The 55297-nt window shown below is 71.3% G+C and carries 62 protein-coding genes, 3 tRNA genes and 2 pseudogenes; 60 read left to right on the top strand and 7 right to left on the bottom strand.

Annotated features, from left to right (window positions below):
- Window positions 1-1018 (bottom strand): annotated as a pseudogene (locus tag RKE29_RS03555) (hypothetical protein); the annotation flags it as partial.
- Between the two features lie 250 nt (window positions 1019-1268).
- On the opposite strand from RKE29_RS03555, the gene RKE29_RS03550 reads away from it, so the two are divergent.
- From RKE29_RS03550 to RKE29_RS03525, 6 genes are all read left to right on the top strand, one after another.
- Window positions 1269-1341, top strand: a tRNA-Thr gene (locus RKE29_RS03550).
- A gap of 56 nt (window positions 1342-1397) precedes the next feature.
- A tRNA-Met gene (locus tag RKE29_RS03545) sits at window positions 1398-1470 on the top strand.
- An 84-nt stretch (window positions 1471-1554) separates the two neighbouring features.
- Complete coding sequence (rpmG, locus tag RKE29_RS03540) at window positions 1555-1719, top strand: 50S ribosomal protein L33 (protein ID WP_018385553.1); 165 nt, start codon at window positions 1555-1557, stop codon at window positions 1717-1719.
- A 253-nt stretch (window positions 1720-1972) separates the two neighbouring features.
- The gene (locus RKE29_RS03535) at window positions 1973-2470 is read left to right on the top strand and encodes a MaoC family dehydratase N-terminal domain-containing protein (RefSeq protein WP_312003517.1); all 498 of its coding nucleotides are present in this window, start codon (window positions 1973-1975) and stop codon (window positions 2468-2470) included.
- Window positions 2467-2901: a MaoC family dehydratase gene (locus tag RKE29_RS03530; protein WP_312003516.1), complete on the top strand. Its 435-nt coding sequence runs from the start codon at window positions 2467-2469 to the stop codon at window positions 2899-2901. Before RKE29_RS03535 ends, RKE29_RS03530 begins: the two co-directional genes overlap by 4 nt.
- A 241-nt stretch (window positions 2902-3142) precedes the next feature.
- Entirely contained in the window at window positions 3143-4198 is a 1056-nt protein-coding gene (locus tag RKE29_RS03525; RefSeq protein ID WP_312003515.1) for a UDP-N-acetylmuramate dehydrogenase, read from the top strand.
- A gap of 129 nt (window positions 4199-4327) precedes the next feature.
- On the opposite strand, the gene RKE29_RS03520 is transcribed toward RKE29_RS03525, so the two are convergent.
- Window positions 4328-5353, bottom strand: a complete 1026-nt coding sequence (locus tag RKE29_RS03520) for an adenosine deaminase (RefSeq protein WP_312003514.1) — start codon at window positions 5351-5353, stop codon at window positions 4328-4330.
- A 253-nt stretch (window positions 5354-5606) separates the two neighbouring features.
- Window positions 5607-6854: a pyridoxal phosphate-dependent aminotransferase gene (locus RKE29_RS03515; protein WP_312003513.1), complete on the bottom strand. Its 1248-nt coding sequence runs from the start codon at window positions 6852-6854 to the stop codon at window positions 5607-5609.
- A 406-nt stretch (window positions 6855-7260) separates the two neighbouring features.
- On the opposite strand from RKE29_RS03515, the gene RKE29_RS03510 reads away from it, so the two are divergent.
- From RKE29_RS03510 to RKE29_RS03435, 16 genes are all read left to right on the top strand, one after another.
- Window positions 7261-7333 (top strand) — tRNA-Trp (locus RKE29_RS03510).
- A gap of 109 nt (window positions 7334-7442) precedes the next feature.
- On the top strand, window positions 7443-7733 hold the full coding sequence (gene secE / locus RKE29_RS03505; protein ID WP_312003512.1) for a preprotein translocase subunit SecE: 291 nt from the start codon (window positions 7443-7445) through the stop codon (window positions 7731-7733).
- Window positions 7734-7810: 77 nt separating this feature from the next.
- Window positions 7811-8665: a transcription termination/antitermination protein NusG gene (gene nusG, locus RKE29_RS03500; RefSeq protein ID WP_312003511.1), complete on the top strand. Its 855-nt coding sequence runs from the start codon at window positions 7811-7813 to the stop codon at window positions 8663-8665.
- Window positions 8666-8811: 146 nt separating this feature from the next.
- Window positions 8812-9246, top strand: a complete 435-nt coding sequence (rplK, locus tag RKE29_RS03495; protein WP_312003510.1) for a 50S ribosomal protein L11 — start codon at window positions 8812-8814, stop codon at window positions 9244-9246.
- 92 nt (window positions 9247-9338) lie between these two features.
- Entirely contained in the window at window positions 9339-10055 is a 717-nt protein-coding gene (gene rplA, locus RKE29_RS03490; protein WP_312003509.1) for a 50S ribosomal protein L1, read from the top strand.
- A 504-nt stretch (window positions 10056-10559) separates the two neighbouring features.
- Entirely contained in the window at window positions 10560-11123 is a 564-nt protein-coding gene (gene rplJ, locus RKE29_RS03485) for a 50S ribosomal protein L10 (RefSeq protein ID WP_312003508.1), read from the top strand.
- 240 nt (window positions 11124-11363) lie between these two features.
- Window positions 11364-11753 carry a 50S ribosomal protein L7/L12 gene (rplL, locus tag RKE29_RS03480; RefSeq protein ID WP_312003507.1) on the top strand — a complete coding sequence of 130 codons (390 nt, stop codon included), beginning with the start codon at window positions 11364-11366 and terminating at the stop codon, window positions 11751-11753.
- Between the two features lie 606 nt (window positions 11754-12359).
- Window positions 12360-15842, top strand: a complete 3483-nt coding sequence (rpoB, locus tag RKE29_RS03475; RefSeq protein WP_312003506.1) for a DNA-directed RNA polymerase subunit beta — start codon at window positions 12360-12362, stop codon at window positions 15840-15842.
- A gap of 128 nt (window positions 15843-15970) precedes the next feature.
- Window positions 15971-19888 (top strand): DNA-directed RNA polymerase subunit beta', encoded by a 3918-nt coding sequence (locus RKE29_RS03470; protein ID WP_312003505.1) that lies wholly within the window; start codon window positions 15971-15973, stop codon window positions 19886-19888.
- Window positions 19889-20366: 478 nt separating this feature from the next.
- The gene (gene rpsL / locus RKE29_RS03465) at window positions 20367-20738 is read left to right on the top strand and encodes a 30S ribosomal protein S12 (protein WP_003948652.1); all 372 of its coding nucleotides are present in this window, start codon (window positions 20367-20369) and stop codon (window positions 20736-20738) included.
- Between the two features lie 2 nt (window positions 20739-20740).
- A complete protein-coding gene (gene rpsG, locus RKE29_RS03460) occupies window positions 20741-21211 on the top strand; it encodes a 30S ribosomal protein S7 (protein WP_312003504.1) in 471 nt (156 codons plus the stop codon).
- A gap of 39 nt (window positions 21212-21250) precedes the next feature.
- Window positions 21251-23374 (top strand): elongation factor G, encoded by a 2124-nt coding sequence (gene fusA, locus RKE29_RS03455; RefSeq protein ID WP_312003503.1) that lies wholly within the window; start codon window positions 21251-21253, stop codon window positions 23372-23374.
- 229 nt (window positions 23375-23603) lie between these two features.
- Window positions 23604-24797 carry an elongation factor Tu gene (gene tuf, locus RKE29_RS03450; RefSeq protein WP_312003502.1) on the top strand — a complete coding sequence of 398 codons (1194 nt, stop codon included), beginning with the start codon at window positions 23604-23606 and terminating at the stop codon, window positions 24795-24797.
- Between the two features lie 576 nt (window positions 24798-25373).
- Window positions 25374-26261: a hypothetical protein gene (locus RKE29_RS03445; RefSeq protein WP_312003501.1), complete on the top strand. Its 888-nt coding sequence runs from the start codon at window positions 25374-25376 to the stop codon at window positions 26259-26261.
- 76 nt (window positions 26262-26337) lie between these two features.
- Entirely contained in the window at window positions 26338-26694 is a 357-nt protein-coding gene (locus RKE29_RS03440) for an arsenate reductase family protein (protein ID WP_312003500.1), read from the top strand.
- A 46-nt stretch (window positions 26695-26740) separates the two neighbouring features.
- Window positions 26741-26992, top strand: a complete 252-nt coding sequence (locus tag RKE29_RS03435; RefSeq protein ID WP_312003499.1) for a type II toxin-antitoxin system prevent-host-death family antitoxin — start codon at window positions 26741-26743, stop codon at window positions 26990-26992.
- Window positions 26993-27052: 60 nt separating this feature from the next.
- Here the strand turns inward: RKE29_RS03435 and RKE29_RS03430 are convergent, their stop codons facing one another.
- The gene (locus RKE29_RS03430; protein ID WP_312003522.1) at window positions 27053-27418 is read right to left on the bottom strand and encodes a hypothetical protein; all 366 of its coding nucleotides are present in this window, start codon (window positions 27416-27418) and stop codon (window positions 27053-27055) included.
- On the opposite strand from RKE29_RS03430, the gene map (RKE29_RS03425) reads away from it, so the two are divergent.
- From map (RKE29_RS03425) to RKE29_RS03265, 33 genes are all read left to right on the top strand, one after another.
- A complete protein-coding gene (gene map / locus RKE29_RS03425; RefSeq protein WP_312003521.1) occupies window positions 27353-27937 on the top strand; it encodes a type I methionyl aminopeptidase in 585 nt (194 codons plus the stop codon). The two genes, RKE29_RS03430 and map (RKE29_RS03425), sit on opposite strands and share 66 nt — an antisense overlap.
- Before the next feature lie 531 nt (window positions 27938-28468).
- Window positions 28469-28777, top strand: coding sequence for a 30S ribosomal protein S10 (rpsJ, locus tag RKE29_RS03420; protein ID WP_003948644.1), 309 nt, complete (start codon window positions 28469-28471; stop codon window positions 28775-28777).
- Between the two features lie 13 nt (window positions 28778-28790).
- On the top strand, window positions 28791-29435 hold the full coding sequence (gene rplC / locus RKE29_RS03415; protein ID WP_312003498.1) for a 50S ribosomal protein L3: 645 nt from the start codon (window positions 28791-28793) through the stop codon (window positions 29433-29435).
- Window positions 29436-29443: 8 nt separating this feature from the next.
- Window positions 29444-30106 (top strand): 50S ribosomal protein L4, encoded by a 663-nt coding sequence (gene rplD, locus RKE29_RS03410; protein WP_312003497.1) that lies wholly within the window; start codon window positions 29444-29446, stop codon window positions 30104-30106.
- On the top strand, window positions 30106-30450 hold the full coding sequence (gene rplW / locus RKE29_RS03405; RefSeq protein WP_312003496.1) for a 50S ribosomal protein L23: 345 nt from the start codon (window positions 30106-30108) through the stop codon (window positions 30448-30450). The genes rplD and rplW overlap by 1 nt, the downstream gene beginning before the upstream one ends.
- Window positions 30451-30489: 39 nt before the next feature.
- Entirely contained in the window at window positions 30490-31326 is an 837-nt protein-coding gene (rplB, locus tag RKE29_RS03400; RefSeq protein ID WP_312003495.1) for a 50S ribosomal protein L2, read from the top strand.
- A gap of 14 nt (window positions 31327-31340) precedes the next feature.
- A complete protein-coding gene (gene rpsS / locus RKE29_RS03395) occupies window positions 31341-31622 on the top strand; it encodes a 30S ribosomal protein S19 (RefSeq protein ID WP_312003494.1) in 282 nt (93 codons plus the stop codon).
- Window positions 31623-31681: 59 nt separating this feature from the next.
- A complete protein-coding gene (rplV, locus tag RKE29_RS03390) occupies window positions 31682-32029 on the top strand; it encodes a 50S ribosomal protein L22 (RefSeq protein ID WP_312003520.1) in 348 nt (115 codons plus the stop codon).
- Window positions 32029-32862, top strand: coding sequence for a 30S ribosomal protein S3 (gene rpsC / locus RKE29_RS03385; protein WP_312003493.1), 834 nt, complete (start codon window positions 32029-32031; stop codon window positions 32860-32862). The genes rplV and rpsC overlap by 1 nt, the downstream gene beginning before the upstream one ends.
- A gap of 5 nt (window positions 32863-32867) precedes the next feature.
- Entirely contained in the window at window positions 32868-33287 is a 420-nt protein-coding gene (gene rplP, locus RKE29_RS03380; RefSeq protein WP_312003492.1) for a 50S ribosomal protein L16, read from the top strand.
- Complete coding sequence (gene rpmC, locus RKE29_RS03375) at window positions 33287-33511, top strand: 50S ribosomal protein L29 (protein WP_312003491.1); 225 nt, start codon at window positions 33287-33289, stop codon at window positions 33509-33511. Before rplP ends, rpmC begins: the two co-directional genes overlap by 1 nt.
- The gene (gene rpsQ / locus RKE29_RS03370; RefSeq protein WP_312003490.1) at window positions 33511-33798 is read left to right on the top strand and encodes a 30S ribosomal protein S17; all 288 of its coding nucleotides are present in this window, start codon (window positions 33511-33513) and stop codon (window positions 33796-33798) included. Before rpmC ends, rpsQ begins: the two co-directional genes overlap by 1 nt.
- 104 nt (window positions 33799-33902) lie before the next feature.
- Window positions 33903-34271 carry a 50S ribosomal protein L14 gene (gene rplN / locus RKE29_RS03365; RefSeq protein ID WP_003998823.1) on the top strand — a complete coding sequence of 123 codons (369 nt, stop codon included), beginning with the start codon at window positions 33903-33905 and terminating at the stop codon, window positions 34269-34271.
- Window positions 34272-34274: 3 nt separating this feature from the next.
- Window positions 34275-34598, top strand: coding sequence for a 50S ribosomal protein L24 (gene rplX, locus RKE29_RS03360; protein WP_312003489.1), 324 nt, complete (start codon window positions 34275-34277; stop codon window positions 34596-34598).
- Window positions 34598-35155 carry a 50S ribosomal protein L5 gene (gene rplE / locus RKE29_RS03355; RefSeq protein WP_312003488.1) on the top strand — a complete coding sequence of 186 codons (558 nt, stop codon included), beginning with the start codon at window positions 34598-34600 and terminating at the stop codon, window positions 35153-35155. Before rplX ends, rplE begins: the two co-directional genes overlap by 1 nt.
- Before the next feature lie 3 nt (window positions 35156-35158).
- The gene (locus RKE29_RS03350; protein ID WP_004571834.1) at window positions 35159-35344 is read left to right on the top strand and encodes a type Z 30S ribosomal protein S14; all 186 of its coding nucleotides are present in this window, start codon (window positions 35159-35161) and stop codon (window positions 35342-35344) included.
- Window positions 35345-35411: 67 nt separating this feature from the next.
- Window positions 35412-35810 (top strand): 30S ribosomal protein S8, encoded by a 399-nt coding sequence (rpsH, locus tag RKE29_RS03345; protein ID WP_312003519.1) that lies wholly within the window; start codon window positions 35412-35414, stop codon window positions 35808-35810.
- 25 nt (window positions 35811-35835) lie between these two features.
- Window positions 35836-36375: a 50S ribosomal protein L6 gene (gene rplF, locus RKE29_RS03340; protein WP_312003487.1), complete on the top strand. Its 540-nt coding sequence runs from the start codon at window positions 35836-35838 to the stop codon at window positions 36373-36375.
- Window positions 36376-36378: 3 nt separating this feature from the next.
- Window positions 36379-36762 (top strand): 50S ribosomal protein L18, encoded by a 384-nt coding sequence (rplR, locus tag RKE29_RS03335; RefSeq protein ID WP_312003486.1) that lies wholly within the window; start codon window positions 36379-36381, stop codon window positions 36760-36762.
- Window positions 36763-36820: 58 nt separating this feature from the next.
- The gene (rpsE, locus tag RKE29_RS03330) at window positions 36821-37426 is read left to right on the top strand and encodes a 30S ribosomal protein S5 (protein WP_020869250.1); all 606 of its coding nucleotides are present in this window, start codon (window positions 36821-36823) and stop codon (window positions 37424-37426) included.
- A gap of 1 nt (window position 37427) precedes the next feature.
- Entirely contained in the window at window positions 37428-37610 is a 183-nt protein-coding gene (gene rpmD, locus RKE29_RS03325) for a 50S ribosomal protein L30 (protein ID WP_312003485.1), read from the top strand.
- A gap of 1 nt (window position 37611) precedes the next feature.
- On the top strand, window positions 37612-38076 hold the full coding sequence (gene rplO / locus RKE29_RS03320) for a 50S ribosomal protein L15 (RefSeq protein WP_312003484.1): 465 nt from the start codon (window positions 37612-37614) through the stop codon (window positions 38074-38076).
- 259 nt (window positions 38077-38335) lie between these two features.
- A complete protein-coding gene (gene secY, locus RKE29_RS03315) occupies window positions 38336-39649 on the top strand; it encodes a preprotein translocase subunit SecY (protein ID WP_312003483.1) in 1314 nt (437 codons plus the stop codon).
- On the top strand, window positions 39649-40305 hold the full coding sequence (locus tag RKE29_RS03310) for an adenylate kinase (protein ID WP_312003482.1): 657 nt from the start codon (window positions 39649-39651) through the stop codon (window positions 40303-40305). Before secY ends, RKE29_RS03310 begins: the two co-directional genes overlap by 1 nt.
- 103 nt (window positions 40306-40408) lie before the next feature.
- The gene (gene map / locus RKE29_RS03305) at window positions 40409-41245 is read left to right on the top strand and encodes a type I methionyl aminopeptidase (protein WP_312003481.1); all 837 of its coding nucleotides are present in this window, start codon (window positions 40409-40411) and stop codon (window positions 41243-41245) included.
- A gap of 237 nt (window positions 41246-41482) precedes the next feature.
- A complete protein-coding gene (gene infA / locus RKE29_RS03300; RefSeq protein ID WP_003956442.1) occupies window positions 41483-41704 on the top strand; it encodes a translation initiation factor IF-1 in 222 nt (73 codons plus the stop codon).
- 97 nt (window positions 41705-41801) lie between these two features.
- Entirely contained in the window at window positions 41802-41915 is a 114-nt protein-coding gene (gene rpmJ / locus RKE29_RS03295; RefSeq protein ID WP_003956441.1) for a 50S ribosomal protein L36, read from the top strand.
- A 227-nt stretch (window positions 41916-42142) separates the two neighbouring features.
- A complete protein-coding gene (gene rpsM / locus RKE29_RS03290) occupies window positions 42143-42523 on the top strand; it encodes a 30S ribosomal protein S13 (RefSeq protein WP_312003480.1) in 381 nt (126 codons plus the stop codon).
- 64 nt (window positions 42524-42587) lie between these two features.
- Window positions 42588-42992, top strand: a complete 405-nt coding sequence (rpsK, locus tag RKE29_RS03285; protein ID WP_009715860.1) for a 30S ribosomal protein S11 — start codon at window positions 42588-42590, stop codon at window positions 42990-42992.
- A gap of 112 nt (window positions 42993-43104) precedes the next feature.
- Window positions 43105-44127: a DNA-directed RNA polymerase subunit alpha gene (locus RKE29_RS03280; protein ID WP_312003479.1), complete on the top strand. Its 1023-nt coding sequence runs from the start codon at window positions 43105-43107 to the stop codon at window positions 44125-44127.
- A 146-nt stretch (window positions 44128-44273) separates the two neighbouring features.
- Window positions 44274-44816, top strand: coding sequence for a 50S ribosomal protein L17 (gene rplQ / locus RKE29_RS03275; RefSeq protein WP_312003478.1), 543 nt, complete (start codon window positions 44274-44276; stop codon window positions 44814-44816).
- A 126-nt stretch (window positions 44817-44942) separates the two neighbouring features.
- Window positions 44943-45827 carry a tRNA pseudouridine(38-40) synthase TruA gene (gene truA, locus RKE29_RS03270; RefSeq protein WP_312003477.1) on the top strand — a complete coding sequence of 295 codons (885 nt, stop codon included), beginning with the start codon at window positions 44943-44945 and terminating at the stop codon, window positions 45825-45827.
- A gap of 191 nt (window positions 45828-46018) precedes the next feature.
- Window positions 46019-47167 (top strand): beta-propeller fold lactonase family protein, encoded by a 1149-nt coding sequence (locus tag RKE29_RS03265; RefSeq protein ID WP_312003476.1) that lies wholly within the window; start codon window positions 46019-46021, stop codon window positions 47165-47167.
- A gap of 43 nt (window positions 47168-47210) precedes the next feature.
- On the opposite strand, the gene RKE29_RS03260 is transcribed toward RKE29_RS03265, so the two are convergent.
- Window positions 47211-48059: a hypothetical protein gene (locus tag RKE29_RS03260; RefSeq protein ID WP_312003475.1), complete on the bottom strand. Its 849-nt coding sequence runs from the start codon at window positions 48057-48059 to the stop codon at window positions 47211-47213.
- Window positions 48060-48470: 411 nt separating this feature from the next.
- Here RKE29_RS03260 and rplM point away from each other — a divergent pair, with 411 nt between their 5' ends.
- From rplM to glmM, 3 genes are all read left to right on the top strand, one after another.
- Window positions 48471-48914: a 50S ribosomal protein L13 gene (gene rplM, locus RKE29_RS03255; protein WP_312003474.1), complete on the top strand. Its 444-nt coding sequence runs from the start codon at window positions 48471-48473 to the stop codon at window positions 48912-48914.
- A gap of 40 nt (window positions 48915-48954) precedes the next feature.
- Window positions 48955-49458, top strand: coding sequence for a 30S ribosomal protein S9 (gene rpsI, locus RKE29_RS03250; RefSeq protein WP_312003473.1), 504 nt, complete (start codon window positions 48955-48957; stop codon window positions 49456-49458).
- 241 nt (window positions 49459-49699) lie between these two features.
- On the top strand, window positions 49700-51058 hold the full coding sequence (gene glmM / locus RKE29_RS03245; RefSeq protein ID WP_312003472.1) for a phosphoglucosamine mutase: 1359 nt from the start codon (window positions 49700-49702) through the stop codon (window positions 51056-51058).
- Window positions 51059-51185: 127 nt separating this feature from the next.
- On the opposite strand, the gene RKE29_RS03240 is transcribed toward glmM, so the two are convergent.
- Window positions 51186-52226 (bottom strand): methyltransferase, encoded by a 1041-nt coding sequence (locus tag RKE29_RS03240; protein ID WP_312003471.1) that lies wholly within the window; start codon window positions 52224-52226, stop codon window positions 51186-51188.
- A gap of 364 nt (window positions 52227-52590) precedes the next feature.
- Window positions 52591-53274, bottom strand: a complete 684-nt coding sequence (locus RKE29_RS03235) for a TetR/AcrR family transcriptional regulator C-terminal domain-containing protein (protein ID WP_312003470.1) — start codon at window positions 53272-53274, stop codon at window positions 52591-52593.
- A 115-nt stretch (window positions 53275-53389) separates the two neighbouring features.
- On the opposite strand from RKE29_RS03235, the pseudogene RKE29_RS03230 reads away from it, so the two are divergent.
- Together RKE29_RS03230 and RKE29_RS03225 are read left to right on the top strand one after the other, a co-directional pair.
- Window positions 53390-53710 (top strand): annotated as a pseudogene (locus RKE29_RS03230) (cupin domain-containing protein); the annotation flags it as partial.
- Window positions 53711-53884: 174 nt separating this feature from the next.
- Window positions 53885-55297: MFS transporter (locus tag RKE29_RS03225; protein ID WP_369016021.1), on the top strand; the 1413-nt coding region annotated here is incomplete at its 3' end.

The following is a 55297-nucleotide window of genomic DNA, read 5'->3' as shown; positions in this document are numbered from 1 at the left end:
GCGCGCCGGGCGCGCCGCGCTCCTCCAGGCCGCCGCAGTCGCCCTGCGGCAGGCACACCACCGTCACGCCCGCGGCCGCGAGCTGGTCGGCCGCGCGGGCCGCCACGTCGTGCGGCAGCCGGGACAGGCCGCCGCACGGGCCGATCGCCACGCCCGGCCGCAGGCCCCCGGCCATCGCGGCGAGCCGGGCCAGCCGCGCCGGGTCGTCGCCGTCGGTGTGCAGGTCGACCGGGCAGCCGTGTTCGGCCGCCACGCCCAGCACGGCCTCGACGTGGCCCGTCGGGTCCGGGTCCAGGTCCGGGCGGCCGCCGACGACGTGCGCGCCCATCTTCACCGCCTCCCGCAGCATCGCGAGGCCCTCCGCGCCCGCCGCCCCGGTCAGCACCCGGGGCACGGCGACGGCCGTCAGGTCGGTGAGCCCGCGCAGCGCCCGCCCGGCCTCCAGCACCGCCTCCAGCGCCCGCAGGCCCTGCACCCCGCCGATCGCCACGTGCCCGCGCAGCGCCGTCGAGCCGTGGCCCAGGTGCAGCAGCGCGGCCTCGGTGGCGCGGCGCTGGACGTCCTGGGGCCCGTACGGCACCGGGCCGCGCAGGTCGGCGGTCAGGGCGGTGTCGCAGTGCGCGTGCGGCTCGGCGGGGGCGGGCAGCAGCAGGTAGCCGTCCAGGTCGACGCGCGGCCCCGGCGCCAGGCTGCCCGTCGTGCCGACCGCCTCGATGCGCCCGCCGCACAGCCGTACGTCCACCGTGCGGCCGTCGGCCAGCCGGGCGCCGCCGAGCACCAGCGCGGCGCCGCCGCCGCGCGCCGCGCCGCCGCCCGCGCCGTGGCGGCCGGACCCGTCGGGTGCCGGGGCGCCGGGGGAGCCGGAACGGCCGCGGTACCGCGGGTGACCGGAAGCCTCCGGCTCCGCCGCGGACCCGGGGGACCCGGCGCGGCCGGGGACTCCGGGGAGGCCGGGGCCGTCTGAGTCGCCGTCACCGGGAGGCTGGTGCGGCTGGCGCCGCGGCTGGCTGTCGGGCATCCCACTCCTGGTGATCACGAGACTGGTCGGCCGGGTGCGGCGCGCGGGAGGCGCGGAGGGGCGCGGGGCGGTGCGCTCACGCCCAAGATCACCCCACATGTCCGAGCCTAGGACGCGCGGCGGGCACGCGCGGGGCGGCTTCGCGGGTGAGCCGAATAGTCATACCGGTGTGGTGCGTGGGGATGGCGGTGCGCCGGGCCCGCTATCGATTTCACGTTTGGGCGGCCAGCGTGTAATGTCTTCACCGCTCGCCCCAATAGCTCAGTCGGCAGAGCGTCTCCATGGTAAGGAGAAGGTCTACGGTTCGATTCCGTATTGGGGCTCTGATGTATGAGGTGTGCCGTCCGGCCTGTCGCCGGGCGGCTATCACTCGCATCGCAGCGGTGTAGCTCAGTCGGTAGAGCAAGCGGCTCATAATCGCTGTGTCACCGGTTCGAGTCCGGTCACCGCTACCGTCAGTAGCCGATGGTGGGGTCGGTCCTTCTATCGGCTACTCTGCATGCTTTCGTCCATCCGTTCGTCAAGGAGCACTGAACGTGGCTGCCACCGACGTCCGCCCGAAGATCACGCTGGCCTGCGTGGAGTGCAAGGAGCGGAACTACATCACCAAGAAGAACCGGCGTAACAACCCGGACCGCCTTGAGCTGAAGAAGCACTGCCCGCGCTGCAAGGCCCACACCGCGCACCGCGAGACGCGCTGACCCCGGCTTTTCTTCGAGGCCGCCCCCGCAGCGGGGGCGGCCTCGTTTGATTCGGCCGCCCGGGACCGCTGATCCGGCCGTCCAGGACCGCCCGCGACAGCCAGGACCGCCCGGGGCCGTGCCGGCGCCCCTTTCCGCGCGGCCCGGGCCCGCACCGGCGGCCCACCACCCGGCCCTGGCGAGATTCCGCCGCCCCCGCTCGCCGTACGTCCACCCGCACACCCGTACGTCACCCGCAGGAGGTGCCGGCCCCATGGCCCTCGACCAGTCCTTCGTGGGACGGTCCTATCCGCCCACCGCCCCGTACGAGGTGGGCCGGGAGAAGATCCGCGAGTTCGCGGAGGCGATCGGCGACACGAATCCGGCCTACACCGACCCCGAGGCGGCCAGGGCGCTCGGCCACCCCGACGTGATCGGCCCGCCGACCTTCGTCTTCATCATCACCTTCAAGGCGGCGTCGGAGCAGGTCATCCGCGACCCGGAGCTGGGCCTGGACTACGACCGCGTGGTCCACGGCGACCAGCAGTTCGCGTACGTGCGCCCGGTGCGCGCCGGGGACGTGCTGACCGTCACCTGCACCATTGACTCCATCAAGTCGCTGGCGGGCCACGAGGTGCTCGCCGTGCGCGGCGAGGTGCGGGACGCGGCCGGCGAACTCGTCGTGACGTCCTTCACGACGCTGGTCGCCCGGGCCGCCGACCACGACGAAAACGCCCCACAGCCGCGGGAGACGCAGGAGGCGAGCCGATGACCGCGCAGGTGAGGTACGCCGACGTCGAGCCGGGCACCGAGCTGCCCGGCCAGGTCTTCCCCGTCGACCGGGCCCGCCTGGTGCGGTACGCGGGCGCGTCGGGCGACTTCAACCCGATCCACTGGAACGAGCGGTTCGCGCGCGAGGTCGGCCTGCCCGACGTCATCGCGCACGGCATGTTCACCATGGCCGAGGCCGTGCGCGTGGTGACCGACTGGACCGGCGACCCGGCCGCCCTCGTCGAGTACGGGGTGCGCTTCACCAAGCCCGTCGTCGTCCCCGACGACGACAAGGGCGCGCTCATCGAGGTCACGGGCAAGGTCGCCGCCAAGCTGGACGACGAGGCCCGTACGGTCCGCGTCGACCTCACCGCGACCAGCGGCGGCCAGCGGGTGCTCGGCAGGGCGCGCGCCGTGGTCCGCCTCGCCTGAGAGCCCGCCGCTCGCCCCCGCGCCGCCCGGAGCGGCCTCTTCCGCCTCCTCCGGCCCCCCGCTGGGCCTCCCGTCCCCGCGCGCCGCACCGCCGCGCCCGGGGGCGGCCGTACGGGGCCGGGCAGGCGGGCCACAGGCGAGGCCCGTACAGGCGGCCGTACGCGACGCCCTCCCGCGCGGGATCGCGGTACGGGCGGCCGCGCGCCGGGGACTGTCACAGGGCCCCGTTAGATTGGTGCCCGTGCAGGAACTCCACGGCGCCCCCCTCGCCCCGCTGACCACCCTCCGCCTCGGCGGCCCGGCCGACCGCCTGGTCACGGCCACCACCGACGACGAGGTGGCCGACGCCGTCCGGGAGGCCGACGCGGCCGGCACCCCGCTGCTCGTCGTCGGCGGCGGCAGCAACCTGGTCGTCGCCGACCAGGGCTTTCCCGGCACCGCCCTGCGCGTCGCCACCCGCGGCTTCCGCCTGGACGGCACCCGCCTGGAGCTGGCCGCCGGGGAGAACTGGTCCGACGCCGTGGCCCGCACCGTCGAGGCGGGCCTCGCCGGGATCGAGTGCCTGGCCGGAATCCCCGGCTCCGCCGGCGCGACGCCGATTCAGAACGTCGGCGCGTACGGCCAGGAGGTCTCCGCCACCCTCACCGAGGTCGTCGCCTACGACCGCCGCGCCCGCGAGACCGTGACCATCCAGGCCGCCGACTGCGGCCTGTCCTACCGGCACAGCCGCTTCAAGGCCGACCCCGGCCGGCACGTGGTGCTGCGCGTGCGCTTCGCGCTGGAGGACGCCGGCGGCCTGTCCGCGCCCGTGCGGTACGCGGAGGTGGCCCGGGCCCTCGGCGTCGCCACCGGCGAGCGCGTCCCGGCCGCCACCGCCCGGGACACCGTGCTGAAGCTGCGCGCGGGCAAGGGCATGGTGCTCGACCCGGAGGACCACGACACCTGGTCGGCCGGGTCCTTCTTCACCAACCCGGTGCTCACCGACGCCGAGTACGCCGCCTTCCTCGCCCGCGTCGCCGACCGCCTCGGCCCGGAGGCCGCCCCGCCCGCCTACCCGGCCGGGGAGGGCCGCGTGAAGACCTCCGCCGCCTGGCTGATCGACAAGGCGGGCTTCCCGCGCGGGTACGGCTCCGGCCCGGCCCGCATCTCCACCAAGCACACCCTCGCGCTCACCAACCGCGGCGGGGCCACCACCGCCGACCTGCTCGCCCTGGCCCGCGAGGTGGTCGCCGGGGTGGCGGACGCCTTCGGCGTGGCGCTCGTCAACGAGCCGGTGCTGGTCGGGGCCGCCCTCTAAGGCGCCGAGCAGGCCGAGCCCGCGAGCAGGCCGAGCCCGCGGAGCCCGCGAGCACGCCCCGGGCACGGCGCGGTCGCCCGCGTCGGGGCGTACGGCCGTACGGGCCGTACGGCCTCGCGCGCGGACGCGCTACGGCGCCGCCGCGAGCCACCCGTCGATGCCCGCCAGCAGCCGCCGCCGCACGTCCTCCGGGGCCCGCGACGCGCGTACCGACTGCCGCGCGAGGTCGGCCAGCTCGGCGTCCGTGAAGCCGTGGTGCTCGCGCGCCAGCTCGTACTGCGCCGCCAGCCGGGAGCCGAACAGCAGCGGGTCGTCGGCGCCGAGCGCGATCGGCACCCCGGCCTCGTAGAGGGTGCGCAGCGGCACGTCCTCCGGCTTGTCGTACACCCCGAGCGCCACGTTCGAGGCCGGGCAGACCTCGCAGGTCACGCCCTGGTCGGCGAGCCTGCGCAGCAGCTGCGGGTCCTCCGCCGCGCGCACCCCGTGGCCCACCCGCCGCGCGCCGAGGTCGTCCAGGCAGTCGCGCACGCTGCCGGGCCCGGCCAGCTCGCCGCCGTGCGGCGCCGCGATCAGCCCGCCGTGCCGGGCGATGGCGAAGGCCCGGTCGAAGTCGCGGGCCAGGCCCCGGCGCTCGTCGTTGGACAGGCCGAAGCCGACGACGCCCCGGTCGGCGAAGCGCACCGCGAGCCGGGCCAGGGTGCGGGCCTCCAGCGGGTGCTTCACGCGGTTGGCGGCGACCAGGACCCCTATGCCGAGCCCGGTGTCCCGGGAGGCGCGCTCGGCCGCGTCCAGGATGATCTCCAGCGTGGGGATGAGACCGCCCAGCCGGGTGGCGTACGAGGAGGGGTCCACCTGGATCTCCAGCCACCCGGAGCCGTCCCGGACGTCCTCCTCGGCGGCCTCGCGCACCAGCCGCTGGATGTCCTCCGGACGGCGTACGCAGGACCGCGCGATGTCGTACAGCCGCTGGAAGCGGAACCAGCCGCGCTCGTCGGTGGCCCGCAGCCGGGGAGGCTCGCCGCCGCTGAGCGCGTCCGGCAGCCGCACGCCGTACCCGGCGGCGAGTCCGAGCAGGGTGCCGGGGCGCATGGACCCGGTGAAGTGCAGGTGCAGGTGGGCCTTTGGCAGCAGTCTGATGTCGCGAACGCGTCCCATCCGCAGATCCTGCCGCATTTCTCCGGCGGCCTGGTAGGGGGGTTTGCGTCACGGGCCGGCCCCGTCACACGGCGGTCCCGGCCACAAGCGGAAGCTTCCCGCCACCGAGGTCCCGGCACGGAAGACCCCCGCCGCCGAAGACCTCCGCCGAAGACCCCCGCGGAAGGTCCCGCCACGGACGGGCCGGGGCCCCGCCGCCGGCCGGGAAGGCCCGGCGGCGGGGCCCCGGTGACGCCGCTTCGCCGCGCGGCCGCTACGGGCGCGCCTCGCCCAGCAGCTTCTGGAGCCGCGACACGCCCTCGACCAGGTCCTCGTCGCCCAGCGCGTACGACAGCCGCAGGTAGCCAGGCGTGCCGAAGGCCTCGCCCGGGACGACCGCGACCTCGGCCTCCTCCAGGATCAGGGCGGCCAGCTCCACCGAACTCTGCGGCCGCTTGCCGCGGATCTCCCGGCCGATCAGCTTCTTGACCGACGGGTAGGCGTAGAAGGCGCCCTCCGGCTCCGGGCACTCCACGCCGTCGATCTCGTTCAGCATGCGCACGATCGTGCGCCGGCGGCGGTCGAACGCCTCCCGCATGGCGGCGACGGCGTCCAGGTCGCCGGAGACGGCGGCGATCGCCGCGACCTGCGCCACGTTGCTCACGTTCGAGGTGGCGTGGGACTGGAGGTTGGTGGCGGCCTTGACCACGTCCTGCGGGCCGATCACCCACCCCACCCGCCAGCCGGTCATCGCGTAGGTCTTGGCCACGCCGTTGACCACGACGCACTTGTCGCGCAGCTCGGGCACGACCACCGGCAGGGACGCGAAGACCGCGTCGCCGTACACCAGGTGCTCGTAGATCTCGTCCGTCAGCACCCACAGGCCGTGCTCGGCGGCCCAGCGCCCCACAGCCTCGATCTGCTCGCGCGTGTAGACCGCGCCGGTCGGGTTCGACGGCGAGACGAACACCAGCACCTTGGTGCGCTCGGTACGGGCCGCCTCCAACTGCTCGACCGACACCCGGTAGCCGGTCGTCTCGTCCGCGACGACGTCCACCGGCACGCCGCCCGCCAGGCGGATCGACTCCGGATAGGTGGTCCAGTACGGGGCGGGCACGATGACCTCGTCACCCGGGTCCAGGATGGCGGCGAACGCCTCGTAGATCGCCTGCTTGCCGCCGTTGGTCACCAGGATCTGCGACGGCTGCACCTCGTAGCCGGAGTCGCGCAGCGTCTTGGCGGCGATCGCGGCCTTCAGCTCGGGCAGGCCGCCGGCGGGCGTGTAGCGGTGGTACTTCGGGTCCCGGCACGCCGCCACCGCCGCTTCGACGATGTAGTCCGGCGTGGGGAAGTCCGGCTCGCCCGCGCCGAAGCCGATCACCGGCCGACCGGCCGCCTTGAGGGCCTTGGCCTTGGCGTCGACGGCGAGCGTGGCGGATTCGGCGATCGACCCGATACGGGCGGACACCCTGCGCTCGGTCGGGGACTGTACGGGTGGGGTACCTGGGGTAGCAGCGGTCATGGGTGCATCGTGGCAGACGGCGCGGCGCGCCGGTACACCGACCGCTACACCGGTTCGCAGGCTTTTCGCCGGGTTGCCGCGCCGCCGCCGCGGGCGCCGGTCCGGCCCGCGCCGGAGCGCCCCGGAGCGGGAGCCGGAGCGCGCGCCGGAGTAGAAGTAGGAGCAGAAGCAGCGGCAGAAGCAGCACGGGAGCAGGGCGTGGGTCGGAGCACGCGCCGGAGCGTACGGCCGGCCGCGGGGACCGCCGGACGCCACCGGGCGGGGCCCGATTCGGCGCCGTCGGCGGCTACGCGTTCGACGCCCGCCGCCGGACCACGTACACTCATCGGTCGTTGGCCTCGCGTCCACATGCCTCGCCCACCCCGCGCGGTCGGGCGGATGCGGTAGGTTGGACTGCGAGCCGCAAAGGGTCGTAGCTCAATTGGTAGAGCACTGGTCTCCAAAACCAGCGGTTGGGGGTTCAAGTCCCTCCGGCCCTGCTCACGCACCTTCTCGTCAAGGTGCGTGGCTTCTCGTACGTACGAAACAGCACTGCTGTGCGGCCGGGCCGGACGCGGCACGGCCACGACCGGATTCAGGTGAGGACGAGTGACGGAAGCCCTGGGCTCCACCGCGACGCCTGAAAGTGGTCGTCCCGAGGACGAGGCACCCGCCAGGAAGGGCCGCCGCGGCGGCAGGCGCGGCAAGAAGGGGCCTCTGGGCAGGCTCGCCCTGTTCTACCGGCAGATCGTCGCGGAGCTGCGCAAGGTCGTCTGGCCCAGCCGCGGTCAGCTGTCGACGTACACCACCGTGGTGATCGTCTTCGTGTTGATCATGATCGGCCTTGTAACCTTGATTGACTACGGATTCAACCACGCCGTCGATTACATCTTCGGCTGAGCGACCTCGCGGAGGGTGCGGCCGGGGCCGTGTCCTCCGCCCGTTCCACCCCTTGAAGCCAGGAAGAAGCAGCCACCGTGTCTGACCCGAACCTGAACGACGCCGCCGAGCCCGCCGAGTCCCGCGAGGACGAGCTCGACATCGTCGAGGCGGCGGACGCCGTGGACCCCGACCAGGCGGCGGACGCCGGCACCGGGGCGGACGAGCAGCCGGAGGAGGCCGCCGTCCCCGCGGCGGAGACCGGCGAGCAGACCGGCGATACCGAAGACGAGACAGGCGAGACCGCCGAGGCCGCCGAGGAGCCGGCGGAGCCCGCCGACCCGATCGCCGCCCTGCGCGACGAGCTGAGCGCGCTGCCCGGCGAGTGGTACGTCATCCACACCTACGCCGGCTACGAGAACCGCGTGAAGACCAACCTGGAGCAGCGCGCGGTCTCCCTGAACGTCGAGGACTACATCTTCCAGGCCGAGGTGCCGCAGGAGGAGGTCGTCCAGATCAAGAACGGCGACCGCCGCACCGTCCGGCAGAACAAGCTCCCCGGCTACGTGCTGGTCCGCATGGAGCTGACGAACGAGTCGTGGGGCGTGGTGCGCAACACCCCGGGCGTCACCGGCTTCGTCGGGAACGCGTACGACCCGTACCCGCTGACCCTGGACGAGATCGTGAAGATGCTCGCCCCGGAGGCCGAGGCCAAGGCCGCCAAGGCCGCCGCCGAGGAGGCCGGGCTGCCCGCGCCGAGCCGCAAGGTCGAGGTCCAGGTGCTGGACTTCGAGGTGGGCGACTCGGTCACGGTCACCGACGGCCCGTTCGCGACCCTCCAGGCGACGATCAACGAGATCAACCCCGACTCGAAGAAGGTCAAGGGGCTCGTGGAGATCTTCGGCCGGGAGACGCCGGTCGAGCTGAGCTTCGACCAGATCCAGAAGAACTGACCGGACGGGCCGACAGGCGCTCGCGGTCCGCCCGGCCTGTCTGACCCGGTCGGTTTCAGGCCGCATGACGATACCCGGTATCGTTGCGCGGTATGCCTGTGCCCGGAGAGCAACCGGGCAAAGACCCGAACGAAGGACCCGGCAGCATGCCTCCCAAGAAGAAGAAGGTCACGGGGCTGATCAAGCTCCAGATCCAGGCCGGCGCCGCCAACCCGGCCCCGCCGGTCGGCCCGGCGCTGGGCCAGCACGGCGTCAACATCATGGAGTTCTGCAAGGCCTACAACGCGGCGACCGAGTCGCAGCGCGGCATGGTCGTGCCGGTGGAGATCACGGTCTACGAGGACCGTTCCTTCACCTTCGTCACCAAGACGCCGCCGGCCGCCAAGCTGATCCTCAAGGCCGCGGGCGTGGAGAAGGGCTCCGGCGAGCCGCACAAGACCAAGGTCGCCAAGATCACCCGCGACCAGGTGCGCGAGATCGCGAACACCAAGATGCCCGACCTGAACGCGAACGACCTGGACGCCGCCGAGAAGATCATCGCCGGCACCGCCCGGTCGATGGGCATCACCGTCGAGGGCTGAGCGCCTGCCGTACCCGACGGCACGCTCGGCAATGTGGCAGGGCCGGCGCTGGCCCGTCCACCACGACTCCATCCACACCCACAGGAGCAGCAGTGAAGCGCAGCAAGTCCCTCCGCGGCGCGGACTCCAAGATCGACCGGGAGCGGTTGTACGCCCCGCTGGAGGCCGTCCGGCTCGCCAAGGAGACCTCCACCACGAAGTTCGACGCGACCGTCGAGGTCGCCATGCGCCTGGGCGTCGACCCGCGCAAGGCCGACCAGATGGTGCGCGGCACCGTGAACCTGCCGCACGGCACCGGCAAGACCGCCCGGGTCCTGGTCTTCGCGACCGGTGACCGTGCCGCGGCCGCGGAGGCCGCGGGGGCCGACATCGTCGGCTCCGACGAACTGATCGACGAGGTGTCCAAGGGCCGCCTGGACTTCGACGCCGTCGTCGCCACGCCCGAGCTGATGGGCAAGGTCGGCCGCCTGGGCCGGGTGCTCGGCCCGCGCGGTCTGATGCCGAACCCGAAGACCGGCACGGTCACGCCGGACGTGGCCAAGGCCGTCACGGAGATCAAGGGCGGCAAGATCGAGTTCCGCGTCGACAAGCACTCCAACCTGCACTTCATCATCGGCAAGGTCTCCTTCGACGAGACGAAGCTGGTGGAGAACTACGCCGCGGCGCTGGAGGAGATCACCCGCCTCAAGCCGTCCGCCGCGAAGGGCCGCTACATCAAGAAGGCGACCATCACCACGACGATGGGCCCCGGCATCCCGGTGGACCCCAACCGCACCCGCAACCTCCTGGCGGAGGAAGCGCTCGTCTGACCTGGTACGGCCCCGTACGGCGGCCGGAACAGACGGCTCCCGGGCCGGGCCCCGCGCGTCCCCTGCGGATGCGCGCGGGCCCGGCCCGTCGCCGTCTCCCGGCCGCTCCGCCGGGGCCCGCCGCGCCGGTCGATTTGCCCGTCGGCGCGGGCGTCGCGTACGCTTCGGTACGAAGCCAATGACCGCTGGTTGTCGTCAGGTGTCCGTACGGGCACGAAGGCGGCCGAAGGTCCGCGAACCGCGGACGGCCCGCGCAGGTGAGTGGTGGTACTCCCGACGGACGCTTCCGTGCGAACAGCACGAGGTCCGGTCGGTCGAGTCGCGCCCCGAGCCTCGCGCCGGGGCGTTTTTTCGTGGCCTGTCGTGTGCGGCCCGCCGACGCGGGCCGGGCGAGGCGTTCATCCCTTCGGGCGTTTCCTCCCGGGCTCTGGGCCCGGGCGTTCTCCCTCCGGGCGGTCCTTGGTGTTCGTTTGGGCAACATCACCCGGAAGGAGGCCGAGGCTCATGGCGAGGCCCGACAAGGCCGCAGCCGTCGAGGAGATCACGGACCGGTTCCGTAACTCCAACGCCGCTGTGGTGACGGCGTACACCGGTCTCACCGTCGCGCAGCTCAAGAAGCTGCGCCGTTCGCTCGGTGAGAACGCGTCGTACCGTGTGGTGAAGAACACGCTGACCAAGATCGCGGCCAACAGGGCCGGGATCAGCGAGCTGGACGACCTGTTCGCGGGTTCGTCGGCCGTCGCCTTCGTCACCGGTGACCCGGTCGAGGCGGCGAAGGGCCTGCGCGACTTCGCCAAGGAGAACCCCGCCCTCGTCATCAAGGGCGGCGTGCTCGACGGCAAGGCGCTGTCCGCCGACGAGATCAACAAGCTCGCGGACCTGGAGTCCCGCGAGGTGCTGCTGGCCAAGCTGGCCGGCGGCATGAAGGCGTCCATCGCGAAGGCCGCGGCGACCTTCCAGGCGCCGATCTCGGAGTTCGTCCGCACTGTGGACGCGCTGCGGGAGAAGGTCGAGCAGCAGGGCGGCGCCGGCGCGCCGGCGGCCGCCGAGGCCGAGGCAGCGGAGTAGCACCACCAGTGGCACGGCGTACGGACGTGGTGGCGGCCGGGGCACCCCGCAGGGGGTAACCGGCAGTAATCAGATCCGTGGGCCGGGCCGCGGCGGGGCCGCCCGCGCGGCCGTGCCGACCAGCCGCGGAAAGGCCGCCGAACAGCCGGCCAGGCGACCGCCCGACGGCACACCCCAACCAGTACATCCGGCATACCGGACACATCCGGCACCTGCCGATCGAGTGGAAGGACCGCCACCATGGCGAACCTCACGACCGAAGAGCTGCTCGAGCACTTCGAGGGCCTGACCCTTCTCCAGCTGTCCGAGTTCGTCAAGGCGTTCGAGGAGCGCTTCGACGTCAAGGCCGCCGCCCCGGTCGCCGCCGTGGCCGCCGCTCCGGGCGGGGGCGCCGGCGAGGCCGCCGCCGCCGAGGAGAAGGACGAGTTCGACGTCGTCCTCACCGGCGCCGGCGAGAAGAAGATCCAGGTCATCAAGGTCGTGCGCGAGCTGACCTCGCTGGGTCTGAAGGAGGCCAAGGACCTGGTCGACGGCGCGCCGAAGCCGGTTCTGGAGAAGGTCAACAAGGAGCAGGCCGACAAGGCCGCCGAGTCCCTCAAGGGCGCCGGCGCCTCCGTCGAGGTCAAGTAGTTCCCCCACCGGGCCGCCCGCCCGGCGTGTCGCACGCCGGGCCGGCCGGTTCCGGCGAGCGCGCAAGGGCGATCACCCGACCGGGTGGTCGCCCTTCGGCGCTCCGGTGACGGATACGGCGCCAGCGGCATGGACGCGGGTAGGGTGATCTTCGCCGCACGTCGCCACACCCTGTGACGATCTCCCCCGGGCGGGGGCCTTGACGAACGGCACGCAGCGCGCAATTCTCAGGACGCGACGTCACACCGATCCACAAAATCCGAGGCATGGATCGCTGATGAAGCGGGCAGTATCGATATGCGCTTCGAGCGCGCGGCGTGACGCAGGCAAGCACAGCAGCAGACGACACCGACGACGAGGGGCGGCTCCCCCTCCTGGGAGGGAGAGATTGGCGCTGCCGGTCTCCGGGACTGTGCTCTGGACATCAGTGTGCCAAGTGGCTACACTGACCCTTTGCGCTGCCTGTTAGCTGCTCCCTGCCCGTCACCAGGGGCATACCTACCTGGAATACTGCCGGATGAAACGCCCTGATCAGGCATTTCTCCTGGTGTCCCCGGTGGGACCGGCACGCGCGTAGTGAGTCCGAGCCCTCGGAAGGACCCCCTCTTGGCCGCCTCGCGCACCGCCTCGAATGCCAATACGACCAACGGCGCCAGCACCGCCCCGCTGCGCATCTCCTTTGCGAAGATCAAGGAGCCCCTGGAGGTTCCCAACCTTCTTGCGCTGCAAACCGAGAGCTTCGACTGGCTGCTCGGCAATGCCGCCTGGAAGGCTCGTGTCGAGGCCGCGCTGGACAGTGGTCAGGACGTCCCCACCAAGTCCGGTCTGGAGGAGATCTTCGAGGAGATCTCGCCGATCGAGGACTTCTCCGGGTCCATGTCCCTGACCTTCCGCGATCACCGCTTCGAGCCCCCGAAGAACTCGATCGACGAGTGCAAGGAGCGCGACTTCACCTACGCGGCGCCGCTCTTCGTCACCGCGGAGTTCACCAACAACGAGACCGGCGAGATCAAGTCCCAGACGGTCTTCATGGGCGACTTCCCGCTCATGACCAACAAGGGCACCTTCGTGATCAACGGCACCGAGCGTGTCGTGGTCTCGCAGCTCGTCCGGTCGCCGGGCGTCTACTTCGACAGCCAGATCGACAAGACGTCCGACAAGGACATCTTCTCCGCCCGGATCATCCCGTCCCGGGGCGCCTGGCTGGAGATGGAGATCGACAAGCGCGACATGGTCGGCGTGCGCATCGACCGCAAGCGCAAGCAGTCCGTCACCGTGCTGCTCAAGGCCCTCGGCTGGACCACCGAGCGGATCCTGGAGGAGTTCGGCGAGTACGAGTCGATGCGCGCCACCCTGGAGAAGGACCACACCCAGGGCCAGGACGACGCGCTGCTGGACATCTACCGCAAGCTGCGCCCGGGCGAGCCGCCGACCCGCGAGGCCGCGCAGACGCTGCTGGAGAACCTGTACTTCAACCCCAAGCGCTACGACCTGGCCAAGGTCGGCCGCTACAAGGTCAACAAGAAGCTGGGCGCCGACCAGCCGCTGGACGCGGGCGTGCTCACCGACGAGGACGTCATTGCGACCATCAAGTACCTGGTCAAGCTGCACGCGGGCGAGACCGAGACGGTCGGCATGAACGGCCAGCGCATCGTGGTCGAGACCGACGACATCGACCACTTCGGCAACCGCCGCCTGCGCAACGTCGGCGAGCTGATCCAGAACCAGGTCCGCACCGGCCTCGCCCGCATGGAGCGCGTGGTCCGCGAGCGGATGACGACCCAGGACGTCGAGGCCATCACGCCGCAGACCCTGATCAACATCCGGCCGGTCGTCGCCTCCATCAAGGAGTTCTTCGGCACCAGCCAGCTCTCCCAGTTCATGGACCAGACCAACCCGCTGTCGGGCCTGACCCACAAGCGCCGCCTGTCGGCGCTGGGCCCCGGCGGTCTGTCCCGTGAGCGGGCGGGCTTCGAGGTCCGCGACGTGCACCCCTCGCACTACGGTCGCATGTGCCCGATCGAGACCCCCGAGGGCCCGAACATCGGTCTGATCGGCTCGCTGGCCACCTACGGCCGGGTCAACGCGTTCGGCTTCGTGGAGACCCCGTACCGCAAGGTCGAGGGCGGCGTGGTCACCGAGAGGGTCAACTTCCTCACCGCCGACGAGGAGGACCGGTACGTCATCGCCCAGGCGAACGCGCCGCTGACGGAGGACAACCGCTTCGCCGAGGACCGCGTCCTGGTCCGCCGCCGCGGCGGTGAGATCGACTACATCGTCGGCGACGAGGTGGACTACATGGACGTCTCGCCGCGCCAGATGGTGTCGGTCGCGACCGCCATGATCCCCTTCCTGGAGCACGACGACGCCAACCGCGCCCTCATGGGCTCGAACATGATGCGCCAGGCCGTGCCGCTGATCAAGGCGGAGTCCCCGCTGGTCGGCACCGGCATGGAGTACCGCTGCGCGGTCGACGCCGGCGACGTGATCAAGGCCGAGAAGGACGGCGTGGTCCAGGAGGTCTCCGCCGACTACGTGACGGTGGCCAACGACGACGGCACGTACACCACGTACCGCGTGGCCAAGTTCAACCGCTCCAACCAGGGCACCTCCTTCAACCAGAAGGTCGTCGTGGACGAGGGCGCGCGCGTGATCGCCGGGCAGGTGCTCGCCGACGGCCCGTCCACCGAGGACGGCGAGATGGCGCTCGGCAAGAACCTGCTGGTGGCGTTCATGCCGTGGGAGGGCCACAACTACGAGGACGCGATCATCCTCAGCCAGCGCCTGGTGCAGGACGACGTGCTGTCCTCGATCCACATCGAGGAGCACGAGGTCGACGCCCGGGACACCAAGCTGGGCCCGGAGGAGATCACCCGCGACATCCCGAACGTGTCCGAGGAGGTCCTGGCCGACCTCGACGAGCGCGGCATCATCCGTATCGGCGCCGAGGTCATCGCCGGGGACATCCTGGTCGGCAAGGTCACCCCGAAGGGCGAGACCGAGCTGACCCCGGAGGAGCGGCTGCTGCGCGCGATCTTCGGCGAGAAGGCCCGCGAGGTCCGCGACACCTCGCTGAAGGTGCCGCACGGCGAGACCGGCAAGGTCATCGGCGTGCGCGTCTTCGACCGCGAGGAGGGCGACGAGCTGCCGCCCGGCGTGAACCAGCTGGTCCGCGTCTACGTGGCGCAGAAGCGCAAGATCACCGACGGCGACAAGCTCGCCGGCCGGCACGGCAACAAGGGCGTCATCTCCAAGATCCTGCCCGTCGAGGACATGCCGTTCCTGGAGGACGGCACCCCGGTGGACATCATCCTGAACCCCCTGGGCGTCCCCTCCCGGATGAACCCCGGCCAGGTCCTGGAGATCCACCTCGGCTGGCTGGCCTCCCAGGGCTGGAAGGTCGAGGGCGACGAGGAGTGGATGCGGCGGCTGAAGGCCATCGGCGCCGACGACGTCGCACCCGGCACCAACGTGGCCACCCCGGTCTTCGACGGCGCCCGCGAGGACGAGATCGCCGGCCTGTTCGAGGCCACCCTGCCCAACCGCGACGGCGAGCGCATGGTGCTCCCGTCCGGCAAGGCCAGGCTGTTCGACGGCCGCTCCGGCGAGCCGTTCCCGGACCCGATCTCGGTCGGGTACATGTACATCCTCAAGCTGCACCACCTGGTGGACGACAAGCTGCACGCCCGCTCCACCGGCCCGTACTCGATGATCACCCAGCAGCCGCTGGGCGGCAAGGCGCAGTTCGGCGGCCAGCGGTTCGGCGAGATGGAGGTGTGGGCGCTGGAGGCGTACGGCGCCGCCTACGCCCTCCAGGAGCTGCTGACCATCAAGTCCGACGACGTCACCGGCCGCGTCAAGGTCTACGAGGCGATCGTCAAGGGCGAGAACATCCCGGAGCCGGGCATCCCCGAGTCCTTCAAGGTGCTCATCAAGGAGATGCAGTCCCTGTGCCTCAACGTGGAGGTGCTGTCCAGCGACGGCATGTCCATCGAGATGCGGGACACCGACGAGGACGTCTTCCGCGCCGCGGAGGAGCTCGGAATCGACCTGTCCCGGCGGGAGCCGAGCAGCGTCGAAGAGGTCTGACGGGTCTGGCCGGGGCTTCACCCCCGTAACGCCCCGGCCGTCCCCGGACCCCCAGTCAGACCACTAGCGCCCACCACTCGCGACGAACCCGCGAGGGGCACGAAACCCGAAAGAGGGATTGACGACCAGTGCTCGACGTCAACTTCTTCGACGAGCTGCGCATCGGCCTCGCCACCGCTGACGACATCCGCCAGTGGTCCCACGGTGAGGTCAAGAAGCCGGAGACCATCAACTACCGCACCCTCAAGCCCGAGAAGGACGGCCTCTTCTGCGAGAAGATCTTCGGCCCCACCCGGGACTGGGAGTGCTACTGCGGCAAGTACAAGCGTGTCCGCTTCAAGGGCATCATCTGCGAGCGGTGCGGCGTGGAGGTCACCCGCGCCAAGGTGCGCCGTGAGCGGATGGGCCACATCGAGCTGGCCGCGCCGGTCACCCACATCTGGTACTTCAAGGGCGTGCCCAGCCGCCTGGGCTACCTCCTCGACCTCGCCCCGAAGGACCTGGAGAAGGTCATCTACTTCGCCGCCTACATGATCACGTGGGTGGACGAGGAGCGCCGCACGCGCGACCTGCCCTCGCTGGAGGCGCACGTCTCCGTCGAGCGCCAGCAGATCGAGCAGCGCCGCGACGCCGACCTGGAGGCCCGCGCCAAGAAGCTGGAGGCGGACCTCGCCGAGTTGGAGGCCGAGGGCGCCAAGACCGACGTGCGCCGCAAGGTGCGCGACGGCGCCGAGCGGGAGATGAAGCAGCTGCGCGACCGCGCCCAGCGCGAGATCGACCGGCTGGACGAGGTGTGGAGCCGCTTCAAGAACCTCAAGGTCCAGGACCTGGAGGGCGACGAGCTGCTCTACCGCGAGCTGCGCGACCGGTTCGGCACGTACTTCCAGGGCGGCATGGGCGCCGCGGCGCTCCAGAAGCGCCTGGAGTCCTTCGACCTGGACGAGGAGGCGGAGAAGCTCCGCGACATCATCCGCACCGGCAAGGGCCAGAAGAAGACCCGTGCCCTGAAGCGGCTGAAGGTCGTCTCCGCGTTCCTCCAGACCCGCAACAGCCCCAACGGCATGGTGCTGGACTGCATCCCGGTCATCCCGCCGGACCTGCGTCCGATGGTGCAGCTCGACGGCGGCCGCTTCGCGACCTCCGACCTCAACGACCTGTACCGCCGCGTCATCAACCGCAACAACCGCCTCAAGCGGCTGCTCGACCTCGGCGCGCCCGAGATCATCGTCAACAACGAGAAGCGGATGCTCCAGGAGGCCGTCGACGCGCTGTTCGACAACGGCCGCCGTGGCCGGCCGGTCACCGGCCCGGGCAACCGTCCGCTGAAGTCGCTGTCCGACATGCTCAAGGGCAAGCAGGGCCGCTTCCGCCAGAACCTGCTCGGCAAGCGCGTCGACTACTCCGCCCGCTCGGTGATCGTGGTCGGCCCGCAGCTGAAGCTGCACCAGTGCGGCCTGCCCAAGGCCATGGCGCTGGAGCTGTTCAAGCCGTTCGTGATGAAGCGCCTGGTGGACCTCAACCACGCGCAGAACATCAAGTCGGCCAAGCGCATGGTCGAGCGCGGCCGCACGGTCGTGTACGACGTGCTGGAAGAGGTCATCGCCGAGCACCCGGTGCTGCTCAACCGCGCGCCGACGCTGCACCGCCTGGGCATCCAGGCGTTCGAGCCGCAGCTGGTGGAGGGCAAGGCCATCCAGATCCACCCGCTGGTGTGCACCGCGTTCAACGCGGACTTCGACGGCGACCAGATGGCGGTGCACCTGCCGCTGTCCGCCGAGGCCCAGGCCGAGGCCCGCATCCTCATGCTGTCCTCGAACAACATCCTCAAGCCGGCCGACGGCCGGCCGGTGACCATGCCCACCCAGGACATGGTGCTGGGCCTGTTCTTCCTCACCAGCGACGAGGAGGAGCGCGAGGTCAAGGGCGAGGGGCGGACCTTCTCCTCGGTCGCCGAGGCGATCATGGCCTTCGACGCCCGCGAGCTGTCGCTCCAGGCGAAGGTCAACATCCGCTTCCCGCTGGGCACCGTGCCGCCGCGCGGCTGGACCCCGCCGGCCGGCGAGGGCGAGGGCGCGTATCCCACCGGCGAGGGCGACTGGCAGCCCGGTGACAGCTTCACCCTGCGCACCACCCTGGGCCGGGCGCTGTTCAACGAGCTGCTGCCCGAGGACTACCCGTTCGTCGACTACTCGGTGGGCAAGAAGCAGCTCTCCGAGATCGTCAACGACCTCGCCGAGCGCTACCCCAAGGTCATCGTCGCGGCGACGCTGGACAACCTGAAGGCGGCCGGCTTCCACTGGGCCACCCGCTCCGGCGTCACCGTCTCGATCTCCGACGTGGTCGTGCCGGAGGCCAAGAAGGGGATCATCGCGTCGTACGAGGCCCAGGACGAGAAGGTCCAGAAGCAGTACGAGCGCGGTCTGATCACCAAGGACGAGCGCACCCAGGAGCTGATCGCGATCTGGACGAAGGCGACCAACGAGGTCGCCGAGGCCATGACCGCGAACTTCCCGAAGACCAACCCGATCTTCATGATGGTCAACTCGGGCGCGCGCGGAAACATGATGCAGATGCGGCAGATCGCGGGCATGCGCGGTCTGGTGTCCAACGCCAAGAACGAGACCATCCCGCGGCCGATCAAGGCGTCGTTCCGCGAGGGCCTGTCCGTGCTGGAGTACTTCATCTCCACCCACGGCGCCCGCAAGGGTCTGGCGGACACCGCGCTGCGCACCGCCGACTCCGGCTACCTGACCCGCCGCCTGGTGGACGTCTCGCAGGACGTGATCATCCGCGAGGAGGACTGCGGCACCGACCGCGGTCTGAAGCTGGCGATCGCCGAGCGGGGCGCCGACGGCGTGCTGCGCAAGGCGGACAACGTCGAGACCAGCGTGTACGCGCGCTGCCTCGCCGAGGACATCGTCGTGGACGGCAAGGTGCTGGCCCCGGCCGGCACCGACCTCGGCGACGTGCTCATCGACGAGCTGGTGCGGCACGGCGTGGCGACGGTCAAGACCCGCTCGGTGCTCACCTGCGAGTCCGGCGTCGGCACCTGCGCCATGTGCTACGGCCGGTCGCTGGCCACCGGCAAGCTGGTCGACATCGGCGAGGCGGTCGGCATCATCGCCGCCCAGTCCATCGGCGAGCCCGGCACCCAGCTGACGATGCGCACCTTCCACACCGGTGGTGTGGCCGGTGACGACATCACCCAGGGTCTGCCGCGTGTGGTCGAGCTGTTCGAGGCCCGTACGCCCAAGGGTGTCGCGCCGATCTCGGAGGCGGCCGGACGGGTCCGCATCGAGGAGACCGAGAAGACCAAGAAGCTCGTCGTCACCCCCGACGACGGCTCGGACGAGACGGCGTACGGCGTCTCCAAGCGCGCCCGGCTGCTGGTCGGCGAGGGCGACCACGTCGAGGTGGGCCAGGCGCTCACGGTCGGCGCGGTCAACCCGCACGACGTGCTGCGCATCCTCGGCCAGCGGGCCGTGCAGGTCCACCTGGTCGGCGAGGTGCAGAAGGTCTACAACTCGCAGGGCGTGTCGATCCACGACAAGCACATCGAGATCATCATCCGGCAGATGCTGCGCCGCGTGACGATCATCGAGTCGGGCGACGCCGAGCTGCTGCCCGGCGAGCTGGTGGAGCGCTCGCGGTTCGAGATCGAGAACCGCCGCGTGGTCCAGGAGGGCGGCCACCCGGCCTCCGGCCGCCCGCAGCTCATGGGCATCACCAAGGCGTCGCTGGCCACCGAGTCGTGGCTGTCGGCGGCGTCCTTCCAGGAGACGACCCGGGTGCTCACCGACGCGGCGATCAACGCCAAGTCGGACTCGCTGATCGGCCTCAAGGAGAACGTGATCATCGGTAAGCTCATCCCGGCCGGTACGGGCCTGGCCCGGTACCGCAACATCCGGGTGGAGCCGACCGAGGAGGCGAAGGCCGCGATGTACTCGGCCGTCGGCTACGACGACATCGACTACTCGCCCTTCGGCACGGGCTCCGGCCAGGCGGTCCCGCTGGAGGACTACGACTACGGTCCGTACAACCAGTAGGGCGCTCCCGCGCGGCCCGCGGGGCGGCTTCCCACCGGGAGGCCGCCCCGCGGCGCGTCCAGCCGTACGGGCCCGTACCCCACGCCTGGGCGCGGGTGGCCCGCGACACGCCCGGGACGGCCGTGCGCGGATGCCGGGCGGCGGCGCGGCGCACCTCGGGCCGACGGGCCCGGGATGCGGACAAGGAGCAGGTCAGAGCGTGGATGACCGGCCGCGGCGGCCTGGCCCGTCGCGGCAGGCCGCAATGGTTTTGACCGGAGTCCATGAGGTAGGTACGCTCAGACCTTGTGCCTGGGGTGTGCCCGGGTCCTTGTGCGTGCAGTCGTCCGCACGGGACGCCGAGGCGTCGGCCGCCGATCCCGTTGCACCTCTCCCGCCCGACGGGGGCGGTGCCGGTTCTGCGACACACCCGACCGCGTGGGTCGGTGAAACCCCAGGTTAGCTTTACCGAGACTGGCACACAGAAACCGGAGATACGGTGCCTACGATCCAGCAGTTGGTCCGCAAGGGCCGACAGGACAAGGTCGAGAAGAACAAGACGCCTGCCCTGGAGGGTTCGCCCCAGCGGCGCGGCGTCTGCACGCGCGTGTTCACGACCACCCCGAAGAAGCCGAACTCGGCCCTGCGTAAGGTCGCGCGTGTGCGTCTGACCAGTGGCATCGAGGTCACCGCGTACATCCCGGGTGAGGGCCACAACCTGCAGGAGCACTCCATCGTGCTCGTGCGTGGCGGTCGTGTGAAGGACCTGCCGGGTGTTCGCTACAAGATCATCCGCGGTTCGCTGGACACCCAGGGTGTCAAGAACCGCAAGCAGGCCCGCAGCCGGTACGGCGCCAAGAAGGAGAAGTAAGCATGCCTCGCAAGGGCCCCGCCCCGAAGCGGCCGGTCATCGTCGACCCGGTCTACAACTCTCCTCTGGTGACGTCCCTGATCAACAAGGTGCTGCTGAACGGCAAGCGCTCCACCGCCGAGCGCATCGTCTACGGTGCCATGGAGGGCCTGCGGGACAAGACCGGCAACGACCCGGTCATCACGCTCAAGCGCGCCCTGGAGAACGTCAAGCCGACCATCGAGGTCAAGTCGCGCCGTGTCGGTGGCGCCACCTACCAGGTCCCGGTCGAGGTCCGCACGAGCCGGCAGTCCACCCTGGCGCTGCGCTGGCTGGTGGGCTACTCCCGCGCGCGCCGCGAGAAGACCATGACCGAGCGCCTGATGAACGAGCTGCTGGACGCCAGCAACGGCCTGGGGGCCTCCGTCAAGCGGCGTGAGGACACCCACAAGATGGCCGAGTCCAACAAGGCCTTCGCGCACTACCGCTGGTAGTCGCTTCCCCATCGAGCACCGAGAGAAGACGAAAGCCTCATGGCTACCACTTCACTTGACCTGGCCAGGGTCCGCAACATCGGGATCATGGCCCACATCGACGCGGGCAAGACGACGACCACCGAGCGGATCCTGTTCTACACCGGCGTGAGCTACAAGATCGGTGAGGTCCACGACGGCGCCGCCACCATGGACTGGATGGAGCAGGAGCAGGAGCGGGGGATCACCATCACCTCCGCCGCGACCACCTGCCACTGGCTGCTCGAAGACGTCGACCACACCATCAACATCATCGACACGCCGGGCCACGTCGACTTCACCGTCGAGGTGGAGCGCTCCCTGCGCGTGCTCGACGGCGCCGTGACCGTGTTCGACGGGGTCGCCGGAGTGGAGCCGCAGTCCGAGACCGTCTGGCGGCAGGCGGACCGCTACGGCGTGCCGCGCATCTGTTTCGTCAACAAGCTCGACCGGACCGGCGCGGAGTTCCACCGCTGCGTCGACATGATCGTGGACCGCCTGGGCGCGGTGCCGCTGGTCATGCAGATCCCGATCGGCACCGAGGCGGACTTCAAGGGCATCGTCGACCTCGTCCGCATGAAGGCGCTGGTGTGGTCGCCGGAGGCCACCAAGGGCGAGATGTACGACGTCGTCGACATCCCGGACACGCACACCGAGGCGGCCGACGAGTGGCGCGGCAAGCTGCTGGAGGCCGTGGCCGAGAACGACGACGAGATGATGGAGCTGTACCTGGAGGGCGAGGAGCCCTCCGAGGAGCAGCTGTACGCGGCGATCCGCCGCATCACCATCGCCTCGACCGGCGGCGAGGGCTCGACCACCGTCACCCCGGTGTTCTGCGGCAGCGCGTTCAAGAACAAGGGCGTGCAGCCGCTGCTCGACGCGGTCGTGCGCTACCTGCCGTCGCCGCTGGACATCGGCGCCGTCGAGGGCCAGTCGGTCAAGGACCCGGACGAGGTCGTGCGGCGCGAGCCGTCCGAGGACGAGCCGTTCTCGGGCCTCGCGTTCAAGATCATGAGTGACCCGCACCTGGGCAAGCTCACCTTCGTGCGGGTGTACTCCGGCCGGATGGAGTCCGGCAGCCAGGTGCTCAACTCGGTCAAGGGCCGCAAGGAGCGCATCGGCAAGATCTACCGGATGCACGCGAACAAGCGCGAGGAGATCGACGCGGTCGGCGCCGGCGACATCGTCGCCGTCATGGGTCTGAAGCAGACCACGACCGGCGAGACCCTGTGCGACCCGGGCAGCCCGGTGATCCTGGAGTCCATGGACTTCCCGGCCCCGGTCATCGAGGTGGCCATCGAGCCGAAGTCCAAGGGCGACCAGGAGAAGCTCGGCGTGGCCATCCAGCGCCTCGCCGAGGAGGACCCGTCCTTCCGGGTCAAGACGGACGAGGAGACCGGCCAGACGATCATCGCGGGCATGGGCGAGCTGCACCTGGACGTGCTGGTCGACCGCATGCGCCGCGAGTTCAAGGTCGAGGCCAACGTCGGCAAGCCGCAGGTCGCCTACCGCGAGACCATCCGCAAGACGGTCGAGAAGCTGGAGTACACCCACAAGAAGCAGACGGGTGGCTCGGGCCAGTTCGGCCGCGTGCAGATCTCGCTGGAGCCGCTGGAGGGCGACGGCTACGAGTTCGTCAACCAGGTCACCGGTGGCCGCATCCCCAAGGAGTACATCCCCTCGGTGGACGCGGGCTGCCAGGACGCCATGGAGTTCGGCGTGCTCGCCGGCTACCCGCTCACGGGCGTGCGGGTGATCCTGCTGGACGGTGCGTACCACGAGGTCGACTCGTCCGAGATGGCCTTCAAGATCGCCGGTTCGATGGCCTTCAAGGAGGCCGCCCGCAAGGCCGGCCCGGTGCTGCTCGAACCGATGATGAAGGTCGAGGTCACCACGCCCGAGGACTACATGGGCGACGTCATCGGCGATATCAACTCCCGGCGTGGCCAGATCCAGTCCATGACGGACCGCAGCGGCGCCAAGCTGGTGACCGGCCTGGTCCCGCTGTCCGAGATGTTCGGATACGTCGGCGACCTGCGCAGCAAGACCTCCGGTCGTGCCAGCTACTCCATGCAGTTCGACTCCTACGCGGAGGTTCCGCGGAGCGTCGCGGAGGAGATCATCGCGAAGGCCAAGGGCGAGTAACCGGGAAAGGCGGGTTCGCCCGCCTTTCCTACCCTTTAGGCTGGAACGGAGGGCCTCGGGGCACGCCGCCGCGGACCGCCTCAGCGGAAGCGGCTCGCGACGGTGGCCCCGGTGGCCGGCCCCATTCGAATACGGCGAAGGGAATCCCCCTCGGGGTCCTGGCCGGTTCGGTAATCACCTGAACCCATCCGCACCGTGTGGATGAGTACCACTCAGCAGGAGGACCCCAGTGGCGAAGGCGAAGTTCGAGCGGACTAAGCCGCACGTCAACATCGGCACCATCGGTCACATCGACCACGGCAAGACGACGCTCACCGCGGCGATCACCAAGGTGCTGCACGACAAGTACCCGGACCTGAACGAGGTCTCGGCGTTCGAGAACATCGACAAGGCGCCCGAGGAGCGCCAGCGCGGTATCACGATCTCCATCGCGCACGTCGAGTACCAGACCGAGTCGCGCCACTACGCGCACGTCGACTGCCCCGGTCACGCGGACTACATCAAGAACATGATCACCGGTGCGGCGCAGATGGACGGCGCCATCCTGGTGGTGGCCGCCACCGACGGTCCGATGCCGCAGACCAAGGAGCACGTGCTGCTGGCCCGCCAGGTCGGTGTGCCGTACATCGTCGTCGCGCTGAACAAGGCCGACATGGTGGACGACGAGGAGATCCTGGAGCTTGTGGAGCTGGAGGTCCGCGAGCTGCTGACCGAGTACGAGTTCCCGGGCGACGACGTCCCCGTGGTCAAGGTCTCCGCGCTGAAGGCCCTGGAGGGCGACGCGGAGTGGGGCGAGAGCGTTCTCAACCTGATGAACGCCGTCGACGAGTCGATCCCGCAGCCGGAGCGCGACGTCGACAAGCCGTTCCTCATGCCGATCGAGGACGTCTTCACCATCACCGGCCGCGGTACGGTCGTCACCGGCCGTATCGAGCGCGGTGTGCTGAAGGTCAACGAGACCGTCGACATCATCGGCATCAAGGAAGACAAGACCACCACCACGGTCACGGGCATCGAGATGTTCCGCAAGCTGCTCGACGAGGGCCAGGCCGGTGAGAACGTCGGTCTGCTGCTGCGCGGCATCAAGCGCGAGGACGTCGAGCGCGGCCAGGTCGTCATCAAGCCGGGCTCGGTCACCCCGCACACGGAGTTCGAGGCGACGGCGTACATCCTGTCCAAGGACGAGGGCGGCCGCCACACCCCGTTCTTCAACAACTACCGCCCGCAGTTCTACTTCCGTACCACGGACGTGACGGGCGTGGTGACCCTCCCCGAGGGCACCGAGATGGTCATGCCGGGCGACAACACCGACATGTCGGTTCAGCTGATCCAGCCGATCGCCATGGAGGAGGGCCTGAAGTTCGCCATCCGCGAGGGTGGCCGGACCGTCGGCGCCGGCCAGGTCACGAAGATCGTCAAGTGACTCACGGCTGCTTCGCCCGGTAGCGCGCCGGGTCGCGGAGGGCCCGTACGACATCGGTCGTACGGGCCCTTTCGCGTGCGCGGGGGCGGTTGCTCCGTTCGCCGTACCGGCAGGAGATTTCGCTGATTGTCCTACCTCCGTAGTAGTGTCGTGCGCCGCGGGTGGCTGACGGGGAACCGTCCGTGATGGGGACAGTGCTGGGGAGGGCGTGCATGGTCGGGCGCGAGCGTTCCGCCGCGGATCATCCGAGGAAGGAGGTGCGGGCGGTCCTCGACCGGCTGGTGGCCGAGGGGTGGACTCTGCGTAAGGAGGGGCACTGGGGGCGGCTGTACTGCCCGTGCGAGGCGAAGTGCCTGATGATCGCGGTGCCGGGCACGACGCCGAACCCCGGGCGCGCAGCCCGCAGGATCGCGGCCCGGGCCGCCCTCTGCCCCCTGCCGGAAGGTGATCCCCGGCGTACCCCCGGAGGTCCCGTTGTCGTTTGACAACATGCCCGCACTGGGTAACCCTGCCAACGAGGGCGGTGGCCGCTGGGACAGTGACGTGGACGGTCCCGCCGAGGGGGGAGTGAGCACCATGGAATATGAGTTCCTGTTCGTGGTGGAAGGGATCGATGTCGACGACGACGAAGCGGTCGGAATCCTCTTCGATGAGTTCGACGGCCTGCTGACGCGTCACCGCGACCGCCACCTGCTGGACATCGCCGAGACTGGGGAGACCGCCGTCGAGGCGGCGCACCGCGTCGTCGCCCGGCTGCGCCGGGCCCTGCCCGCGCTGCGCGTCCTGCGGCTGGACCCGGAGCTGGTGGGCGTGAGCGACATCGCCGAGCGGGCTGGTCGCAGTCGGCAGAACGTGCTTCAGTGGGTCGGCGGCGAGCGGCGCACCGAGCGGCCGTTTCCCGAGCCCGAGGGCGCGGTCGGCCGGTCGCTGGTGTGGCGCTGGGCCGAGGTGAACAAGTGGCTCTCTCTGGTCGGCGCCGGAGACGGGGCGGCCGCCCCGCTGCGCGATGAGGCGATGCTGATCGACCTGATGCTGCCGCAGTGGCAGCGAGATCTCGACGACGGTCTGCCACTCGTCAAGATCCTCTGCGCGCAGGACGAATACCGGGAGGAGCGCACCGAGGTCCTGCAGATGCTCCAGGGGGCGCTGCGGCAGCCCGGCGTCAGGCAGACGGTCGCCACACTGCCGCGCACCGAGCCGGACCGGCTGGCCGTCGTCTGCGCGGTGGTCCAGGACCGGCTGAGCGCCGTTCTCGAACAGATCACTCCGGATGACGCCTCGGCCCTGCTTGCGGTGCGAGGCGAGGGCGCGGAGCTGCGCCTGCTGGGTGTCGCCTCCCGGCCCCTGCCCGGTGCGGTCCCGGTGTCGGAGCTGGGCCTTAGCGACCAGGCCACCGTGGGAGACCTGCTGCTGGCGCTGTCTAGCCGCTCCGTCGCGCCCACCACCCCCCTAGCTCTGGCCTGAGCTCCGGTTTGAGCATCGACCCTGGGCGGGCGGCCGCCGCCGCGGGCCGCCGTCCGGCGGCCATAGGATCGGGGCCATGGAAATCTGGATCAACCCGGCCTGCTCCAAGTGCCGCTCCGCGCTGACCCTGCTGGACGCCGAGGGCGCCGGGTACACGGTGCGGCACTACCTGGAGGAGCCGCCGAGCGCCGCGGAGATCGAGGACGTGCTGCGGCGCCTGGGCCTGGAGCCGTGGGACATCACCCGTACCGGCGAGCCGGTCGCGGCCGAGCTGGGGCTCGACACGTGGACGCGCGAGCCGGCCGACCGCATCCGCTGGCTCGCGGCGCTGACCGCCTACCCGGTGCTCATCCAGCGGCCCATCATCACCGCGGACGACGGCACGGCGGTGGTCGGCCGCTCGCCGGAGGCGGTCCGGTCGGTCCTGCCGTAGGGCCTTGCGGCCGCCAGCGGCTGTGTGTGCAGAAGGAGGGGCCGTCGTGAAGGCGATGTCGTACAGCGAGTCCCTGGCCAGGTTCGCCGAGACGCTGGACTCGGTGGTCGAGGACCGGGAGGAGATCGTCGTCATCCGCGCGGGCCGCGAACCGGTCGTCATCGTCGCGCTGGACGACTACCAGGCGCTCAGGGAATCGGTGCACCTGCTCAGCAGCCCGGAGAACGCGCGTCGGCTGTTGACCGCCATCGACCGTCTGGAGAACGGGGGCGGAACCGTGCGGGAGCTGGTCGAGTGAAGTTCGTCTGGGACGAGTCGGCCTGGGAGGACTCCCTCTGGTGGCAGGCGCAGGACGCGTTCAGCCGCCGGTGCCGCGTTCTTCCACGAGGGTGTCCCGGCCCTCCGCCAGCCCGGCCAGCAGTTCCTCCATGCGCTCCGCGATGTCGCCGCGGCCGCTGGCGCCCGCCCCGGCGCAGCGGAAGGCGCGCCGTACGGTCGCGTCCCGCCGTTCACCGCCTGGTGGGTGGTCGGCGGTGGCCTCGCGCGTCCTGCCGGACGAGCCGGTAGCGAGACCCCCGCGGAGAGGCCGCCCCGTGGGCTCGGAAGCAGGCGCGATGCCGACGGCGAGTCGCAGCACCACCGAGCGCACGACCTCGGCCTGCTCCGGCCGCAACTGGTCGATCAGGCGGTCATCTGCACGTCGGTCAACGACGCCCTCGTGCACGGCGTCCCCACCGGCTACCGGCTGCGCGACGGCGACCTGCTCAGCGTCGACTGCGGCGCCGAACTCGACGGCTGGACCGGTGACGCGGCCGTCAGCTTCACCGTCGGCACCCCGCGCCCGGAGGACCTGGACCTGATCGACGCCACCCGCCGGGCCCTGGAGGCCGGCATCGCCGCCGCCACCGCCGGCCGGCACACCGGGGACATCGGGCACGCCGTGGGCGCCGTGGCCGCCGCCGCCCGGTGCGGCATGCCCCGGGACTTCGGCGGCCACGGGATCGGCCGCCGCATGCACGAGGACCCGCACGTCCCCAACCGCGGACGCCCGGGGCGCGGCTACCCGCTGCGGCCCGGGCTGGCCCTGGCCATCGAGCCGATGCTGATGGCCGGCGGACGCGACGAATACCGGGTCGGCGCGGACGGCTGGACGCTGCTTACCGCCGACGGCAGCCGCGCGGCCCACATCGAGCACACCGTCGCCGTCACCGAGGACGGGCCGCGGGTGCTGACCCTGCCCTGACCGCCCGCCGCCCGGCCCGGCCCGCGCGTCGGCGGCGGGCGCGGGCCACCCGGTGTGGCCGCTCGCCCGGCGGGCCGCCGTACGGGCCGTACGCGCCGTACAGGCCGTACGCACCGGGCCGCCGTCCGCCCGCCGTCGCACCGGTGGTTGGCCGCTGCCGACATGGGGTACTCTCCACGGCCCGATTCGCGACCGCCGCGCCCCGTGTGGCACACTGTTCAGGTTGCTCGGTTGAGTGCCGATGCGGCGCGCCTCCCGTCGGGAGGACCGGAAGCGAGTCCCACGGTACTCGTCGCTCCTCATCAGGGGCGGAAGTACGGGAATCTTCCGGGAAGCGTCCGCGGGGTGCCGGCCAGGCACCCGGTGGGTGTTCTTCCCCCGAAACCCCCCTCCCGCAGGGATCCCGCATGGGCGGACGTGCCGCAGGCATCGCGACACGCCCGACCGCGTGGGTCGGAGAAGCGGGCCAGGGGACGGGGACGTCGCCGACCGGGTCCAGAGCGAGACGAGAGACAGGACTGCGAACCAGCCATGGCGGGACAGAAGATCCGCATCCGGCTCAAGGCCTACGACCACGAGGTCATCGACTCCTCGGCGAAGAAGATCGTCGAGACGGTGACCCGCACGGGTGCGTCGGTCGCGGGCCCGGTGCCGCTGCCCACGGAGAAGAACGTGTACTGCGTCATCAAGTCGCCGCACAAGTACAAGGACTCGCGCGAGCACTTCGAGATGCGCACGCACAAGCGCCTCATCGACATCCTTGACCCGACCCCGAAGACGGTCGACTCGCTCATGCGCCTCGACCTGCCCGCGGGCGTCGACATCGAGATCAAGCTCTGAGGTGACGCGCGAGATGGCCAAGCAGATCAAGGGCGTCCTGGGCGAGAAGCTCGGCATGACGCAGGTGTGGGACGAGAACAACCGCGTCGTCCCGGTCACCGTCGTCAAGGCCGGGCCGTGCGTCGTGACCCAGGTGCGCACCGCTGAGCGGGACGGCTACGACGCCGTCCAGATCGCCTTCGGCGAGATCGACCCGCGCAAGGTGAACAAGCCCCTCAAGGGCCACTTCGCCAAGGCCGACGTGACGCCGCGCCGCCACCTGGTGGAGCTGCGCACGGCCGACGCCGGCGAGTACACCCTGGGCCAGGAGATCACCGCCGCCGTGTTCGAGTCCGGCGTGAAGGTCGACGTGACCGGCAAGAGCAAGGGCAAGGGCACCGCGGGTGTCATGAAGCGCCACGGCTTCGGCGGCCTCGGCGCCGGCCACGGCACCCAGCGCAAGCACCGCTCGCCCGGCTCCATCGGCGGCTGCGCCACCCCCGGCCGCGTGTTCAAGGGCCTGCGCATGGCGGGCCGCATGGGCAACGAGCGGGTCACCACCCAGAACCTGACCGTCCACGCCGTTGACGCGGAGAAGGGCCTGCTCCTGATCAAGGGTGCGGTGCCCGGTCCGAACGGCGGCCTCGTCCTGGTCCGCACCGCGGCCAAGGGGGCCTGAGGTAAGCCATGACCACCATTGACATCCTTTCGCCCGCGGGCGAGACGGCCGGGTCCGTCGAGCTTCCCGCGGAGATCTTCGACGCCAAGGTCAGCATTCCGCTGATCCACCAGGTCGTCGTGGCCCAGCTGGCCGCGGCCCGCCAGGGCACGCACAAGACGAAGACCCGCGGCGAGGTCCGCGGCGGCGGCAAGAAGCCGTACCGCCAGAAGGGCACCGGCCGCGCCCGCCAGGGCTCGACCCGCGCCCCGCAGTTCGCGGGCGGCGGCGTCGTGCACGGCCCGGTGCCGCGGGACTACTCGCAGCGCACCCCGAAGAAGATGAAGGCCGCCGCCCTGCGCGGCGCCCTCACCGACCGGGCGCGGCACGAGCGCATCCACGTCGTCACCGGCGTGGTCGACGGCGACGTCTCCACGAAGGCCGCCAAGGGCCTGCTCGCGAAGATCAGCGAGCGCAAGAACGTGCTGCTGGTCGCCGAGCGCTCGGACACCGCCACCTGGCTGTCCACCCGCAACCTGCCCCAGGTGCACCTGCTGGAGCCGGGCCAGCTGAACACGTACGACGTGCTGGTCTCCGACGACGTGGTCTTCACCCAGGCCGCCTTCGAGACCTTCGTGAACGGCCCGAAGGCCGCCGAGGTCGAGACCGAGACCGAAGGGAGCGCGGCCTGATGAGCGAGGCCACCGAGCAGGCCACCGCGGCCGCCGTCACCAGCAAGACCTTCACCGACCCGCGCGACGTGCTGCTCAAGCCGGTGGTGTCGGAGAAGAGCTACGCGCTGCTGGACGAGAACAAGTACACGTTCATCGTGGACCCGCGCGCCAACAAGACCCAGATCAAGCAGGCCGTCGAGGCGGTCTTCTCGGTCAAGGTCACCGGGGTCAACACGCTGAACCGGCAGGGCAAGCGCAAGCGCACCCGCACCGGCTACGGCAAGCGCAAGGACACCAAGCGCGCCATCGTGACCCTCGCCGAGGGCGACCGTATCGACATCTTCGGCGGCCCGGTCTCCTAACGGAGAACGAGTCGTCCGGAATCGGACGAGGACTGAGAAATGGGTATCCGCAAGTACAAGCCGACGACTCCGGGCCGTCGTGGCGCCAGCGTCGCCGACTTCGTCGAACTCACGCGGTCCACGCCGGAGAAGTCGCTGGTCCGTCCGCTGCACAGCAAGGGCGGACGCAACAGCTCCGGCCGGGTGACCGTCCGCCATCAGGGCGGCGGCCACAAGCGGGCGTACCGGCTGATCGACTTCCGCCGGCACGACAAGGACGGCGTGCCGGCCAAGGTCGCGCACATCGAGTACGACCCGAACCGCACCGCGCGCATCGCGCTGCTGCACTACGTGGACGGCGAGAAGCGCTACATCATCGCCCCGGCCGGCCTGCGTCAGGGCGACCGGATCGAGAACGGCCCCGGCGCCGACATCAAGCCCGGCAACAACCTGCCGCTGCGCCACATCCCGGTCGGTACCACCATTCACGCCATCGAGCTGAAGCCGGGCGGCGGCGCGAAGTTCGCCCGCTCCGCCGGCGCCTCGGTGCAGCTGCTGGCCAAGGAGGGCACCCACGCCCACCTGCGCATGCCGTCCGGCGAGGTGCGCCTGGTGGACGTGCGCTGCCGCGCCACCGTCGGCGAGGTCGGCAACGCCGAGCAGTCGAACATCAACTGGGGCAAGGCCGGCCGCATGCGCTGGAAGGGCGTCCGCCCGACCGTGCGCGGTGTGGTCATGAACCCCGTCGACCACCCGCACGGCGGTGGTGAGGGCAAGACCTCCGGTGGCCGCCACCCGGTCTCGCCCTGGGGCAAGAAGGAAGGACGTACGCGCTCGCCGAAGAAGGCCAGCAACAAGTACATCGTCCGCCGCCGCAAGACGAACAAGAAGCGCTAGGAGCGGGTTTCACGATGCCGCGCAGTCTGAAGAAGGGGCCCTTCGTCGACGACCACCTGATCAAGAAGGTGGACGCCCAGAACGAAGCCGGCACCAAGAACGTCATCAGGACCTGGTCCCGCCGCTCGATGATCGTCCCGGCCATGCTCGGCCACACGATCGCGGTGCACGACGGCCGCAAGCACGTCCCGGTGTTCGTCACCGAGTCGATGGTCGGCCACAAGCTCGGCGAGTTCGCGCCGACCCGTACCTTCCGCGGCCACGAGAAGGACGACCGCAAGTCGCGCCGCCGCTGAGGCCGGCAGCGACGAGGACGACTCGATGAGTGACGATGACTGACACCGAAGGGACGACCATGGAAGCCAGGGCCCAGGCGCGGTACATCCGCGTCACGCCCATGAAGGCCCGCCGCGTGGTGGACCTCATCCGTGGCATGAACGCCACGGAGGCTCAGGCGGTCCTGCGCTTCGCTCCGCAGGCCGCGAGCGTGCCGGTGGGCAAGGTGCTCGACAGCGCCATCGCCAACGCGGCGCACAACTACGACCACACCGATGTCGGCAACCTGTACGTCTCCGAGGCGTACGTCGACGAGGGCCCGACCCTGAAGCGGTTCCGGCCGCGCGCCCAGGGCCGTGCCTACCGGATCCGCAAGCGGACCAGCCACATCACCGTGGTCGTCGCCAGCAAGGAAGGAACCCGGTAATGGGGCAGAAGGTAAACCCGCACGGGTTCCGGCTCGGCATCACCACGGACTTCAAGTCCCGTTGGTACGCGGACAAGCTGTACAAGGACTACGTCAAGGAGGACGTCGCCATCCGCCGGATGATGACGTCCGGCATGGAGCGCGCGGGCATCTCCAAGGTGGAGATCGAGCGCACGCGCGACCGGGTGCGGGTGGACATCCACACCGCCCGGCCGGGCATCGTGATCGGCCGCCGCGGCGCCGAGGCCGACCGCATCCGCGGCGACCTGGAGAAGCTCACCGGCAAGCAGGTCCAGCTGAACATCCTTGAGGTGAAGAACCCCGAGGTGGACGCGCAGCTGGTGGCGCAGGCCGTGGCCGAGCAGCTGTCCTCCCGCGTGTCCTTCCGCCGCGCCATGCGCAAGTCGATGCAGAGCGCGATGAAGGCCGGGGCCAAGGGCATCAAGATCCAGTGCGGCGGCCGCCTGGGCGGCGCCGAGATGTCCCGCTCGGAGTTCTACCGCGAGGGCCGGGTGCCGCTGCACACGCTCCGCGCGAACGTCGAGTACGGCTTCTTCGAGGCCAAGACCACCTTCGGCCGGATCGGCGTGAAGGTGTGGATCTACAAGGGCGACGTGAAGAACATCGCCGAGGTCCGCGCCGAGAACGCCGCGGCCCGCGCCGGCAGCCGCCCCTCGCGCGGCGGCGGCCCCGGCGGCGACCGCCCGCAGCGCCGCGGTGGCGAGCGCGGCGGCCGCGGCCGCAAGCCGCAGCAGCCGGCCGCGGGTGCCGAGGCCCCCAAGGCCGAGGCCGCCGCCGCTCCGGCCGCTGACAGCACCGGAACGGAGGGCTGAGACCCATGCTGATCCCCCGTCGGGTCAAGCACCGCAAGCAGCACCACCCCAAGCGGAGTGGCATGGCCAAGGGCGGCACGGAGCTGGCGTTCGGCGAGTTCGGCATCCAGGCCGTGACCCCGGCGTACGTCACCAACCGGCAGATCGAGGCCGCGCGTATCGCCATGACCCGCCACATCAAGCGCGGCGGCAAGGTCTGGATCAACATCTACCCGGACCGCCCGCTGACCAAGAAGCCCGCCGAGACCCGCATGGGCTCCGGCAAGGGCTCGCCCGAGTGGTGGGTGGCCAACGTCAAGCCGGGCCGGGTGATGTTCGAGCTGACGTACCCGAACGAGAAGACGGCTCGTGAGGCGCTGACCCGCGCCGCTCACAAGCTCCCGATGAAGTGCCGGATCGTGCGGCGCGAGGCAGGTGAGGCGTGATGGCGGCCGGTACCAAGGCGTCCGAACTGCGCGAGCTGAACAGTGAGGACCTCGTGGGCAAGCTCCGCGAGGCCAAGGAGGAGCTGTTCAACCTCCGCTTCCAGGCGGCGACCGGGCAGCTGGAGAACCACGGTCGGCTGAAGGCCGTCCGCAAGGACATCGCCCGGATCTACACCCTGATGCGCGAGCGGGAGCTGGGCATCGAGACGGTGGAGAGTGCCTGATGAGCAGCGAGACGAATGTGACTTCCGAGAACGAGCAGCGCGGCTTCCGCAAGACCCGTGAGGGTCTGGTGGTCAGCGACAAGATGGACAAGACCGTCGTCGTCGCCGTCGAGGACCGCGTCAAGCACGCCCTGTACGGCAAGGTCATCCGCCGTACGAACAAGCTCAAGGCGCACGACGAGCAGAACGCCGCGGGTGTCGGCGACCGGGTCCTGCTGATGGAGACCCGGCCGCTGTCCGCGACCAAGCGCTGGCGCGTCGTCGAGATCCTCGAAAAGGCCAAGTAATTCCTCGGGGCGGCCACGCCCCGAGGACCAGTTCCGCCAGGCTCGGCAGGGCGCCCGCTCCACGCGGGCCCTGCCGGGAACCGGCAGACGATCAGGAGATAGACGTGATCCAGCAGGAGTCGCGACTGCGCGTCGCCGACAACACCGGTGCGAAGGAGATCCTTTGCATCCGTGTGCTCGGCGGCTCCGGCCGACGCTACGCGGGCATCGGTGACGTCATCGTCGCCACCGTCAAGGACGCGATCCCCGGTGGCAACGTGAAGAAGGGCGACGTCGTCAAGGCGGTCATCGTGCGCACCGTCAAGGAGCGCCGCCGGCCGGACGGCTCGTACATCCGCTTCGACGAGAACGCGGCCGTCATCCTCAAGAACGACGGCGACCCCCGTGGCACCCGTATCTTCGGCCCCGTCGGCCGTGAGCTGCGCGAGAAGAAGTTCATGAAGATCATCTCCCTCGCGCCGGAGGTGCTGTAACCGATGAAGATCAAGAAGGGCGACCTGGTCCAGGTCATCACCGGCAAGGACAAGGGCAAGCAGGGCAAGGTCATCGCGGCCTTCCCCCGCGAGGACCGGGTCCTGGTCGAGGGTGTCAACCGGGTCAAGAAGCACACCAAGGCCGGCCAGACCGCGCGCGGCTCCAAGACCGGCGGCATCGTGACGACCGAGGCCCCGATCCACGTCAGCAACGTGATGCTCGTGGTGGAGAAGGACGGCCAGAAGGTCGCCACCCGCGTCGGGTACCGCTTCGACGAGGACGGCAACAAGATCCGCGTGGCCAAGCGGACCGGTGAGGACATCTGATGACGACGACCACCGCGCCGCGTCTGAAGACGCGCTACCGGGAAGAGATCCAGGGCAAGCTGCGTGAGCAGTTCGGCTACGCCAACGTCATGCAGATCCCCGGCCTGACCAAGATCGTGGTCAACATGGGCGTGGGCGATGCCGCCCGCGACTCCAAGCTGATGGACGGGGCCGTGCGCGACCTCGCCACGATCACCGGCCAGAAGCCGGCCGTCACCAAGGCCCGCAAGTCCATCGCGCAGTTCAAGCTGCGCGAGGGCCAGCCGATCGGCGCCCACGTCACCCTGCGCGGGGACCGCATGTGGGAGTTCCTCGACCGGCTGCTGTCGCTGGCGCTGCCGCGCATCCGCGACTTCCGCGGCCTGTCGCCGAAGCAGTTCGACGGCCGGGGCAACTACACCTTCGGTCTCACGGAGCAGGTCATGTTCCACGAGATCGACCAGGACAAGATCGACCGTGTCCGGGGCATGGACATCACCGTGGTCACCACGGCGAACTCCGACGACGAGGGCCGCGCCCTGCTTCGTCACCTCGGCTTCCCGTTCAAGGAGGCATGAGCCGTGGCGAAGAAGGCTCTGATCGCGAAGGCCGCCCGCAAGCCGAAGTTCGCCGTGCGCGCCTACACCCGCTGCCAGCGCTGCGGCCGGCCGCACTCCGTCTACCGTAAGTTCGGCCTGTGCCGCGTGTGCCTGCGGGAGATGGCGCACCGCGGCGAGCTGCCGGGCGTTACCAAGAGCTCCTGGTAATCACTACACCGCAGGTCCCCGGGCGCGCTGCCCGGGGAAACCACGGTGAGAGAGGCCGATGGCCATCATGACCATGACCGATCCGATCGCGGACATGCTCACGCGTCTGCGGAACGCGAACTCGGCGTACCACGACACCGTCGAGATGCCGCACAGCAAGATCAAGTCGCACATCGCGGAGATCCTCCAGCAGGAGGGCTACATCACCGGCTGGAAGACCGAAGAGGCCGAGGTCGGCAAGAGCCTGGTGCTGGAGCTGAAGTACGGCCCGAACCGCGAGCGCTCGATCGCCGGCATCAAGCGGATCTCCAAGCCGGGCCTGCGGGTCTACGCGAAGTCCACCAACCTGCCGCGGGTGCTCGGCGGCCTCGGCGTGGCGATCATCTCCACGTCGCACGGCCTGCTCACCGACAAGCAGGCGCAGAAGAAGGGCGTGGGCGGGGAAGTCCTCGCCTTCGTCTGGTAACCGGAAGCCAGGAAGGAGCAAAGCCATGTCGCGTATTGGACGGCTGCCCATCCCGGTTCCCGCCGGTGTGGACGTCACCATCGACGGCCGTACGGTCGCGGTGAAGGGCCCCAAGGGCACCCTCTCGCACACCGTCGCGGCGCCCATCGAGGTCGCCCGGGGCGAGGGAGACACCCTGCTGGTGTCCCGCCCGAACGACGAGCGGCAGAACAGGGCCCTGCACGGCCTGTCCCGCACGCTGGTCGCCAACATGATCACCGGCGTGACCCAGGGGTACGTCAAGAAGCTCGAAATCAGCGGGGTCGGCTACCGCGTCCAGGCCAAGGGCTCGAACCTGGAGTTCTCCCTGGGCTACAGCCACCCGATCCTCGTCGAGGCCCCCGAGGGCATCACCTTCAAGGTCGAGACGCCCACCCGGTTCCAGGTCGAGGGCATCGACAAGCAGAAGGTCGGCGAGGTCGCCGCGAAGATCCGCAAGCTGCGCAAGCCCGACCCGTACAAGGCCAAGGGCGTCAAGTACGAGGGCGAAGTCATCCGCCGCAAGGTCGGAAAGGCTGGTAAGTAAGCCATGGCATACGGTGTGAAGATCGCCAAGGGCAGCGCCCGGAAGGCCGCCGCCGTCAAGCGCCGTCACATCCGGGTCCGCAAGCGGGTCAACGGCACCCCCGAGCGTCCGCGCCTGGTGGTGACCCGGTCCAACCGGCACATGGTGGCGCAGGTCGTCGACGACGTCGCGGGCCACACGCTGGCGTCCGCGTCCACCCTGGACGCGTCCATCCGCGGCACCGACGGCGACAAGAGCGAGCTGGCCAAGAAGGTCGGCGCGCTGGTCGCCGAGCGGGCCAAGGCCGCGGGCATCGAGGCCGTCGTGTTCGACCGCGGCGGCAACAAGTACGCCGGGCGCATCGCCGCCCTGGCCGACGCCGCCCGCGAGGCCGGGCTCAGGTTCTGAGCAGGTCCCGGACGCCGGCCCCCGTGCGCGGGGGCCTGAGGAGAGAAAGGTAATTCCCATGGCTGGACCCCAGCGCCGCGGTGGCGGCGCCGGTGGCGGCGAGCGGCGGGACCGGAAGGACCGGCGGGACGGTGGCGCGGCCGCCGAGAAGACCGCCTACGTCGAGCGGGTCGTCGCGATCAACCGCGTCGCCAAGGTTGTCAAGGGCGGTCGCCGCTTCAGCTTCACCGCGCTGGTCGTGGTGGGCGACGGCGACGGCACCGTGGGTGTCGGATACGGCAAGGCCAAGGAGGTGCCGGCCGCCATCGCCAAGGGTGTGGAGGAGGCCAAGAAGCACTTCTTCAAGGTCCCGCGGATCGCCGGCACCATCCCGCACCCGATCCAGGGCGAGGAGGCGGCGGGCGTCGTGCTGCTCAAGCCGGCCTCCCCGGGTACCGGTGTGATCGCCGGCGGCCCGGTGCGCGCCGTGCTGGAGTGCGCGGGCATCCACGACGTGCTGAGCAAGTCGCTCGGCTCGTCCAACCCGATCAACATCGTGCACGCCACGGTGGCCGCGCTGCGCGGCCTCCAGCGTCCCGAGGAGATCGCCGCCCGCCGCGGGCTGCCGCTGGAGGACGTCGCCCCGGCGGCCCTGCTGCGCGCACGTGCCGGAGTGGGGGTGTGACGTGGCTCGCCTGAAGATCACGCAGACCAAGTCCTACATCGGCAGCAAGCAGAACCACCGCGACACCCTGCGTTCGCTCGGCCTGCGCCGGCTGAACGACGTGGTGATCAAGGAGGACCGCCCCGAGTTCCGTGGCATGGTGCACACCGTGCGGCACCTCGTGACGGTCGAGGAGGTCGACTGACATGAGCGAGTCCTCGTCGGGCAAGCCCCTGAAGATCCACAACCTGCGGCCCGCCCCGGGCGCCAAGACCGCCAAGACCCGCGTCGGCCGCGGTGAGGCGTCCAAGGGCAAGACCGCGGGCCGCGGCACCAAGGGCACCAAGGCCCGCTACCAGGTGCCGGAGCGCTTCGAGGGCGGGCAGATGCCGCTGCACATGCGGCTGCCCAAGCTCAAGGGCTTCCGCAACCCGTTCCGCACCGAGTACCAGGTCGTCAACCTCGACAAGCTGGCCGACCTCTACCCCGAGGGCGGCGAGGTCACGGTGTCCGACCTGGTGGCCAAGGGCGCGGTCCGCAAGAACCAGCCCGTCAAGGTGCTGGGCGCGGGCGAGATCTCCGTGGCGCTCCAGGTGACGGTCGACGCCGTCTCCGGCTCCGCCCGGGAGAAGATCTCGGCAGCCGGCGGCTCCGTCACCGAGCGTGTCTGATACCGCCGTGATCGACCGGCCGGGGGCGTCCCTGCGGGGCGTCCCCGGCCGGTCGTTCCCCCGGACGGGCGTTCGACCGGTTTCGCAAGGCCGGTCGTTCCCCGGGCGGGTACGCGCCGGTAAGGTGGCGTGCGCTGTCACTTTCGGGCGGGGCACCGTCACGCACGTCGTGACCGCCCGGTAGATTACGTCAGATTAGTCTTCGCCGATTTACCCGACCGTCACCTCTCGCGGCCACGCGGGGGGCGCAGGAGGCACCGTGCTCACCGCGTTCGCCCGAGCGTTCAAGACGCCCGACCTGCGCAAGAAGCTGCTGTTCACCCTGGGCATCATCGTGCTGTTCCGGGCCGGTGCGTTCGTCCCGGTGCCGGGTGTGGACTACAACAACGTCCAGACCTGCATGGACCAGGCGAACGCCACCCAGGGCCTGTTCGGTCTGGTGAACATGTTCAGCGGTGGCGCGCTGCTCCAGATCACCATCTTCGCGCTCGGGATCATGCCGTACATCACGGCGAGCATCATCCTGCAGCTGCTGACCGTCGTGATCCCGCGCCTGGAGGCCCTGAAGAAGGAGGGCCAGACCGGGCAGGCGAAGATCACGCAGTACACCCGCTACCTGACCGTGGCCCTGGCCGTCCTGCAGGGCACCGGCCTGGTGGCCACCGCCCGCAGCGGCACCCTGTTCCGCCAGTGCACCGTCGGCAACGAGATCGTCCCGGACCAGTCGATCTTCAAGACGGCCGTGATGGTGATCACCATGACGGCGGGCACCGCGCTGATCATGTGGCTGGGCGAGCTGGTCACCGACCGCGGCATCGGCAACGGCATGTCGATCCTCATGTTCACGTCCATCGTGGCGGGCTTCCCCGGCTACCTGTGGCAGATCAAGCAGTCGGGCAAGCTCATGGGCGGCTGGCTGGAGTTCGGCCTCGTCATCCTGTGCGGACTGGCGATGGTCGGGCTGGTCGTCTTCGTCGAGCAGGCGCAGCGGCGCATCCCCGTGCAGTACGCCAAGCGCATGATCGGCCGCCGCAGCTACGGCGGCACGTCGACGTACATCCCGATGAAGGTGAACCAGGCGGGTGTGATCCCGGTCATCTTCGCCTCGTCACTGCTGTACATCCCCGCGCTGATCGCGCAGTTCAGCAACAGCCAGGCGGACTGGGCCGTGTGGATCGAGAACAACTTCGTCCGCGGTGACCACCCGGTTTACATCACGACGTACTTCCTGCTGATCGTCTTCTTCGCGTTCTTCTACGTCGCCATCTCCTTCAACCCCGAAGAAGTTGCCGACAACATGAAGAAGTATGGTGGGTTCATCCCGGGTATCCGGGCAGGACGCCCCACGGCGGAGTACCTGAGCTACGTACTGAACCGCATTACGTGGCCCGGATCCCTGTACCTGGGGCTGATCGCCCTCGTACCTACGGTGGCGCTGGTGACACTCAACGCCAACCAGAACTTCCCGTTCGGCGGGACCAGCATCCTGATCATCGTGGGTGTTGGCCTGGAGACCGTGAAACAGATCGAGAGCCAGCTTCAGCAGCGACACTACGAAGGGTTCCTCCGCTGATGCGAATCGTCCTCGTCGGGCCTCCCGGGGCTGGCAAGGGTACGCAGGCCGCGTTCCTCGCCAAGAATCTGTCGATCCCGCACATCTCCACCGGCGACCTCTTCCGCGCCAACATCAGCCAGGGCACGCCGCTCGGGCGCCAGGCGCAGGAGTTCATGCGCGCCGGCCAGCTCGTGCCGGACGAGGTCACGATCGGCATGGCCATCGACCGCATGAGCCAGCCGGACGCGGCCAAGGGCTTCCTGCTGGACGGCTTCCCGCGCAACCTGGCCCAGGCCAAGGCGCTGGACGAGTACCTGCACGGCGCCGACCTGCGGCTGAACGCGGTCCTGGACCTGGAGGCCCCCGAGGCCGAGGTCGTCCGGCGGATCGCCGGGCGCCGCATCTGCCGCAACGACAGCAGCCACGTCTTCCACGTCACCGGCCGCCCGCCGAAGACGGCCGGCGTGTGCGACGAGTGCGGCGGCGAGCTGTACCAGCGCGAGGACGACAGTGAGGAAACGGTCCGCAAGCGCCTTGAGGTGTACCACAGCGAGACCGAGCCGATCACCGACTTCTACAAGGCCCAGGACCTGGTCGTGACGATCCCGGCGCTGGGCAAGGTCGGCGAGGTCACCCAGCGGGCGATGGACGCCCTGGCCGACAGGTCGGGCTGACGCCGACGGGCCGGGCCGGACGGGCGCGGCGGGCCTGCGGGGCCGGGGGAGCGCGCTCCTTCGGCCCGGCGGTTTCAGGCACAGGGGCGGGAAGGGCCGGAGCATGGTGGAGATCAAGAACCCAAGCCAGATCGCGAAGATGCGGGAGGCGGGTCTCGTCGTCGCGCGCGTCCACGAGGCGTGCCGCGCCGCGGCGGTCCCCGGCGCCACCACCAAGGACCTGGACGACGTCGCCCGGAAGGTGCTCGCCGACCACGGCGCCACCTCCAACTTCCTCGGCTACGGCGGCTTCCCCGCCGTGATCTGCACCTCGGTGAACGACGTGGTGGTGCACGGCATCCCCGACCGGGAGACCGTGCTGAAGGACGGCGACGTCATCTCCGTCGACGCGGGCGCGGTCGTCGACGGCTGGCACGGCGACGCCGCCATCACCGTCTTCGTGGGCTCCGGCCACGCGCCGGAGCTGCACGAGCTGAGCCGGGTCACCGAGGAGTCCATGTGGGCCGGCATCGCCGCGGTCCGCAAGGGCAACCGGCTGGTGGACATCTCCCGGGCCATCGAGGGCAGCATCCGCCGCCAGCCGCGCCCGGCCACCGGCCGGTACGGGATCATCGAGGACTACGGCGGGCACGGCATCGGCAGCCAGATGCACATGGACCCGCACCTGCTGAACTACGTCTCCCGCGCGCGCGGCAAGGGCCCCCGGCTGGTGCCCGGCTTCTGCATCGCGATCGAGCCCATGGTGAGCCTCGGCACGCCGAAGACCCACGTGCTCGCCGACCAGTGGACGGTCAAGACCGACGACGGGTCCTGGTCCAGCCACTGGGAGCACTCGGTGGCGCTCACCGAGGACGGCCCGCTGGTGCTCACGGCCTTCGACGGCGGCCGGGCCAGGCTCGCCGAGCTGGGCGTGACCGCCGCGCCCGACCCGCTGGCGTAACGCTCCCCCCGCCGGCCGGCCGGTGCCCGGGCGCGGGGGTGGTACGGCCGGGATCCGGCGTGTCGCTCCTTGACGTGGAGCCCGGCGGGCCCGTCGGCGCATAATGATCTCCGATGGTGGGCAGACTGCCCGGTTTCGTGTTTCCCGCTGCCGTGACGTAGACTGACACGTCGGCTCTTCGGCATGCCCTGCGGCATGACGCGGACCGATCAAGGTAGCCGATCCCGAAAGCAGGACATGGCCAAGAAGCAAGGCGCCATCGAAATCGAGGGCACCGTGATCGAATCTCTGCCGAACGCGATGTTCAAGGTGGAGCTTCAGAACGGTCACAAGGTCCTCGCGCACATCAGCGGCAAGATGCGCATGCACTACATCCGCATCCTGCCCGATGACCGGGTCGTGGTGGAGCTGTCCCCGTACGACCTGACGCGCGGACGGATCGTCTACCGCTACAAGTAACACCACGCGACACTCACGCGGGAGCCGCCGCGGCCGCCCGAGACGGCCGTACGCGCCTCCCGCGCACAGATCTCACGACCCGGAGTACCGACATCCCATGAAGGTCAAGCCGAGCGTCAAGAAGATCTGCGACAAGTGCAAGGTGATCCGCCGCCACGGCCGGGTCATGGTCATCTGCGACAACCTGCGCCACAAGCAGCGCCAGGGCTGACCCGCCAGACGTACCGCCGACACGCCTTGTCGCGACTCTTCGCGCGACGCCACAGCAGCCACACCCCGCGGGCGCGCCCGCGGGTTCGACACTGACGCAGTCACCCGTCGCCCGCCCGCCCGGCGGGGACGACACCCCCGGTCGGAGGCCGGGGACCCGGCCCGGCGCCACGCCGGAGCGGGAGCGGTGCTGCGTACGACCTCCGACAACCACCTGGAGCCACATTCATGGCACGCCTCGCAGGCGTCGACCTTCCGCGCGAGAAGCGCGTCGAGGTCGCTCTCACGTACGTCTTCGGCATCGGCCGCACCCTCGCGCAGCAGACGCTGGCCAGCACCGGGGTCAACCCGGACACCCGCGTCCGCGACCTGACCGAGGACGACCTGGTCAAGCTCCGCGAGTACGTCGACAACAACATCAAGACCGAGGGTGACCTCCGGCGCGAGATCCAGGCCGACATCCGCCGCAAGGTCGAGATCGGCTGCTACCAGGGCCTGCGCCACCGCCGCGGCCTGCCGGTCCGCGGCCAGCGCACCTCCACCAACGCCCGCACCCGCAAGGGTCCGCGCCGCGCCATCGCGGGCAAGAAGAAGCCGGGCAAGAAGTAGTCCGCACCGGACACCGACGGGGTCCGCGTTGCAGGACCGACCACCTCCACGGGAGTAATACCGAATGCCTCCGAAGAGCCGTACGGCCGGCGCCAAGAAGGTGCGCCGCAAGGAGAAGAAGAACGTCGCTCACGGGCACGCCCACATCAAGAGCACGTTCAACAACACGATCGTCTCGATCACCGACCCCACGGGCAACGTGATCTCCTGGGCCTCGGCCGGCCACGTCGGCTTCAAGGGCTCGCGCAAGTCCACGCCGTTCGCCGCGCAGATGGCCGCGGAGTCCGCCGCCCGCCGCGCGCAGGAGCACGGCATGCGCAAGGTCGACGTCTTCGTCAAGGGCCCGGGCTCCGGCCGGGAGACCGCGATCCGCTCGCTCCAGGCCACCGGCCTGGAGGTGGGCTCGATCCAGGACGTCACCCCCACCCCGCACAACGGCTGCCGTCCGCCCAAGCGCCGGCGCGTCTGACACGCCTGCGCGTGGTACGGGCGGGCGCGGTCCGCGCAACCGCCCGTACCACCCGTAGGATGGAAGGGTTCGGCATCAAATAGCGGGTGCCGAAGACTGGAGGAACATCCCCATGCTGATCGCTCAGCGCCCCTCGCTGACCGAGGAAGTCGTCGACGAGTTCCGCTCGCGGTTCGTGATCGAGCCCCTGGAGCCCGGCTTCGGCTACACCCTCGGCAACTCCCTGCGGCGTACGCTGCTGTCCTCGATCCCCGGTGCCGCCGTCACCAGCATCCGGATCGACGGCGTCCTGCACGAGTTCACCACCGTGCCGGGCGTCAAGGAGGACGTCACCGACCTCATTCTCAACATCAAGCAGCTCGTCGTCTCCTCCGAGCACGACGAGCCGGTCGTGATGTACCTGCGCAAGCAGGGCCCCGGCCTGGTCACCGCGGCCGACATCGCGCCGCCGGCCGGCGTCGAGGTGCACAACCCGGACCTGATCCTGGCCACCCTGAACGGCAAGGGCAAGCTGGAGATGGAGCTGACCGTCGAGCGCGGCCGCGGCTACGTCTCCGCCGTGCAGAACAAGCAGGTCGGCCAGGAGATCGGCCGTATCCCGGTCGACTCCATCTACTCGCCCGTCCTGAAGGTCACCTACAAGGTCGAGGCGACCCGTGTCGAGCAGCGCACCGACTTCGACAAGCTGATCGTCGATGTCGAGACCAAGCAGGCCATGCGGCCGCGCGACGCCATGGCCTCGGCCGGCAAGACCCTGGTCGAGCTGTTCGGCCTGGCCCGCGAGCTGAACGTCGACGCCGAGGGCATCGACATGGGCCCGTCCCCGACGGACGCCGCGCTCGCCGCCGACCTGGCGCTGCCGATCGAGGAGCTGGAGCTGACGGTCCGCTCCTACAACTGCCTCAAGCGCGAGGGCATCCACTCGGTGGGCGAGCTGGTGGCCCGCTCCGAGGCGGACCTGCTGGACATCCGCAACTTCGGCGCCAAGTCCATCGACGAGGTCAAGGCGAAGCTGGCCGGCATGGGCCTGGCCCTGAAGGACAGCCCGCCCGGATTCGACCCGACCGCCGCCGCGGACGCCTTCGGCACCGACGACGACGCGGACGCCGGGTTCGTGGAGACCGAGCAGTACTGACCGGTACGAGCCGGGACCGGCCTGCCGCGGGCTGACCGCGGGCGGCCGGTCCCGGTCCCGTATCACCACCGCGCGCGCACTCGCCCGCGCGGCCCCTGACACCGGTACCTGACACGGCCGGTGCAGACACCGAGGAGACACACCCCATGCCGAAGCCCACCAAGGGCGCCCGTCTGGGCGGCAGCGCCGCGCACGAGCGGCTGCTCCTGGCGAACCTCGCCACGGCGCTGTTCGAGCACGGCCGGATCACCACCACCGAGGCGAAGGCCCGCCGCCTGCGCCCGGTCGCGGAGCGCCTGGTCACCAAGGCCAAGAAGGGCGACCTGCACAACCGCCGCCTGGTGCTGCGCACCATCCGCGACAAGAGCGTCGTGCACACCCTCTTCACGGAGATCGCGCCGCGCTACGAGAACCGGCCGGGCGGCTACACCCGTATCACCAAGATCGGGAACCGCCGGGGCGACAACGCGCCGATGGCCGTCATCGAGCTGGTCGAGGCGCTGACCCAGAAGCAGGAGACGCTCGCCGAGGCCGAGGCCGCCGCCAAGCGGTCCGCGAAGGACGCCGCGGGCGACCAGGCCGCCGCGAGCCTGACGAAGGACGAGGCGCCCGCCGCCGAGTCCGCCGAGGACACGCAGGCCGAGGCCGCGGCCGAGCAGCCCGCGGACGGGGAGTCCAAGGACGCCTGACCGACGGCAGCCCTCAGGACGGGCCCGCCCCAGCGCCTCTGGGACGGGCCCGTTCGGCATGGGAGGCGGGCGGCGAGCGCGGGACGGCATGCACCGGATAGCCGACAGGATCAGGGAGGGGCTGGCGTGAGCGACGGGGCCGCGTCCGGTTTCGTACGGGTCAGGCTGGACCTCGCCTACGACGGCCGGGACTTCGCCGGCTGGGCCCGGCAGCCCGGGCGGCGCACGGTCCAGGGCGAGCTCCAGGAGGCGCTGCGCACCGTGCTGCGCGTGTCCGAGGCGCCCGAGCTGACCGTCGCGGGCCGTACGGACGCGGGCGTGCACGCGCGCGGCCAGGTGGCGCACGTCGACCTGCCGGAGGACCTGTGGGCCCGGTACCGCGAGCGGCTGCCGCGGCGGCTGGCCGGGCGGCTGCCGCACGACGTACGGGTGTGGCGGCTCACCGAGGCGCCGCCCGGCTTCAACGCCCGCTTCTCGGCCGTCTGGCGCCGCTACGCCTACCGGGTCGCCGACCACCCCGGCGGCGTCGACCCGCTGCTGCGCGGGCACGTGCTGTGGCACGACTGGCCGCTGGACGTGGCCGCCATGAACGAGGCGTCGCGGCTGCTGCTGGGCGAGCACGACTTCGGCGCGTACTGCCGGCGGCGCGAGGGCGCGACCACCATCCGCCGCCTGGAGGAGCTGAGCTGGCGGCGGGTGCCCGACGGCGAGATGGGCGCCGGGGTGGTCACGGCCACGGTCCGGGCCGACGCCTTCTGCCACAACATGGTCCGCGCGCTGGTCGGCGCGCTGCTGTTCGTCGGCGACGGGCACCGCCCGGTGGAGTGGCCGGCCGCGGTGCTCGCGGCGGGCGTACGGGACTCGGCGGTGCACGTGGCGCGGCCGCACGGGCTGACCCTGGAGGAGGTCGGCTACCCGCCCGACCACCTGCTGGCGGAGCGCAACCGGGAGGCGCGCACCCTGCGCACGCTCGCGCCCCGGCCCTGCGGGCGGGTGGCGGGCTGCGGCTGAGGGGCCCGGCCGCGGGGCGCGGCTGACGGGTGAGGGGCGCGGCGCGCGGTGACCCGGGCGGGGGAGCGGGCAGGGCCATCGGGGCGACATTCGGTTGTGGCGATATGTCGATAATCGTCTCGGTGTCCCGGGAATGCTTGCATGGCACATGTTCGACGATCCGCCCCGCCGCCGGAAGGTCCGTCCCCGCCATGCGCCCTGCACCCGCCCGCCGCCCCCGCCCCGCCCCGTCCGCCGCCCAGCCCGAGGGTCCGGACCGCCCTCCGTCACGCCGGCGCCGCCGCCGGTCCGTACGGCTGCGCGCGGCCACGGCCGCGCCCCTGTCCGGGGCGCTGGCCTGCCTCCTGGCCGCGGCCGCGCCCACGGCCCCCGCCCAGGCGGCGGGACACGCGCGCGCCACGGGGGCGGACGGCGGGTCCCAGGCGCTGCGGGCGGCGGCGGGGCGGAAGTTCCCCATGCGCATCACCGCCTACGTGGCCAACACCGCCTCGGGCACGACCTCCGTCAGCAACACCCGCCCCGAGCGCATGACCGGCGCCGTGCCGGTGGGCGCGGCCCCGACCGGCGTGGGCGCGGCCCAGGACGGCAACGCCGTGTACGTGGCCAACAGCGGCTCCAACACGGTGTCCATCCTGGACCCCGTCACCCGGGCCGTCGTGGCGAACGTCGGCGTCGGCAGCCTGCCGTTCGCGGCCGTGCCCAGCTACGACGGCCGCCGGGTGCTGGCGGCGAACTTCGGGTCGGACACCGTCTCGGTCATCGACCCGGGCAAGCGCAAGGTGGTCGGCACCGTGCCCGTCGGCCCGCTGCCGCACAGCATCGCCACCGTCCCGAGCGGCCGGGCGTACGTCACCAACAACGGCGGCAACACGGTCAGCGTCGTCGACCCCGGCACCGGCCGGGTGACGGGCACCATCCCCGTCGGCGACTTCCCCAGCGGCATCACGGCCTCCCGCCGGGGCGGCCGGATCTACGTGGCCAACACCGGCTCGGGCACCGTCTCGGTCATCAGCGCCGCCGCCGGCCGGGTGACGAGGACCATCCCGGCCGGCCAGGCGCCGCTGGGAGTGGCCCTCAGCCCCGACGGCACCCGGATGTACGTCGCCGACTCCGGCACCAACAGCCTGCTGGTCATCGACCCGGTCACCCGGGCCCTGCTGTCCACCATCACGGTCGGCATCAACCCGCAGGGCGTCGCCGTCACGCCGGACGGCCGCCGGGTGTGGGTCACCAACGAGGGCTCCGACACCGTCTCCGTCATCGACCCGGGCAAGGGCAAGGTGCACACGACGCTGCCCACCGGGCGCGAACCCGAGGGCATCGCGATCACCCCGCGCTGACCGCCCGCCCGCCGGCCGGAGGCCCCCCGCCGAGGCGGCCGGGTCAGCCCGCCGAGGCGGCCGCCGACGCCTGGGCCTCGCCGCGCGCCAGCAACTGCCGGAAGGCGTAGTCGGCCAGGTCCCGGCCGGCCTGGAGCGCCGCGGTGTCGGAGGTGGTCACGGCCTTGCCCGAGGTGTACCCGGAGACGGTGAAGTACGCGTAGCGGCCGATCGCGTTCGCCGAGGTGCGGCAGGCCGTCCGCCGGCAGAAGGCCGGCACGCCGCGGCCCGCGAGCGAGGCGATGTTCGGCGTGGCGCGCGCCTTGGCCCGCTCGGCCGCCGCGCGCGTGTCGAAGACCGCGATGCCGACGGTGACCGCCACGCCGTCGCGCTCGTACGTGGCGCGGAACACCTGGCGGCACCCGGCGCCGGTCAGCACCGCGCCGAGGCGGCCCTGCGCCGCGGCCGCGCAGCTCCTGGTGGAGCTGGTCGCCGCCTTCGCGTACGTACGGCCCTCCGCGGCCGCCCCCCGGCCCGGGAACAGGCCCTCGGCCCGCAGCGGCGCGGTGTCCCGCCTCGCGTCGGAGATGACGTCCAGCGGCCGCACCGGCGCGGGCGGGGCCACGTCGGAGAAGGTGGGCTCCGGGGCCGCCGCGCTCTGCGACGGCAGGTCCTGGGGCGTGGGCAGGTGGCTCGCGGACCGGCCCGAGCCGCCGCCCTTGCCGTCGCTGCTGATCACGGCCGTGGCCACGATGGCCGCCACGGCCCCGGTCGCGAGCACCCCGCCGCCGACGGTCAGCAGCAGCCTGCGACGGCGCCTGCGCCGCTCGGCGTCCTCGGCGAGCGCGGCCCAGTCCGGCGTGGACGGCGGCCGGCCCCCGGGCCCGTAGGCCCCCCCTTGCCCAAAGCTCATGGCGCGCATCTTAGACCGGCGGGCACGCGCGGGCGGCGGTCGGTCACGGGCTGTCGACCGCCGTCCTGGTGGCCCGACCACCGACTCACGTGAGTCGGTGGTCGGGCGGGGAGCCCGGGGGCCGCGATCCGTCCGGGTGGGCCCGCCGCCGGGCGCAGGGCGGCGTTTTGACCCGTACGGGGGGCGCCCGGTATTCTGCGAGTTCGTTATGCGTACTGGCTTGCTCGTTCTCACGTGAGAGGCCGATACGCCGGACCACCGGGCCGATGACCAGCGGCCGGCACTCGGTTTGCGTCGCCGACGTGCCGCCAGGGCTGTCGTGATCGTCCGGGTGGCCGTGTCAGGACCCGTTCCTCCCTGCCCCGACGGGCCGGGGGAGACTTCCATCACTGAAGAGCGAAGGCTACGACCGTGCGTACGTACAGCCCCAAGCCCGGCGATGTCCAGCGCCAGTGGCACGTCATCGACGCCACCGACATCGTCCTGGGCCGCCTGGCCTCCCAGGCCGCGACGCTCCTTCGGGGCAAGCACAAGCCGGTGTACGCGCCGCATGTCGACACCGGTGACTTCGTCGTCATCGTGAACGCCGACAAGGTGCACCTCTCCGGCAACAAGCGGACCCAGAAGCTCGCCTACCGGCACTCCGGCTACCCGGGCGGTCTGCGGTCCGTGCGGTACGAGGACCTGCTGGCGAAGAACCCGGCCAAGGCCGTGGAGAAGGCGGTCAAGGGCATGCTGCCCAAGAACACGCTGGGCCGTCAGATGCTCAGCAAGCTGAAGGTGTACGCGGGCGACCAGCACCCGCACGGCGCCCAGCAGCCGGTCCCGTACCAGATCACCCAGGTCGCGCAGTAGTCCCGGCCACAGCCTGAGACGAGAGATTCCGAGGAGAACCGTGGCCGAGACCACCGCCGAGACCCCGCTCGACGTCGAGCAGTACACCACCGAGAGTGTCGAGACCGTCGAGTCGGAGTACACCTCCGAGTCGCTGGCCTCCCGCTTCGGCGAGCCGCAGCCCGCCGCCGGCACCGGCCGCCGCAAGGAGGCCGTCGCTCGCGTGCGGATCCTTCCCGGCTCCGGCCAGTGGAAGATCAACGGTCGCACCCTTGAGGAGTACTTCCCCAACAAGGTGCACCAGCAGGAAGTCAACGAGCCCTTCAAGGTGCTGGAGCTCGAAGGCCGCTACGACGTCGTCGCCCGTATCGGCGGCGGCGGCGTGTCCGGGCAGGCGGGCGCGCTGCGCCTGGGCATCGCCCGCGCGCTGAACGAGGCGGACGTGGACAACAACCGCGGCCCCCTGAAGAAGGCCGGCTTCCTGACCCGCGACGACCGCGCGACCGAGCGCAAGAAGGCCGGTCTGAAGAAGGCCCGCAAGGCGCCGCAGTACAGCAAGCGCTAGGCGCCGGCCCGTCCGGACGAGCCGATGGGCCCGGCAGGCGCGTGCCCGGCACGCGCCGGTGCGACGCGCGCCGGTCCCGTCGGCCGGGGCGGGGCCCTGCCCGCCCTCCGACCGCCACCCTGCCTTCTTTTTACGCCCCGACGGCACAAAATGTGCCGCCGGGGCGTTCGGCTATCGGCGCCACGGGCTATATGTGAACGTCAGCCCCCCTCTTCATGGCTCGTGATCTCGGAGGACACCAGTGGGACGACTCTTCGGTACGGACGGTGTGCGCGGCGTCGCCAACGCCGACCTGACGGCTGAGATGGTGCTCGGCCTGTCGGTCGCGGCGGCGCACGTGCTCGCCGAAGCGGGCACGTTCGCCGACCACCGGCCGGTGGCGGTGGTCGGGCGGGACCCGCGGGCGTCCGGGGAGTTCCTGGAGGCGGCGGCCGTGGCCGGGCTGGCCAGCGCCGGGGTGGACGTGCTGCGCGCGGGCGTGCTGCCCACGCCCGCCATCGCCTTCCTGACCGCCGCGCTCGACGCGGACCTGGGCGTGATGCTGTCCGCCAGCCACAACCCGATGCGGGACAACGGCATCAAGTTCTTCGCGCGCGGCGGGCACAAGCTCGCCGACGAGCTGGAGGACCGCATCGAGACCACCTACCGCGCGCACGCCTCCGGCGAGCCCTGGGACCGGCCCACCGGCGCGGGCGTCGGCCGGGTGCGCGACTACGAGGAGGGCTTCGACGACTACGTCGAGCACCTGGTCGGCGTCCTCCCGGCCCGGCTGGACGGCCTGAAGGTCGTCGTCGACGGCGCGCACGGCGCGGCCTGGCGGGTGTCCCCGGAGGCGTTCACCCGGGCGGGCGCCGACGTGATCGCCATCGGCGCGTCCCCGGACGGCCTCAACATCAACGACGGCTGCGGCTCCACCCACCTGGAGCGGCTGCGCAAGGCCGTGGTCGAGTCCGGCGCCGACCTCGGCGTGGCCCACGACGGCGACGCCGACCGCTGCCTGGCGGTCGACGCGGCGGGCAACGACATCGACGGCGACCAGATCCTGGCCGTCCTGGCCCTGGCCCTGCGCGAGGCCGGCGAGCTGCGCGCCGACACCGTGGTCACCACCGTGATGTCCAACCTCGGCTTCGCGCTGGCCATGGAGCGCGAGGGCGTGCAGCTGGTACGTACGGCGGTCGGCGACCGGTACGTACTGGAGGAGATGAAGGAGAAGGGCTACGCGCTCGGCGGCGAGCAGTCCGGCCACGTCATCGTCCTGGACCACGCCACCACCGGCGACGGCACCCTCACCGGCCTGCTGCTGGCCGCCCGGGTGGCCGCCACCGGCCGCCCGCTGTCGGAGCTGGCCGGCGTGGTGCGGCGGCTGCCGCAGGTGCTGATCAACGTGCCGGACGTGGACCGGTCCCGGGTGGCCTCCTCGCCCGAGGTGCGGGAGGCGGTCGCCGAGGCCGAGCGCGAGCTGGGCTCGACCGGCCGTGTGCTGCTGCGGCCGTCGGGGACGGAGCCGCTGGTGCGGGTGATGGTCGAGGCGGCCGACTCCGACCAGGCGCGCGCGGTGGCGGGGAGGCTGGCGGACGTGGTGAAGTCGGCGCTGGGGTAGGCCCCGCGTGACGGGGCGGTCCGGGCCCGCCGGGGTCCGGGCCGTCGTTCCGCGGGTTTCGGCAAGTTTCGGCGGGCTTCGGCGGGCTTCCGCGAGCGACGGTGCGATGGTACGGCGGCGGAGCGGGTCAGGCGGCGGCCTCGATGACCGACAGCACCGCCGGGGTGGGGGTGACGCGGAGCGTCCGCAGCCCCGCCACGGCCAGCAGGTCCCGGTACTCCGCCTCGGTGCGCTCCCTGCCCTCGTACACGGTGAGCATCAGCAGGTCCGACAGGGCGACGGCGGGCGGCATCCCGCCCTCCTCGCGCGGGGCCACCGCGTCGACGACCAGCAGCCGGGACTGCGGTGTCATGGCCTCCCGGCACGTGTGCAGAATCCGCAGGATGTCCGGCTCGCTCTTGTCGTGCAGGATCCGCTTCAGCACGTAGACGTCCGCGCCGGGCGGCACGGCGGCGTAGAAGTCGCCGACCCGCGTCTGCCACCGGCCCGCGATCCCGGGGTCCTCGCCGAGCCGGTGCCGGCGCAGCACCCGCTCCCGCTCCAGCAGCACCCCGGTGAGCCCGGGGTGCTGGGCCAGGACGGTCTTCAGGAAGCCGCCGCGCCCGCCCGCGACGTCGACCACCGTCCCCGTGTCCGGGAGGTCGCAGCAGGCGGCGACGAGGTCCTGCTCGGTCGTGGACACCTGGTCCATGGCGTCCGCGAACAGCTGCCCCGGGGGGTCGTCGGTGTCGACGTAGTCGAGGATCGGAGCGCCGAAGGCGTCGGGGAAGACCGTGGCGCCCTGCCGGACGGTGTCCACGAGGTGCCCCGCGGGCCGCCAGTACATCTTGTCGGTGAACAGCTCGACGGCGGCGGCGACGGAGTACGGGACGTCGGTGCGCAGCGGCTGGGCGGCGGGCGTGAGGTGGAAGACCTCGCGCGCGTCCACCCGGAAGACGCCGCGCATCGCCAGGAAGCGCAGGACCCGGTGCAGGGACAGGGCGTCGGTCCGGGTCAGCGCGGCGAGTTCGGCGGCGGTCTTCGGGCCGTCGGCGAGGTGGTCGGCGATGCGCAGGCGTACGGCCGTGTGCAGGGCGGCCGGGGCGAGGTAGGCCAGGGATTCGGCGAGGACCTGCTGGACGGCTGTGGCGATGTCCTCGGGCGTGGTGAGTAGCGTGTCGTCGCTCACGGCCGCGCGTCCTCTCTGGCGTTGTCAGATCGGTACATATCGTGGCATGGGTGGGGGTGTGGGGCGACTTCTCGGGGTGCGGCGGGGGTGGGGCGCTTGCTCTGGGTGGTCGGGTGCGGGGGCGGGGGCTCCGGGGCAGGGCCCTGGACTCGCATATTTACGCATTTAGGCGGCCTGAACTCGGGGGTGGGGCGGACCGGCACCCGCCGCCCAAATACGAAAATATGCGGTCACGTCCAGGTCCCTACCCCTGCGCCCCCGCCCCCTCCCGTCTCGTCGGCGTCTGCGGGCCGGTGGGCGGTGCACCGGCCCGGTGGCGGTTCGGGTCCCGCTGCCCGGATTTCGTTCATGGGCATGCGCGCGGTCAGTGAAGGCCTTTTTCTGGCGCGGTGCGGCTGTCCGGTGCCGGGGGGTGGTGCTCCAGACCGTCGAGGATGAGGTCGAGGCCCGCATGGAACTCCTGCTCCGGGTCGCTGCCGGCGGCGGCTCGGGCGATCTCGGCCAGCCGGGGGAAGTGCTCGGAGGGCAGGGCGCGCATGCGCTCGATGACGGCGTCCGCGTCCTCGCCGCGCGCGGCGGACAGCGGGCCCGCCAGCTCTGCCTGGGCGAAGCCCATGATGAAGCCGGACACGGCGCGGAAGGCCACGAGCAGTCCGGTGCCCGAGCGGCCGCCGCGGGCCAGTGCGGCGAGCAGCTCCTCGGCGCCCGCGAGCGTGGGCCGGTCCAGGCTGCGGCGGGTGAGGATCAGCGGGATCGCCTCCGGGTGGGCCCGTACCGCGCGCCAGTGGGCCTCCGCGACGGCGCGGACGTCGGCGCGCCAGTCGTCGGACGGGACGCCGGGCACGGGGTGCGCCGGGGCCACGACGGCGTCCACGACGAGGGCTTCCAGGCCGTCGCGCCCCTCGACGTAGTTGTAGATCGTCATGGCCCCGGTGCCGAGGGCCGCCGCGAGGTTGCGCATCGTCAGGGCGTGCAGGCCCTGGGCGTCGACCAGCGCCAGTGCGGCGGTGCGCAGCTGGTCCTCGCTGAACTTGCGTGGTGCGGGCATGCGGCGGTGCTCCCCTGATCCCTTGATTTACGTACGGTGTACGTGTTCCACTGGGCGCGGTGTTCACGTACAGGGTACGTGAACTGTTGCCGTTCCCTGCCGGAAAGGGCTCCTCATGACTCCTCTCGACCTGTTCGCCTCCGCGCTGTGTGTCCACGACGACGGCACGGTCCAGGACGCGCGCCGCACATCCGGCGGCCCCGACGGCTGGACCGTCGCCGCCTTCCACGCCGAGACCGACGAGGACGTGCACGCCGACCACTGGGAGGCGCACCCCGGCGCCGACGAGATCGTCTGCGTCCTGGCGGGCCGGGCGCGCCTCACGCTCCGGGCCGGCGACGGCCGCCCGGAGGAGTCGGCCGTCCTGACGCCCGGCACGGCGGTCGTCGTGCCGCGCGGGCGCTGGCACCGCGTCGCACTGGACGGCCCGGCCGACCTGCTGTCCGTCACCCGGCGCGCCGGCACCCGCCGGGAGAAGCGAGCCCACGGCNACCCGGCGCGCCGGCACCCGCCGGGAGAAGCGAGCCCACGGCGGTGGGCGGTGACGACGCGCACCGGCACCGCGCCGCCGGCCCGGCGGCTGCTCGTCGTCGCCCTGACCGTGCAGTTCATGGTCGCCCTCGACGTCTCCGTGGTGAACGTCGCCCTCCCGGACATCAGCGCGGGCCTCGGCTTCACCGGCGAAGGGCTCACCTGGGTGGTCAACGCCTACGCGCTCGCCTTCGGCGGGCTGATGCTCACCGGCGGGCGGCTCGGCGACATCGCCGGGCACCGCCGCACCCTGCTGGCCGGGCTGGCGCTGTTCGGCGCGGCCAGCCTGGCCGGCGGGCTGATGCACAGCCCCGGCGGGCTGATCGCCGCCCGGGCCGTGCAGGGCGCGGGCGCGGCCGCGCTGGCCCCCGTCGCGCTGTCGCTGCTCACCACGGCCTTTCCGGCGGGGCCCGCGCTGTCCCGGGCCCTGGGCCTGTGGGGGGCCACGGCGGCGGTCGGCGGCGCGGTCGGCGTCCTGGCGGGCGGGCTGCTCACCGAGTGGTACGGCTGGCGGGCGGTCATGCTCGTCAACGTGCCCATCGTGGTGTTCGCCCTGGCCGCCGGGGTGCGGCTGCCGTCCGGCCCGCCTCCGGGTGCCACCGCGCGGCGGCTGGACGCCGCCGGGGCCGTGCTGGCGACGGCCGGGGCCACCGCGCTGGTCCTCGGCGTCGTACGCACCGGCGCCCTGGGCTGGGGGTCGCCCACCACCCTGCTCACCCTCGGCTCCGCGGTCGTCCTGCTCGCGGCGTTCGCCGCGGTCGAACAGCGGGTGCGCGAGCCCCTGCTGCGCCCGGGGCTCCTGGCCCGCCGGCCGGTGCTGGGCGCGAACCTGTTCATGATGCTGCTGTTCTCCGGCCAGTTCGCCGTCTTCTACTTCACCTCTCTCTACCTGCACCAGGTCCTCGGCTTCGGCCCGGCCGCCGCGGGCGCCGCGTTCCTGCCCTTCTGCGTCGGCATCGTGATCGGGTCGGTGGTCGCCACCCGGGTCGTCGGCTCGCTCGGCCTGCGGCGCCTGCTCGTACTCGGCGGGCTCGTCGGCGCCTGCGGATTCGCGTGGTTCGGCGCCGCGCTCGCGGCGGAGGGCGGCTTCTGGACCGCGGTCCTCGGGCCGTCGCTCGTGGCGAGCACCGGCATCGGGATGTGCTTCGTGCCGCTGGGCACCGCCGCGACGTCGGGCGTCCCCGCACACGAGGCGGGCATGGCCTCCGGACTGGTCAACGCCTCACGCCAGGTCGGCGGTTCGGTCGGCCTCGCGCTGCTGGACACCCTCGCCGCCTCGGTGGCCGGGGACCGTCACGCCGTCTCGCGCGGTCTGGCGGCGGACGGGTACGGGGCGGCGGTCGGCGCCGCCGGGGGCCTGCTGGCCGTGGCGGCGGCGCTGGCGCTGGTGCTCGTGCCCGGGCGGCCCGGCCGCGTCGCGTCCACCCCGGCCGCGTACGACCGGGCAGGCCGTCCCGCGGGCGGTCCGGCCGAGGAGACGGGCGCGGCGCCG

Source organism: Streptomyces sp. B1866 (genome assembly GCF_031932565.1).
Classification (GTDB): Bacteria; Actinomycetota; Actinomycetes; order Streptomycetales; family Streptomycetaceae; genus Streptomyces.
The sequence above is the reverse complement of the archived record's forward strand: the minus strand, read 5'-3'. Positions and strand labels throughout refer to the sequence as shown.

Excerpts from the sequence above, each read along its gene's own strand:
- RKE29_RS03535 (WP_312003517.1), top strand. The coding sequence starts at position 1,973 with ATGGCCCTCGACCAGTCCTTCGTGGGACGGTCCTATCCGCCCACCGCC.
- RKE29_RS03530 (WP_312003516.1), top strand. The coding sequence starts at position 2,467 with ATGACCGCGCAGGTGAGGTACGCCGACGTCGAGCCGGGCACCGAGCTG.
- RKE29_RS03520 (WP_312003514.1), bottom strand. The coding sequence starts at position 5,353 with ATGGGACGCGTTCGCGACATCAGACTGCTGCCAAAGGCCCACCTGCAC.
- RKE29_RS03515 (WP_312003513.1), bottom strand. The coding sequence starts at position 6,854 with ATGACCGCTGCTACCCCAGGTACCCCACCCGTACAGTCCCCGACCGAG.
- rplK (WP_312003510.1), top strand. The coding sequence starts at position 8,812 with ATGCCTCCCAAGAAGAAGAAGGTCACGGGGCTGATCAAGCTCCAGATC.
- rplJ (WP_312003508.1), top strand. The coding sequence starts at position 10,560 with ATGGCGAGGCCCGACAAGGCCGCAGCCGTCGAGGAGATCACGGACCGG.
- rplL (WP_312003507.1), top strand. The coding sequence starts at position 11,364 with ATGGCGAACCTCACGACCGAAGAGCTGCTCGAGCACTTCGAGGGCCTG.
- rpsG (WP_312003504.1), top strand. The coding sequence starts at position 20,741 with ATGCCTCGCAAGGGCCCCGCCCCGAAGCGGCCGGTCATCGTCGACCCG.
- fusA (WP_312003503.1), top strand. The coding sequence starts at position 21,251 with ATGGCTACCACTTCACTTGACCTGGCCAGGGTCCGCAACATCGGGATC.
- RKE29_RS03445 (WP_312003501.1), top strand. The coding sequence starts at position 25,374 with ATGGAATATGAGTTCCTGTTCGTGGTGGAAGGGATCGATGTCGACGAC.
- RKE29_RS03440 (WP_312003500.1), top strand. The coding sequence starts at position 26,338 with ATGGAAATCTGGATCAACCCGGCCTGCTCCAAGTGCCGCTCCGCGCTG.
- rpsJ (WP_003948644.1), top strand. The coding sequence starts at position 28,469 with ATGGCGGGACAGAAGATCCGCATCCGGCTCAAGGCCTACGACCACGAG.
- rplC (WP_312003498.1), top strand. The coding sequence starts at position 28,791 with ATGGCCAAGCAGATCAAGGGCGTCCTGGGCGAGAAGCTCGGCATGACG.
- rplD (WP_312003497.1), top strand. The coding sequence starts at position 29,444 with ATGACCACCATTGACATCCTTTCGCCCGCGGGCGAGACGGCCGGGTCC.
- rplW (WP_312003496.1), top strand. The coding sequence starts at position 30,106 with ATGAGCGAGGCCACCGAGCAGGCCACCGCGGCCGCCGTCACCAGCAAG.
- rplB (WP_312003495.1), top strand. The coding sequence starts at position 30,490 with ATGGGTATCCGCAAGTACAAGCCGACGACTCCGGGCCGTCGTGGCGCC.
- rpsS (WP_312003494.1), top strand. The coding sequence starts at position 31,341 with ATGCCGCGCAGTCTGAAGAAGGGGCCCTTCGTCGACGACCACCTGATC.
- rplV (WP_312003520.1), top strand. The coding sequence starts at position 31,682 with ATGGAAGCCAGGGCCCAGGCGCGGTACATCCGCGTCACGCCCATGAAG.
- rpsC (WP_312003493.1), top strand. The coding sequence starts at position 32,029 with ATGGGGCAGAAGGTAAACCCGCACGGGTTCCGGCTCGGCATCACCACG.
- rplP (WP_312003492.1), top strand. The coding sequence starts at position 32,868 with ATGCTGATCCCCCGTCGGGTCAAGCACCGCAAGCAGCACCACCCCAAG.
- rpmC (WP_312003491.1), top strand. The coding sequence starts at position 33,287 with ATGGCGGCCGGTACCAAGGCGTCCGAACTGCGCGAGCTGAACAGTGAG.
- rpsQ (WP_312003490.1), top strand. The coding sequence starts at position 33,511 with ATGAGCAGCGAGACGAATGTGACTTCCGAGAACGAGCAGCGCGGCTTC.
- rplX (WP_312003489.1), top strand. The coding sequence starts at position 34,275 with ATGAAGATCAAGAAGGGCGACCTGGTCCAGGTCATCACCGGCAAGGAC.
- rplE (WP_312003488.1), top strand. The coding sequence starts at position 34,598 with ATGACGACGACCACCGCGCCGCGTCTGAAGACGCGCTACCGGGAAGAG.
- rpsH (WP_312003519.1), top strand. The coding sequence starts at position 35,412 with ATGACCATGACCGATCCGATCGCGGACATGCTCACGCGTCTGCGGAAC.
- rplF (WP_312003487.1), top strand. The coding sequence starts at position 35,836 with ATGTCGCGTATTGGACGGCTGCCCATCCCGGTTCCCGCCGGTGTGGAC.
- rplR (WP_312003486.1), top strand. The coding sequence starts at position 36,379 with ATGGCATACGGTGTGAAGATCGCCAAGGGCAGCGCCCGGAAGGCCGCC.
- rpsE (WP_020869250.1), top strand. The coding sequence starts at position 36,821 with ATGGCTGGACCCCAGCGCCGCGGTGGCGGCGCCGGTGGCGGCGAGCGG.
- rplO (WP_312003484.1), top strand. The coding sequence starts at position 37,612 with ATGAGCGAGTCCTCGTCGGGCAAGCCCCTGAAGATCCACAACCTGCGG.
- RKE29_RS03310 (WP_312003482.1), top strand. The coding sequence starts at position 39,649 with ATGCGAATCGTCCTCGTCGGGCCTCCCGGGGCTGGCAAGGGTACGCAG.
- map (WP_312003481.1), top strand. The coding sequence starts at position 40,409 with ATGGTGGAGATCAAGAACCCAAGCCAGATCGCGAAGATGCGGGAGGCG.
- infA (WP_003956442.1), top strand. The coding sequence starts at position 41,483 with ATGGCCAAGAAGCAAGGCGCCATCGAAATCGAGGGCACCGTGATCGAA.
- rpmJ (WP_003956441.1), top strand. The coding sequence starts at position 41,802 with ATGAAGGTCAAGCCGAGCGTCAAGAAGATCTGCGACAAGTGCAAGGTG.
- rpsM (WP_312003480.1), top strand. The coding sequence starts at position 42,143 with ATGGCACGCCTCGCAGGCGTCGACCTTCCGCGCGAGAAGCGCGTCGAG.
- rpsK (WP_009715860.1), top strand. The coding sequence starts at position 42,588 with ATGCCTCCGAAGAGCCGTACGGCCGGCGCCAAGAAGGTGCGCCGCAAG.
- RKE29_RS03280 (WP_312003479.1), top strand. The coding sequence starts at position 43,105 with ATGCTGATCGCTCAGCGCCCCTCGCTGACCGAGGAAGTCGTCGACGAG.
- rplQ (WP_312003478.1), top strand. The coding sequence starts at position 44,274 with ATGCCGAAGCCCACCAAGGGCGCCCGTCTGGGCGGCAGCGCCGCGCAC.
- RKE29_RS03265 (WP_312003476.1), top strand. The coding sequence starts at position 46,019 with ATGCGCCCTGCACCCGCCCGCCGCCCCCGCCCCGCCCCGTCCGCCGCC.
- RKE29_RS03260 (WP_312003475.1), bottom strand. The coding sequence starts at position 48,059 with ATGAGCTTTGGGCAAGGGGGGGCCTACGGGCCCGGGGGCCGGCCGCCG.
- RKE29_RS03235 (WP_312003470.1), bottom strand. The coding sequence starts at position 53,274 with ATGCCCGCACCACGCAAGTTCAGCGAGGACCAGCTGCGCACCGCCGCA.